Below are 57,671 nucleotides of genomic sequence, written 5' to 3'. Positions count from 1 at the left end.
AATTAAAAATAATGATATTAAAATTCTCATTGCCACGAGAAATGCGCTATTTCTGCCTTATCAGAATTTAGGATTGATTATTGTTGATGAAGAGCACGATTCTGCGTACAGACCGAGAGAAGTTTCGCCTTTTTTCAATGCAAAAGATGCTGCTTTGGTTTTGGCAGGTTTTTATGATGCGAGAGTGATTTTGGGTTCGGCAACGCCTTCTGTGGAAAGTTATTATTTAGCCAGAAAAGAAAAATTACACTATATTTTTTTAAATGAAAGATTCGGGAATGTGAAATTGCCTGAATTTGAACTGATTAACTTCAAAGAAGCACAGGATTCCAAAAAAGTTTCCGGGAACTTTTCTTTGCAACTGATTGATGAAATTAAAAAAACTTTAGACGAAAAAAATCAGACCATCATTCTTCATAATCGCCGTGGTTATGCAAGTGTTATAGAGTGTGAGACCTGTGGTTATGTGAATTACTGCTCAAACTGTGACGTTGTTTTGACGTATCACAAAGCGGCAAACGAAATGAAATGCCATTATTGCGGTCAGCGAGCTTCAAAACCAAAAAACTGCCCGAAATGTCATTCTGAAAATCTGAACGAAAGAGGAGTGGGTGTAGAGCAGATTCACGAGGAAGTTTCAAAAATTTTCCCTGACAATGAAGTGGATAGAATGGATGTCGATTCGATGCGGAAAAAATTTGCCTACGAAAAATTATACGAGAAAATTGAAGATCGGGAAACTGATATTATTGTTGGTACTCAAATGATTTCCAAAGGTTTAGATTTTGATCATATCGAATTGGTCGCCATTCCGAAAGCTGATTCTATGTTATATGTTCAGGATTTCAGAGCTGAAGAACGTGCTTATCAATTGATTACTCAGGTTTCTGGTAGAGCGGGAAGGGTTTCAGGAAACGGGAAAATTTTAATTCAGACTTACAATCCGGATCATTCTGTTTTTCAGTTGATTAAAATGAATAATGTTTTAAAGATTTATAAATATTTTCTCACAGAAAGACAGAAGTTTCATTATCCACCTTTCACCAAATTAATCATGATTGAGCTGAAACACATTAAAGATGATAAAGTCAATCGTGCTTCTCAGTTTTTAGGTTCAATTTTAAGGAAATATCTGCCGGAAGATTGTATTCTCGGTCCGGAAAGAGCGCAGATTGCGAGACTGAATAATCTGTATCAATTTCAGATTTTATTGAAGCTTCCAAGAGGGAAAAACTATGAAAAATTTAAAAGTCTGGTTTTATTAAGTCTGAAAGAATTTGATGAAATCACTGCATATCAAAGCATTAAAAAAGATGTATTTGTGGATTTTTAACACTATTTAACAAACTTTATACGCTTTTATCATACTTTCATAGGTTGGTTTCTAACAATAATTTCTACATTTGAACGTTTATTATGTGTTTGGATTCTGAGAAAAGATTTAACTAATCGTTTTTTATGTCATCCAAAATATAACAAAAAGAAAAAATTGATGATAAATTACAGAAAGTATATTTCAGGTATTACGGTTTTGGCCACTGGTTTTTTCCTTGCTCAATCTACCGTATCTACAGTTCTTTATTCTCCAAATTTCGAAAGTCAAAAAAGCGGATTAAACTTACCTTCTCCCGCAGCAGCGATTGAAAAAGCTTTTTTGTCTCCTAAAGAACTTGTAGATGTTAACCTAAACACAATGATGACAGATCCTGTATTGAAAAATGCAACTTGGGGATTTGTAGTCTATGACCCGAAAACGAAGAAGGTAATCTCTTCGTACAACGAAAATACTCCGCTTGTTCCTGCTTCTACCACCAAATTATTAACCACAGAAACTGCTTTGCATCTGTTGGGAGAAAATTACCGTTGGATGACGCAGCTTGAATATTCAGGAGAAATCGACGAAAATGGAGTTTTGAACGGTAATCTTTACATTGTAGGAAGCGGCGACCCATCGTTGGGAACCAACAAAGCTGGAGCTTGGTCTTACAAAGAAATCGTTTCAGACTTCGTGAGTGGAATGTCTCGTGAGGGAATCAAAAAGGTAAATGGTGATATTATTATTCAGACAGCGCTTTTCAAAGGTAACATTTCGAGACTTCCGGAAAATGTTGTGTGGTTAGAAAACAATAATTACTATCTGCCGGTTGGTACAACCCGTGAGATCAATCCTGCAAACGAAAAACTGATCGTTAAAAAAGGAAACAATTCAGCTTCAGACAAAAAATATTTCTACGTTTCACCTTATGCCAATCAAATGGTATATGCTGAAAAATATGATGGCGATGGAATTTTAACAACTAAACTTCCTGATGCACCTGCATTTTTAGCCAATAGTTTCAGAGCAACTTTGGTGAAGAGCGGAGTAGGCGTTACCGGAAAAGTAACTCCAAAAACGACAGACGCAGCTCCTGAAGCCAGAAAGATGATTTCTGCTTACAAATCTCCAACTTTATCCGATATTATTTATTACACGAATCAGCGTAGTGATAATGGATTGGCAGAAGCTTTACTGAAAACAGTTGGTTTTCAGAAAATGGGTGATCAGACTTCAGAATCTGGTAGAATTGTAGTGAATGAGCATTTAAAAGATGTAGCTTTCGATCTAGAAGGTTTAAATTATATGGATGGAAGCGGATTGTCTAGAAGCAATCATGTAACTCCAATTTCTCAGGTGAAGTTTTTGACTTCTTTGATGAATCAGAAATACTATAAGACATATTTTGATTCTTTACCGATTGCAGGGCAAACTGGAACTTTAAAAGGCATGTTTAAAATCGAAGGAAATGGACAAATTTTTGCAAAAACAGGAACCTTAAATAAAGTGAAAGCTTTGACAGGTTATATGAAAACGAATACAGGTAGAACTTTAGTTTTTTCTATCTTGGTTAACAATTATGCTGGTTCTGTTGCTCAGGTAAAAAGCAAAATGGAAAAAATTCTTCAGCCGGCTTTGGATCTTTAGAAAAGTAATTCAATTGATATACAAACCTTTTAATCTCAGATTGAAAGGTTTTTTTTTATCTTTAACCTCTAATTTGTTGATAATGGTTTTGATTTATATTTCAATCAAAACCATTTCATGTAGACAATCGTATATTATAATAATATGAAAAAGTTTTATCTTCTAATTTTAGGTGTTTTAGTATGTCAAACCGTTTTAGCTCAGGAAAATATTGAAATGAAAGGCTTGATGGCAAAAGAAATGAAGTCTTTTACCGCAAAAATGAATACTGGAAATACCAATCCGAATACATTAAACTACGATTTGCAGTATCAGAGAATGGATGTTTCATTGAATCCGTCTGTTGCACAGATTTCAGGTTCTGTGACTTCTCATTTCAAGCCAACTCAAACAATGAGTAGTATTTATTTTGATTTAACGAACCAACTGACGGTTTCTCAAGTTACTTTTCATGGCCAGCCCTTAGCTTTTCAGCAGTTGGCAACCAAAGAAGTGAAAATTGATTTTACATCATCACTTCCTGCCAATGTTTTAGATTCATTGACGATACAATACAGCGGAACTCCTCCTACGAATAATAATGCATTCTTCATCAATACTCAAGGCGGAACCGGAAATCCTGTTCTCTCTACTTTGAATGAACCTTACGGTGCACAAGATTGGTTTCCGACAAAACAAAGTTTAAATGATAAAATTGAAAGATTTGATATTAAGATAACAACTCCTTCCCAATACAGTGTAGCATCAAACGGAAAATTAATGAGCGAAACAATTCTGGGAAGCGGACAAAAATTAACGTTTTGGAGAACACAATATCCTACAGCAGCTTATTTAGTTGCACTTTCCATTACCAATTTCGTTAAATTGAATGATACGATGGGGAATCCGCCATTTCCTTTTGTAAATTATATCTATCCTGGAACGTCTACTAATGCAGGCAGTATGGCAAATATTGAATGGACAAAGACTGTGATGAATACTTTTGAGACGTATTTTGGACCTTATCCTTTCAGAAATGAAAAATACGGTCACATGGAATTCACCGCTGGTGGTGGAATGGAGCACCAGACCATGTCATCAATGGGTGGATGGAGTACACAGTTAATTGCACATGAGCTTGCTCATCAATGGTTTGGTGACAAAGTAACGTGTGGTGCATGGAATGATATCTGGTTAAATGAAGGTTTTGCAACATTTGGTGAGCACGTTGCTAATGAAAAACTATTGTTGACAAATGCTCAGTTTTTAAGTTATCTGCTTGATCAGAAAAACTATATTACCAGTGCTACCGGTGGAAGTGTGTATGTTGCAGACGCTAACTTAGGAAGTGTGGGTACTATCTTTAATGGGAGATTGACTTACTCAAAAGGTGGATATGTCGTAAGAATGATCAAATGGATTCTTGGTGAAACCGTATTTTATCAAGCTTTAAAAGATTATCATGCAAGACCAAATTTAGCTTATAATTATGTGAAAACATCAGACTTAAATGCTTCGTTGCTGCAGTCTACAGGGAAAGATTTTACAGGTTTTTTCAATGACTGGATTTATGGTCAGGGTTACCCGACTTATGATATCAGATGGAAACAGACTGGAAATCAAGTAACTTTCAAAGCAGGACAAACTCAAAGTCATGCGTCAGTAAGCTTTTTTGACATACCATTGCCTATAAAAGTAAATGGAACGGGTGGGCAGGTTGCTTATTTTGCTTTAAATAATACTTCAAACAATCAATATTTTACAGAAACGGTTTCATTTCCGGTCGCAAGCGTACAATTTAATTATGAGTATCAGATTCTGGAAAAAAATTCTACTGTTGCACAAGATAATACTTTGAGTACTTCAGAGGCTACATTAGCTCAGTTGGCTATTTATCCAAATCCTGCAAAAGACGAATTGTTTATTTCAGGTTTAAAAAAGCAAACCGATTACAATATTGTTACGGCTGATGGCAGATTGGTGAAAAAAGGAAATACAGAAAAGAAAATTGATATTTCTGCATTAGAAAAAGGTGTTTACTTTATAACCATTCAACAGTTGAATCTAAAATTTATAAAGGAGTAACTGCATCGATTATTATAATTTTAAAGTCTAAAATTCATAAATCTGCTTAGAAACTTTCTGAAAAGGAAAGTTTTTTTTGTAAAAGATTTTACAGTTCAACTGAAAAATCAAAATTGTCGAAATTTCCAATGGCTCTTTCAGCGCGCTTATTGGCAACTCTCACTTTATAATTAAACCATTTATCTTTAAAAATTCTTCGCATCAGATTATCAAAATGTCTGATGATGACCAAATTTTTAAAACCTCTCCATTTTTCAAGCGCACTTGATGGAAGAGCTCTCACAGAAACAGAATAGCCTTCCGTTTCATATTGAATGTAATGCCACCAACCTGAAGGGATATATAAAGTCTCACCGGGATGAATGACCGCTTCGTAACCTCTTAAATGATTGAGTGCAGGGTATTTTTCATAATCTGGCTCCTGAAGGTTAACTAAACTATGAAAATTGTATGGCAATTTGTACATTAAATCAGATTGCTCCCACGGAAACAGCCACACTCTTTTGACGCCTTGAAATTGAGATAAAAAAACATGCGACATATCAATGTCAATATGATTTCTTGTAATAGAACCTTGTCCGCCAAAAAACATAAAAGGCAGCCATTTCAAAACCTTTCCTTTGGTAATATCTTTATAATGAATATCATTCTTAAGTTCAGGTTTTAAACTTAAAAGATTAAATAAAAATAAACGATGCTCGGTTATTTTAGTTGTAATTAAGTCTAAATACTCCGCAAATGTAGTTTCGCCAACAGGTTTACTGGCAACCCGATCAATAGATTCTATTTCGCTGCCGTATACATTGACTTTTGTTTCTCCTGCAATCTCTTTGAAATATTCGTAATTCCATTTTTGAAATGCGGGACTGTCTGGTTCTATAAAATCCTTTAAAATAATAGGTTTCCCCGCTTTCATATATTGTTTTAAAAAGTCATCAGCGTCTATATTTTTTGCTCGTATAATCTGAGATAATTTCATATAATCGATTTTCAAAGTTCAAATATAATTATTATCCTATTGAATTAGTAGACTATTTGATGGAAATCTCGTATTTAAATCAAAATTTATAATAATAAAGGATAAAAGTAAATAGTTTAAAGCCTTTTTATTAAATTAGCGAACCTAAATAATTATTATAATGATCTCTGAAAAGTATCTTGAAAATCTACAGAACGAACTTAAAAATATTGAAAACGACGGTCTTTTTAAAACAGAAAGAATCATCACGTCACAGCAAAGTGCTGAAATCGAAGCCAACGGAAAGAAATTGTTAAATTTCTGTGCCAACAATTATCTTGGACTTTCAAACCATCCGGAAGTGATGAAAGCTTCTCAGGACATGATAGAATCTCATGGTTACGGGATGTCTTCGGTACGTTTTATCTGCGGAACTCAGGATATTCACAAGCAATTGGAAGAGAAAATTGCTCAGTTTTTAGGTCTTGAAGACACGATTCTATACGCAGCTTGTTTTGATGCAAATGGCGGAGTTTTCGAACCTTTATTCACTGATGAAGACGCAATTATTTCAGATGAATTGAATCACGCTTCGATTATCGATGGAGTCCGTCTCTGTAAAGCGGCAAGATATCGTTATAAAAATAATAATATGGCAGATCTTGAAGCGCAGTTGATTGCCACTTCAGAGAAAAATCACAGATTCAAAATCATCGTTACCGACGGTGTTTTCTCAATGGATGGAATTGTTGCAGACTTAAAAGGAGTTTGCGATTTAGCCGACAAATACAATGCGTTGGTGATGGTTGATGATTCTCACGCAACGGGTTTCATTGGTAAAACAGGTCGTGGAACTCACGAAGCCAACGAAGTGATGGGTAGAGTAGATATTATTACTTCTACGCTTGGAAAGGCTTTGGGAGGTGCTTTAGGCGGATTTACTTCAGGTAAAAAAGAAATCATCGATATGCTGAGACAACGTTCTCGTCCGTATTTATTCTCAAATTCATTGGCTCCCGGAATTGTGGGTGCGGCTTTGAAAGTTTTGGATATGATTTCAGATGACACTTCGTTGAGAGATCAGGTGATGGAAAATGCTGAATATTTCAGAACGGAAATGAAAGCAAGAGGTTTTGATATTCCGGATGGTGATGCCGCGATTGTTCCGGTAATGCTGTACGATGCAAAATTGGCTCAGAAAATGGCTGAAAAGTTGATGGATGAAGGAATTTATGTGATCGGTTTCTTCTATCCGGTTGTACCGAAAGAAAAAGCAAGAATCAGAGTGCAGCTTTCTGCAGCTCATACAAGAGAACATTTGGATAAGGCAATTGTAGCTTTTGAAAAAGTGGGAAAAGAATTGGGAGTAATTTCTTAAGAAGTTATTTAATAAAATAAATCGTTCTACAATTGTAGAATAAAAACAGAATTTCTATATTTACGGAAATTCTGTTTTTTTTATGATTAAAAATTTTTTACTTCTCAGTCTTGCACTTTTTGTAAAACAAAGGAAATAAATCAATATGTAAAAGTTGAAAATAAATGGCAAAAGCGCAACGGAAAGTGGAAAGAAGAATATTCTGCTGACCAAGGCACATTGACAGCTGTTGGAAAGTATAAAATGGGTGAAAAGATTGGAGTCTGGAAAACCACTTTTGAAGATAATCTTTATCAGAAAGATAAAATCAGAAAAGATGTGACAAAAACGAAACTTTATCACTCTAACGGAAAAATAATGGAAAGAGGTCAGTCAAAATTAGATATTTCCGATGCACAAAGACATTGGTATTACTTTGGCGACTGGAAATATTATGATGAAAACGGTAAACTCCGCTACATTAAAAAATATGCTGACGGAAAAAAAATTGACAGTATTTCTTTTCAACATTAAATGTTTCTGGTTTTTCTTTACATTTTTCAAGTAATGTTTAAAATAAATTCAAATTTCGCATTTTCAGAAGGCTTTTAATTAAAAGATTCATTCACAAAATCATTATCTTTGCACACAAATTTTTACGATGCTGTATACCATCATCAAGGCGTTGCATATTATTTTTATGGTAAGTTATTTTGCGGGAATTTTTTATCTCGTGAGAATTTTTGTGTACTATAAAGATACGGATGCTTTTGAGGAAGATAAAAAGAGAATCCTCAGAGAACAATATATCTTTATGGCTCGCAGATTATGGAATATCATCACCGTTCCTGCTGGCATTATCATGGCTGTTTGTGGATTGTTTTTGATTTTTCTAAATACAGGATTGATGAAGACACCATGGTTTCATTTAAAACTAACCTTCCTCATCGGTTTAGCCATCTATCATTATTGGTGCTGGAAAAAAGTGAACCAATTAAAAAAACTTAACGGAAATACTTTAGAAACAGCCAATATAAAACTGAGGCAGGCAAACGAAATTGCTACTTTTATTTTATTCCTCGTTGTGTTTACAGTCATTTTAAAATCTTCGGTAATCGAATATTGGTGGCAATTAATTACCGGATTTTTCGTTCTGGTATTTTTGATCATGATGACGGTGAAATTGGTCAATAAGAGTAAGAAAAGTAAAAAGTAAAAAGAGAAAGGTATAAAGTAAAATTAGAATACAAGTTTTGTGAAGTGAAAACTTTGAGTTCTTTGCTGAGTGGAACGCCTTTGCGAAATTAAAAACAGCATAAAAGTTAAAAAAACTTAGCGGACTTTGCGTTAAAATTAATTAATTCAAAATATAATCTTACTACTTTTTGCTTAAAAAAGTAAGTTAAACTTCTAACTAAGAATATGATAGCAATTTTTAAAAAAGAACTTTGGAGTTATTTCGGGAACTGGAGTGCATGGGTGATCATTGCAGCTTTTAGTCTGATAATGACATTGTTTCTGTTTTTTTTCGAGAACGAGTCTAATATTTTTGACATCGGTTTGGCTTCTTTACAGAGCTATTTCGTTTTGGTGCCGTGGCTTTTGATGTTCATCATTCCGGCTTTGTCGATGAAAACTTTTGCCGAAGAACAGCAAACCGGAACTTTGAACTGGCTGTTTTCTCAACCTCTGAAAGTTTCAGAATTGGTTTTCGGGAAATTTTTATCAGTTTGGGTAGTTGGAATTTTATGTCTGATTCCTTCACTGATTTATCTATACACTGTTTACGTTTTAGGCGTTCCGGAAGGAAATATTGATTTAGGAATGACGTTCGGAAGTTATTTTGGATTGATTATTCTGATTGCAACATTTGCCGGAGTAGGAATTTTAGCTTCTTCGCTTTCACAAAATCAAATAATGGCGTATTTGCTTGGTGTTTTCATGTGTTTCATTATGTATTTTGGGATTGAGCAGCTGGCAAGTTATAAATTGCTGGGCGGAGCAGATTTCATTCTTCAGAATATTGGTTTTTATCAGCATTTCTTAGGCTTCACAAGAGGTCTGATTGATTTTAAAGACGTCGCTTATTTTGTATTTGTTATCGGCCTTACATTAGCATTGTCCAATCATTTTATCACTAAAAAGAAGTAAAAACATGAAGAAGATATCCTTAAAATCTCCGTTCGGAATTTTACTGTTTGTAATTTTACCTTTAAGCATCATCCTGATGTTTTCAGGAATTCGATTGGATTTAACCAAAGAAAAAAGATATACGCTTTCTGAAAGCACGGTGAAAATTTTAGAATCGATTAAAAAACCGGTGACTGTAGATGTTTATCTTGAAGGAGATTTCCCTGCAAGCTTTAAACAGTTGCAGAGCGAGACCAGATTTATGCTCGAGGAATTCAGAAAGATCAATCCGAAAATAGATTTTAAATTCATCGATCCTATCAAGACAAAAATGTCTCAAGATACCTTGATGGCAATGGGAATGCAGCCTTCTGTGCTTCCGGATAATAAAGATGGAAAGATTACACAGATTTACCTGTTTCCTTATGCTGTAGTAAAACAAGGTCAAAACGGAGCTTCTATTCCGTTGGTGGTTCAGCAGGCAAACATCAATGCGGATGAACAGATCAGAAAGTCAATTGAAAATTTAGAATATAATTTAGTTTCAAATATCAAATCGGTTTCCACCAATCAAAGAAAAAAGGTTGGGATTTTGGTGAATCAAGATGAGCTAAGACCCGAAGAATTTCAAGGTTTTATGAATTTGGCATTAGAAAGTTATGATGCAGGTCCTGTAATTCCAAAAAACAATGTGGAACTTACTTTTGCAGATTTACCTTTATTAAAGCAAATGAGTGCTTTGGTGATCGCAAAACCAAGGAAAGCATTTACAGATGGCGAGAAACTAATCTTGGATCAATATATCATGAATGGCGGAAAAACTCTTTGGATGATTGATGCCGTGAATGCTGAAATGGACACGCTGACGAAATCAAAAAAAGTAATGCCATTCCCGGTTGACATCAATATGACCGATTTTTTCTTCAATTATGGTTTGAGAATTAATCCGGCTTTGGTAAAAGATGTGAAGAAATTTGCTTTGCTGAAATTGGTAACCGGTGAAGTAGGAGGGAATCCTCAGTACACGAGTCTTCCTTGGCCATATTTTCCTTTGGGAATTGCTGAAAACAACAATCCGATTACTAAAAATATTAATCCTGTAAAGTTTGAATTTCCGACTTCTATCGATACCTTGGGTGGAAAGAAATTTAAAACCAATGTTCTTTTTGAATCAAGTGAGAGAACTTTATTAAAACAGGTTCCTAATTATGTTGAACTGAGCGAAATTGCCAGCGTCGACAGCCTCGGACAAATGGAGAAACCAAGCACGCCAAAGATTTTTGCCGTTGCTTTAGAAGGGAAATTCTCGTCTGCTTATGCATCAAGAATCGAAAGACAGTCGTATCCCGGCTTTAAAGCAACAAGTCCAGAAAATAAAATGATTGTCATTGCAGATGGTGATGTGGGAAGAAATAAAACCCATAAAGGCGAAGCTTTACCTCTTGGTGTTGACCGTTTGACCGACGAACAATTTGGTAACGAACAGTTCTTGAGAAATGCCTTAGATTACCTTCTCGACGACAGCAACCTGATGGAACTGAGAAATAGAAATATTGAAGAACGCCTTTTGGATCGTCACAGAATCAGCGAAGAAAAAGCTAATTGGCAGTGGTTTAATTTGCTTCTTCCTTTAGCAATTATTGGGCTTTTAGGAGGATTATTTTTCTGGTTAAGGAAAAAGAAATTTGGATAGAAATAGAAAGAGAAACTTCACAGTTTCTCTTTTTTTGTTTCTTTAAAAATCTACAGAAATTTTATTTTTACATTCTCAATTTCCTCTACAAAATCATTATAATTAGAATGACCTATATAACAAACAAAATAAGGTTTGGAAATATGTATTGTTTTTAAGTTTGATTCATTATTCTTCCAATCCATTAAATCTTTCAATTCAATAATTTCATTATTTTGAAGCATTAATGCTGAATTAAATATTTCTACAATGTCATCTAAACTTTTGTTGAATGGAAGTTCATAAAACTGTCCTTCACCACGCCGAAAATTTTCATAGCTTCCATCTTTAAACTTTGCAAGAAAATAGTGTGTGGGAACGCTGACTATTTTTTGTAGAACCCTTTCTGGCATTGCATACTTGCATTTTTCAACTTTTATAGTGTCAGAATCAAACTTTAGAATGTTTTCGGAAGTGAGATAGTGCTCAATTATTCCTTTTTGAAGAAATTCTGTATCGCAAGGTTTTTTATCTTTGATTCCGTAACGTTTTTCGTGCAATGCTTTGTATATAAGCTCAATTGTTTTCTGTTGATGTCTGAATGCAACACAGGGAAGAAGCGTTCCGTCAATTAACGTAACAGAAGTACAGTATTCGTCGCCATAAAATGGGTTAGAAGTAGGTTCAATATACTTATCTAACAGATAAATCAAATCTCTTTCATCCATTGGTGAACCGTATCGTTTGAAGTTTATTTCATTTCTTTCAATGATAATCATAATTACAGAATGATTAAGTTTACCAAAATTTCCACCAAGATTTGTTTTCCTGCTCGTTTGTCGAATCACTAGAAGTATTGGTTCTATTGTCAATAGATTTTAACTTTCCGTTGTCTGGAAATAATATATCTCCGTTGTCGCTACTGGTATCAAAGAAACCAACTTTGTGTTTTTCTGCAAGTTTTAACATTAAATCGTAAGCCTGTTCAGTTAAAGACCATGAAAATGCAGCATAGATAACATTATTTCCTATACTATAATCAGTCACGTACGGGCTATCATCATCGTCATCGCTTGCAAACGGTCCATTCATTGCAGGAAAAGTTTTAATCATTTCAGAGAACCAATTTTGTAATTCCGGCGAAGTGTTTGCAGGGTCATCATAACCATGATCTTCTGTCCATTCGGTTTGTTCATCATACCATTTCATAAATTCAGTCCTCGTCGTCGGAGCGGCTTCTTTTCTAAATACCATTAAATCGTAACTCATATTTTTTACTTTTTTGTTGTATTAAGATTTGGTGTAATTTTTAGGTAAACGTAATAAATCAATCTAAATTACTGTATTCAAATTTAAAAAAAAAGCATTAAGAAAATAACTCTGTAAATAAAGTTAAATTGATTATGGAGAATCTATTTTCGGTAAAATAATAACGGTGGCCATTTGATAAAACCCCAAATAAATTGAAATCAATCGACAATCGTTTTTCAAAAAAATATTTAAAATTTTTATTTGCTTAAATCATAAACAGGCTCAACCTTGTAACCGGTTTTTCTAAGTTGAGTAACCAACCCACATTTTCCGGTGAGGTGAGCATATCCTACAGCAATGAAGCTGTTTTTCTCAGCAATATTTTTTTCTATAATTGGCAACCAAACCGCATTTCTCGAGCTGATTATTACAGTTTCTGCGCATTCAGAATCCAACTGATAATCTAATTTTTGTTTTTTGTATGCTTCTGCCATGCTGCAAAGCGTTTTGGTTTCCCGCTTCAATTTGATGTTGTCTACCCAAGTGTAGATTTCTTTTTTCACATCTTTCCACTCTGTGCGGTCGGTTTGATTGATGTAGGAGGTCATCAAGTCATTACTTTCTAAACCCAAAACCTGAACAGAGTTATTTTGTGCAATTTTAATGAGATAGTTGTCAAAAACTGTAGAAGTATCGGTAGGTTTTATCGTACCACATTGCGTTTCATAGTAAACTTGTTCCAATTTTAATCGCAGTTCAGGAGGTGATAATTTAGAAACAGGAACTGCCCAGTTTTTTGCGATTTCTTCTAAATCTTTCAGATATTTTTTACTGAGTTTTTCTTTATAACTAAAATTTTCAGTTCTTGAATTAAGAAGTTTTATTAAATTTTCACCGGTATCAATATTTTCAAAGATCGCGAGTTGTGAAGATTGAAGCGCACGCGTTACGGATTTCAGAGAGTCTACATAAGAATTTCCCATCTGGTGATACGTTCCCAAAAGATATGATGTATGAGGGTTTCCTTCTTTTTTGATAGTCCATAAAATGGTATTTTGAGCAGATGCATAGAAGATTTGGAATAGAAGAGAAAGTAAAAATATTTTTTTCATAATGAGGTATTTTTGCTGGTATTCTTATGAATTGATATTGATTTTAAAAGCCAATATGATCAATGAATTTATCACTGCAGGCCATCAAGAATTACATCAATATCTTTTACATCATAAGTGACTTCACCAAAAACAAATTTCACAATACCGTTTTTATCTAAAATCAAAGTTGTGGGATAAGCCGAAATTTTTAAATCATCAATTTGTTTTTTAGCACTATGAATATGTTTAAAGTTAAAAGGCTGTTGTTTTACAAATTCATCGATTGTTTTCTTGTCATTGAATGAAATTGTAATGAAATTAACTTGATCTCCAAATTTGTCCTTCATCTCATTTAATAAAGGAATTTCATCAATGCAAGGCGGACATCTTGTAAACCAAAAATTGATCAACGTAGGTTTTCCTACAAGATAATTTTCTTTGAAGTTTTTCTGGTTCTCATCAACAAATTTTTCGATGTGGAATTTTGTTCCTATGTATTTTTTAGTTTCTCCGTACGGATCGAAGCCATCAGGTGTCGTCGAAATAATTCCGATTCTTACGGTGTTGATGATTGAATCTTTTTTAGTTTCGGTTTTTAATATTAATTCTTCTAGTTTTCCTCCTTTTGCAATCTTCTCTTTTACCTGATTATAATCGTTTTCATCAGTAAGTTTTGCGCCATTAATTTTGTAGTAAGTCTTTTGGGCAAAAGTAAAATTCCCAAAAATAAGGAGTCCGAAAAGAATAAATTTCATGATGTTTTTCATGCTTTGATTTGTTTGATAAAATTTATAGAATTCCAATTGTTACTTTTAAATTCTGTAAAATCAAATATAAAGAATACAAACAAAAATCACGTATAAATGAAAAACTATTTTAAAGTTAACCAGCAATTTAATTTTAACACCATCAAAAAATTACTCACAATCTATCCGACGTCTCATTCACCGTATTTTGCTTGTAATTTGATTTGAGCAGCTTTCCGAAATTATATTTTACAGCAAAAGATAGAGTAGGTGTGTTTCCGAAAAAAGTTCCTGTAGAAGACATTTGATTATAGCTCATTTTTTGGATGTAATTCATTTGATTAAAAACATCATTGTAACGAACTGTAAAATCAAAATTTGAAACGGAAGAAGTAAGTCCGAGATTAACCAAACACATATCATTTACTTCATACAATCCTGCTGTGCGTTGTGTGATGTAAGAGCCATCAAGCAGAAAAGATAAATGCTTCAACAAAGTAAACGTATTGTTGGTTGAGAAGTAAAGGTAAGGTGTAGATTTTTTGATGACGGCTAAAGAATCTTCGGTCTTATCATAATTTAAAGACAAACTGTTTTGTGAAGTCCATTTTTTCCATTCAATTGGGAAGTCAAGACCTACATTTGCACCAAATTCTTTATCAAAATTAACCATCGTAAACTTTGAAATATTTCTGCTTTCATCATAAACCAAAGTGTAACCAATCGGATTTTTACTGGTGTAAAAAGATGCATTCAAAGACCATTTCTTCAGATTACTTGTGAAAGAAACCGTGTTAGTATAAGTCGGAACCAAATCAGGATTTCCTACATATTCTACATATGGACTTCCGTATAATCCGCCGGCAGCAAGATTTCCATAGTTGGGTCTGGAGATGCTTTTTCTGAAATTTAATGTGTATGTATAATCTTCATTTTGCTTAAAATTTACTTCAGCATTGGGAAACCAGTCCACATAATCTCTTTCGATTTTAGTTTCATTAATAATCGGTTCAAAACCTTTAGTAGAAGTGGTTTCCATTCTTATTCCACCTTTTAGGTTCCATTTATTGATATCCAAACCAAGGTTGGCATAAGATGCTAAATTACTTTCTTTAAATTGATATTTATAATATTCAATTGCCTGATTATTCCGGTAATCGGTGGTGTTGTCTGTATTGGTTTCGGCACTTGTGTAGCTTCCTCCCAATTCTAAAATATGTTTTTCATCAAATTTCTTTTCAAAATCAATTCTTCCGGAATACACGTTCCCGGAGTACAATCGACTACGAAACTGGCTAAATTCATACCCTGAATTATTAATATCATTGTAAAAAATGTAGTCGACATTATTACTTTCTCTGTTGTATTGAAGTCCTGTAAAAATGTTTGCATCCCAATTCGTTAATTTTTTATTGTAATTAAATATGGAATTAATGGTTGACCGTTTACTGTCCTGTTGATTCAGTGTTTTGGTGTAAGAAGAATTTCCATTTTCAGAATACAACGTGTTGGTATTATTATCACCTTTATCTGGTCTGAAATTACTGTTGACGGTCAAAGTAATATAATCACCATCGTTCAATTCATGATATAAACTTCCTCCAAAAATGGTTTGTGGACGTTTGGTAATCGAGGTAATTACATAATCAGAATAAATATTTTTGCTAGGTACCGAATATTCGAAACCGTTACTTTCCCAATGATTGATTTGATTATATGCGGCATTGAGTTTCCACTCTGTTTTATTTTTTTTCTGCTGATAATTGACTGTGAAATGATTTCTGAATCGTTTTTGAAAAGTCGCCGTTTCAGAAATGCTGAGCTGAGTACCGTCTTTTCTACTTTTTTTAAGATTGATCTTAATGACAGCTTTCCCTTCCGACTCATATTTTACGGATGGATTTCTGATAATTTCTACAGATTTGATGTCGTCCACGGCAATTCCTGATAAGGTTGCAAAATCTACTCTTTGGCTATCAATATACAATAACGGAACGCCTTTTCCGACAAATAAAAGCCCTTCGCCATTGGCATCCATCATTACAAAAGGTAATTTTGATAATAATTCTGTAGAGGTTGGTAATTTATTGAGAGGAGAGTTGGCGACCTCCAAAGTGATGTTTCCGTTCTCAACTTTGAAATTATTTTTCTTTCCGACGAGATTAACTTCCTCAATCTGTTGAACTTTTGGTTCGTAAATAATTTTAAAATCTAAATTTTTCTCTAAATAAAATGGTTTTTCTTTCTGAACAGTGTCATCCGAAGAAATTTGAAGATAATAATTGTTTGACTGTAACTGATGAAATTCGAATTTTGCATCCTGAGTAATCGTAGATTTTATCAAATGATTTTCATGATCAAATAAATAAACTACAATGGGTGAAGTCAGTTTTTTCTGATTATGATTGATAATTGTCCCATTGATACTTAAATTTTTCTGAGCAAATGAGCTGATGAAAGAAAAGAAAAAGAGAAAAAAGAAGTTAAATTTCATGTAGGTTTTTAGATAGGACAATTGATGGAGGTTGGATATTACATTTTATTATCAACATACTGCTAATTTAGCATCAACGTATTCTCTTTTTTGAATGGTAACGTTATATTGTGTAAACCCGTTTTAGCGAAATTTTTCAGTGTCCATCTTTCATTAAGAGTATAATTCTATCAATTGTTTCTTTGTCAATAGTAATAATATTTTAAAGACTTTTTCTAAAATCTTCAAAAATTCATTCACTAAATTATAAAACTCTCTTTGTGTAAAACCGTTCTTTTAATTAATGAAATTAATGCTATGATTTTTATATAATGGCTACTTAAAATTTTAAGTTAACGATTTGGGAGCTTGGAGATGGTTGGCATTTCGAAGCCGAAACTTTCAACTAAAATACAAAATTGAATCGAAGTACAAAATTTGAATTGTAAAATTTACACCCGCTATTGCTGAACCCTTTTTACCTGCTGTTTTTTTGTTATATTTGCAACCTTAAGCAATTAAAACAATATGAACCGCAAAAGTTGTCTTCCTCCACCAATCGTTTAATATTTCTTTTCGTCAAAGAAGTGTAGCCTGGTTTCTAATCAGTGTCTTTGCTATACTTCATTCTCAATTAAATATTAACGTTTAAAAGGCTTGTTCTAACATGGAACAAGTAGGACAATTTTATGAAAAAAACATATTTTTTATTACATATTGCTGTAATATTGGCTGGGTTCACAGGAGTTTTTGGAAAACTTATTACTCTAAATGAAGGATTACTAACCTGGTATAGAGTGTTCTTCTCTTCAATTTTTCTTTTTTTAGTTTTAAAGTTGCTAAAAATTAACAATCGTATAAGCCCAAAAGAGAAACTAGGAATTGCAAAAATAGGATTGCTTATTACTGTCCATTGGGTGTTTTTCTATGCAAGTATAAAATATTCAAACATCTCTGTTGGTGTAGTTTGTTATAGTCTTACAAGTTTTTTTACGGCAATTTTCAAACCTCTTATTGATAGAAAACGGTTTGTTCTTTCCGAAATGGTGTTGAGTGGAATAACATTGTTGGGGATTAGTTTAATATTTCATTTTGATGATTCCTATCAGTTAGGGATTTTATTTGGAGTAGTTTCTTCAGCTTTTGCAGCACTTTATACGATTTTCAACAAACGACTTGCAAATAGTTACGATAGCAAAATCATTAATTATTATCAGATGATTGGAGGAACCGCCGGTCTTGGAGTTTTGCTTCCGGTTTACTTATATTTTTTTCCTGCGGAAAGCATAATTCCTAATTTGAAAGATACTTTTTATTTGGTATTATTATCTGTTTTCTGCACTGTTATTTTGTATGTGTCAGTTACCGAAGTATTAAAAAAAATATCAGCGTTTACAGTTAATTTATCATTTAATCTCGAGCCAATTTATGCGATTATTATTGCATTTTTGTTTTTTGATGAAGGCAAAGAAGTTAACTTTTCATTTTATATGGGCTTGTTTTTCGTAATGCTTTCTGTCATCTTACAGTCGATACTTTCAATTAGAAAAATGAAATAAATCTAGATTTCTCAAAAAAGGCATAAGTTTCTTTAATTTGTACCTTTTTTGTGTTTTGGTGATTGCTTTTATAAATCACTTTTCGACAGACAAAAAATCTTAAATCTCATATTTTTTCATTTTCTTATCCTATGTTAATGACACAAACCATAAATTTTTCCGAGGTTTGCACAGTTAAAAATAATAAAACGGTATTTTTGCTGTTTAGTAAAGCAATACTTAATCAATAACAATATTAAATTTTAAAAAAAATGAAAAAAATCAGTGTAATCGCTTTAGCAGGTATGGGTCTATTATTGGCTTCTTGTGGAGACAAAAAAACAGAAACTGCAACTGCAGGTCAAGAGCAAACTGTTGCTGAAAAGAAAGGTGATGTTTTAGCAGTTGATGTTGCGGCATCTAAAGTAAACTGGAAGGCTTTCCACAAAGGAGGTATGGCACCACGTTGGGGAACTCTTGCGATCACTTCAGGTGAATTATCTGTTGCTGATAACCAATTGGCTTCTGGAGAATTCGTAATTGATATGAAATCGATCAAAGTAGATCCTGCTTCTGTTACTGAGAAAGATAAAAAATCTACAGATCTTGAAGGTCACTTGAAGAATGAAGATTTCTTCAATGTTGAAAAATTCCCGACTGCTGATTTTAAAATCACTAAAGTTGAAGATTTGGCAACACCTGGAGCAGACGCTGTAGCCGGAGCTAACAAAACTGTAAGCGGAAACCTTACTTTATTGGGTAAAACAATGAATGTTACTTTCCCTGCTAAAGTAGATGTAGTAGACAAATCAGCTACTGTTGCTGCTAAATTTACAGTAAACCGTGCAGACTGGGGAATCAAATTCGGAACTTCTGAAGCAGATCCTGCAGAATGGATGATCAGCAAAGACATCGAAATTGCTATCGATGTGAAAGCTGCAAAAAAATAATTTTTTTCTCACAAATATTTGAAAAGACATCCGCATTTTGCGGATGTCTTTTTTATACAATCAAAATTTAATTATTTAAAACTTTGTGTTCCTATTTAAGTAGAACGCCTTGCCCTAACTTAAAAGCAGTCAGTAGTCAAAAAAAATTTGCAGACTTTGCGTTTAAATGAATTTTAGATATTAAAAACAACAATTAATGAGGATTAAAAAATTCCAGCATTGTATTTAATGCATTTTCCGAGTGCATTTTCTCACCATTTTCAAGCGAGTCCTTCGCTGCATCTGCTGCTCTCTTGCGCATTTTTATTTCATAACCTGAAATAGCTTCCTGCAGAGAACTGTACTCATCAGAAGTCAGACAATCACTTAGTTCAAGAGCATCAAGCATGGCCATATTTGCACCTTCTCCTGCAAATGGCGGCATCACATGAGCAGCATCACCAATGATGGTCAGATTCGGAAGAGTTTTCCATGTTTGATCTAAAGGCGCACAATAAATCGGACGCGGAATAAATGGAGTAGCTGCTTTCTCAAATAATTCATACCAGATATTGCTCCAGTCAGAATATTCTTTTTTAAACCAATTCAGAACCTCAGTTCGATCTGAGAAATCAATTCCGCTCTCTTTTGCCCAATTTTCATTGGTTTTAAAACTTACGTAGAATCCGAGATCACCACCGCCTTTTTGACCCATCAGAATATTTTTTTCGTTTCCGAAAGCCATGATTTTTCCGCCGTTAATCAGTGAATGCATTTGCGGAACCGCTTTTTTAGAATCATAAACATTACCTTCCAACATGGTCACTCCAGAATAAAAAGGTTTAATATTTGTCAGGTAAGGACGGATTTTTGAATTGGCGCCATCAGAACCGATGACGAGATCTGCATATACCGACAAACCATCTTTAAAATGTAGTATCCAGCCTTCGTTATGCGGTTCCATAGAAATAAAATGACTGTTCCAGACAATAGTTTCAGGCTCCAAAGACTCTAATAAAATCTTTCTTAAAACACCGCGGTCAATTTCAGGACGAAAATGTTCGTTGCCGAAATCTTCTTCGATATTGTTTTCATGATCGCTGAAAAAGATTTCTGCCTGATCGTTTAAGATCAATGTTTTGTCTGCACCCGGCATGAAATTATTTTTAAACTCGGTTAACAGATCAGCTTTGATTAAAGCTGCCATTCCCGATTCTTCATGCATATCGAGTGGTGAGCCTTGTACACGTGCATCCTTATTGATATCTCTTTCGTACACTTTCACATCAGCTCTTTTAAGCTGTAAAAGTTTGGCTAAAGTCAGTCCACCCGGACCGCCGCCGATAATTGCGATTTTTTTATTTTTGATTTGCATATTCTTTATCGTTTTGAATGATGCAAAATTATTCTGTCTTGAAGGAAGATAATAGTATAAATCGGTCGTTTTTATTTTTAAAAAGTTCTTTGGGAACTACCCCGGAAAACTTTTTTATTTCTTTGATAAAATGGGTTTGATCTGTAAAATTAAGCTCCGGAAAAAGTTTTCCCTGCGCAATATGTTCCAATGAAGCCCGAAAACGTAGGATGTTGCAAAATGATTTTAAAGAAATACCAAATTGGTGACTAAAATACCGGTTCATCTGTCGACTGCTCCAGCCAACTTTTTCGGAAAGATCTTTTACAGTAATAGAACCGTGCGTGTTGTAGATGAGGTCAAATAATTTCTTTTTGCGAAGGTCAATTTCTTTTGGGATGCGAGATCTTATTTTGTGTGATGCCTTTTCGCAAAAGCTTTCAAAATTGTTGAGATCTTGAAGATTAAAGTCCCAAAAATCATTTGATAATATTTTTCCCTTATCAACAATATCTGAAATGGTTTCATGAAAGACATATTCTACTGCAAGCAGTTTAAAACTCACTGCAAATCTCAGACTTTTCGCAGGTATTAAACCTTCATCATGATATTGTGTACCTAAACCAAGAAGCACGATTCTGAAAGGTTCTGTATCTGATTGTATAAGAAATAAGTCTATGCGTCCATCCGGTAATCCGACCGTTTCTTTATCATTTTCTGAATCATTGTGCAGCACCCAAAAACTTTCCACAAAGTCTGAAAGTGACTCATCTGGTTTGATTTGTTTATAATAGATGCCGTTGGTCATTGTATGTTTTTTGAAGCAAATCTTCAGATATGAGATGTAATTTTTAATTCTGAATAATGATCAAATCTAACAATATTGCTGAAAATAAAAAAGAGAAACCCAAAAGTCTCTCTTCATTATTACTAAAGTACATTATACTTTGATACATTGTACCAGAAAATCTACCACGGACTGATTCCCGTTTCATCCTCAATATCATTGCTGAAAAACTGTCCCGTAAGTGCATTATCGTCTGTCAATGTGTGTTTGATGATAAAATTTGCTGCGCTTTCTATAGAACCCGGACCGCTGTGGTGATTGAAATCTGTAGCAGTATACCCCGGATCGATCACATTTACTTTGAAAGGTAAATCTTTCAGTTCGTAAGCCAACACGATGGTGTAAGCGTTCAAAGCAGTTTTTGAAGGACCGTAAGCGGCCGTTTTTACTTGATAATATTTCCAATTTGGATCGCTGTGCAAGGTTGATGAACCCAATCCTGAAGTAATGTTACTGATTCTCGGACTATCAGATTTTTTTAACAAGTCTAAAAAAGCCTGAGTAACATTGATGACCCCAAAGAAATTGGTTTCAAACACTTTCTTAATATCATCCACAGCTGTTTCTGTCGCAGTTTGAGGATTTACACCCAGAATTCCTGCATTGTTGATAAGAATATCCAATTTTCCCTGCTCTTTTTCTACAATGTTTTTTGCTGCAGAAATTGATTCCGGATTGGTAACGTCAATTTCAATTGCTTTAATATTTTGAAATCCTTGCGCTGAAAGTTCCTGTACGGTAGCTTCACCTTTTGCAAGATCACGGCTTCCGAGATAAACAAATAATCCTTCTTTTGAAAGCTGTTTTGCGGTTTCAAGGCCGATACTTCTGTTGGCTCCTGTAATTAATACTGTATTCATTTTTTGATTTTTATAATTTGAACAGTACAAAGTTGCCAAGTTTTAGAATGATATCATTTGCCATTTGGCAAAAAGCGTTTTTTATGATTAAAAGATGAAGGTTTGATATTAAATTTAATGTTTAAAAACAAAAATTAAACAGTGAATCTATAAACTTCCGGCCTCGAGCATCCAACTTCCAGCTTCTACAAACTGATACTCTTCCTGATTCTGCTTAAAGAAGACTGAGTAATCCCCAAATAAGAAGCAATATAAGAAAGCGGAATGCGGTTGACGACATTCGGGTAAATTTCTAAAAACTTGAGATAACGTGTTTTCGCATCTTCAGAAACCAGCGGACTTCTTCTTTCCACTTTTTGCATCAATGCTCTTGAAATCATTTTACCAACAATTGCATCAAAACCCACAATCGTCTGTAAAAGTTCGAACCAGTCTTTCCTCTGAAAAACAATGAGTTTGCAATCTGTGATAGCTTGTACATAAGCAACTGATGGAAGTTCGTTATCAAAACTTTCAAGATCTACAACCAGATTATTTTCTTCGATAAAATATTTCGTGATTTCTTCTCCTTTGTTGTCGTAGTAGCAAACCCGAAGAATCCCTTCATGAATGAAACCAACCTGTTTAGCAATTTTCCCAGCTTCCGAGAAATACTCATCTTTTAAAATGGTAATTTCTGTTGCTTTACTGGTGATAAAATCAATTTGCTGCTGATTAAGGTTCCCGAATCTCAAAATAAAATCAAACAGTTCTTTCATGGGTGCAATTTAGGTAAATCAATTTTTGTTGGATTTGTCATTTGGTAAAAAACATTTGAAAATTGATTTTTCAGCAACAATCCCAATTAAACCAAGCTTTTTCAAAACGTTTATTTTTTAGATCTTCGGGATGAATAAAAAAGTTGGCAACCCCTGAATCTCCAAACATAATCTCTTCATCAGTATCAATTTGTAATAACAATAAATCTTGTTTAAGCTCTTTGTTGTAATCTCTAATATCAGCTTGAGTAAAGTATGCATAGCCGCCTACTTTATGATCAGTTCCGTCAATAATTTTTTCTATTTCGTTTTTTTGATCTTTTGTGAGAGTTTCGTGAAAATCCCAATAATCTTTACCATTAAAAGTCATGTCAAATCTAAAATCTTCAGAACTTCCGTATTCAATTTCTTTACTGAAACTTAATTTATGCTCACAATATATAGGAGACTCTTCATACATATCTTCTGTTAAAAATGAAAAGTCTGTTTGAAATTCTTCAGTAATATTTTCATGGAAGATAACCTTGTAATCATCCATATCAAACCATTCTGCAGATAAAAAAACTGCAAAATACCATGTTTTGGATAACCTTCAAGAATTGGAATGTCTGAAAAATTGATTTGTGCCCAAAGAACCATCGGTTTATTTTCTTTGTCTTTAGGATATTCCATCCCAATTGGTAAATAAGGTCTTCCTAAAAATTTACTGCTGTGTATTGGAAGTGATTCTTCATTTTTAAGAGGCGTTGCAACGATTTTAATTGTCTCAAGTTTGTATTTTTCAAGCTGAGCTTTAAACTCATTTAGAAATTCTGGTATCATTCCGTATTTTTAAAATATGATTAATTGTTTTCCAAAACCGGAATCAAATGCTCCCAATTCAGCTGCTTAGCATAATCTAAAGGCGTTTTCCCATGATTATTTTTGATGTTTTTTTCGCCTCCGGATTCCAAAATAACTTCTACTGAACTTAGGTTTCCAGCGATGGTTTCTCTGTGAAGAAGTGTAAATCCGTTATCATCAATATTGGTGAGTTCTGCAGGATATTCATTTAGAAATTTTACAAAATCTTCTTTCATATTTCTGCTCATCGGGTGTTCGATCAGATTTTCAGGCTTTTCTTTTTGTTCGTACACTACTTCTATTTCATTAAAATCTCCGAAATCGAGCTGCCAAGCATCATCATGTTCTTTTCTTTCAGAGGGTGACATATCTGCACGCATTTTCTGAATGGTAAATCCACCATAAGCTTTTGGAAGTGGAGTAGAAGATGACGAGAATAATTTAGAAAGTTTTGATTTTTTCTCTGGCTGTGTCATTGCAAAAAGCCAGTCGCTGATTTCGTTTAATGGAATTTCAAAATAATCGCCGGGTTGTATGTTGGTCAGCTCGTTCGGCTCATTGATGAGGTATCCTTTTACATGATCACCGTCAAAATCAATGTCATTGATCCACATGTGTTCAACTATATTTTCACCGGTCTCGGGATCATCTTGTGAGAATGCAGCTTTTACGCAAGCCAGATTCAGTCCCGGAATGATTCTTCTGTGTTCCCAAGATTGTTCTCTCCAGAAATATTTAAAAGTTTCCTGCGCTTTTTTATACGCTTCAATCATTTTGGGGTCGGTTCCGTCTGTGAAAATAAACGAATTGTCTTCCATTGTATTTAAAATTTTGTGATTTAATTTTGGTTTAAAAAATCAGTTTCTTTTGTGAAATTCACTGATAGCTGATATTTAATTTTAGACTAAAATACAAAAAACTTTAAAATAAATATTTAGAATAAGTTTTTTATATAGTTTAAATTACAAGTTATATTCCTGAAGAATTATTTCAATAATATTATCTTGGTTTACTCTAAACTTTATATTTTTTGTAGGGATTTCAAATTCTAATGTTCTATATTTTCCATCATTATTTCTTACTTTTTCAGTAATTCTAATTGGATAACTTTTTACCTGACTAAAAAATTCATCAATAATTTCTTGAGGTTCTCCACAAAAATGCGAACTCAGATTGGTGCTTGTTTTTAAAAAAAACTCATCAGAAGTTGGTTCAACTGTTCTAAATCCACCAAACTCATTAAACTTCACAATTCCACTTAGAAAAGCTGTTGAAGGAAGATATATTTTTCCGATCTCAAATTCTTTTATTTTAATTTTTCCTGAATAAATAAAAGGTGTCATACAATCTCCCTGGGCATAAAGAGATTGAAAAGAAATTAATGATAACATGAATAGCAGTAATATTTTCATATCTAAACATCTTTTATAAAATCTTCATACTCATAATAAAACCTTTCAAAACCATCCATTTTTTCCACGAAAAACTCGAAAATCTGCTGCCAGGTATTTTTATTAAGCACAGAAACTCCGTCTTTTTCTATCCAAATTCTGCTGATGACCTTACCGTTTTCCAAAGTATAGAATTCTTCTTTGTGAAAATCTCCTATGAAATCTTTCAGAATATCTTCAAGCGACCAAATCTTATTATAATAGGCATCTCGGTAGACTTCATCTTTCATTTCGATGTCTAAAGAAACTTCTGCTTTTTTGTTGTCAGCATTAAATTTGAATGAGAAATCTTTCACTTTTGTATCATACAAAATCCATTTTCTCGGAAACGACTTTCCGAATGCCGTCCAAAATTCTTTTTTTAATTGCTGTGCTTCTTGTTTACTGAACATAGAAACAAATTTAGGGAAATTTAGTCGAAAGAGGGAAGCGTCTTGCTTGGTACACTAAATGAGTTCCTACTTCCATCTCCTAACTTCGAACCTAGTAATTAGATATCAAACTATTTTCTTACTTTTGTTCTACAATGTTGTCAAAAAAATCTCAATATGCTTTTAAGGCACTTTCATATCTTGTAGAAAAAAGAAATGAAGGTCCGGTTCTGATTTCCGAAATTGCGGAGTACAAAAAAATTCCTTTAAAATTCCTTGAAAATATTTTATTAGAGCTGAAAAAATCTGAGATTCTCGACAGTAAAAAAGGCAAAGGCGGTGGCTATTTCCTCAAAGAAAGTCCGGAAAAAGTAAATTTAGCAAAGATTATCCGTCTTGTGAATGGCCCCATTGCGATGCTTCCGTGTGTGAGTCTCAATTTTTACGAAAAATGTGAGAACTGTAATGAAGATCATTGTAGTTTACACGATGTTTTGATTGAGGTAAGGGATGCTTCGTTAAAAATTTTGGAGGAAAAAACACTTTTAGATTTAATTGATTAAATCCGTTTAAATTTAAATTTTAAAAGTCTACTTATTTGGTAGGATAATATTTTTGTTAGATATTTGTGGGTATCAAACAGAAAATTATGTTTTCAAAAGAGGATATCGAAACTTTACAGCAACTTACTTTGGAAGATGGATTACAATTCATTTCATCAAAGATCTCCGAAGGAATTGTTTTCTCCACGTCGCTTGGTCAGGAAGATCAGGTAATTACAGACGCTATTTTCAAAAATAATTTACCGATAAAAATTTTTACTTTAGATACCGGAAGGCTCTTCTATGAGCATTACGATTTGCTTTCAAAAAATAATTCACGCTATCAAAAAAAAACCGAAGTTTACTTTCCCGAATCTTCTGATGTTGAAAAATATATGATGGAAAAAGGGGTAAATGCTTTTTATCATTCAGTAGAAAACAGAAAAGAATGCTGTTTTATCAGAAAAGTAAAACCTTTGAATCGCGCTTTGGAAAATGCCAAAGTCTGGATTACCGGACTTCGTGCAGAACAATCTGAAAACCGTGAAAATATGTCGGTTCTGGAGTGGGATGAGGAAAGAAATCTGTACAAATACAATCCATTAATCAATTGGGCTTATCAGGATGTTTTAAATTATTTAGAACAAAATAAAGTTCAGGAACTGTCTCTTCATAAAAAAGGTTTTATCAGTGTAGGTTGTCAACCTTGTACTAGAGCTATCGAAGATGGCGAAAACCCGCGAGCCGGACGTTGGTGGTGGGAAAGTTCACAAAAAGAATGCGGTCTGCATACATAGTAACAAAAAATCTCAATTAAGAATGAGTGCATATACATTAGATTATCTCGAACAGCTGGAAGCAGAAAGCATTTACATCATGCGTGAAATTGCAGCCCAGTTTGAAAAACCAGCGTTACTTTTCAGTGGCGGAAAAGATTCTATTACTTTAGTTCATCTGGCAAAAAAGGCTTTTGCTCCTATGAAAATTCCTTTTCCGTTGGTTCATATTGATACCGGACACAATTTTCCGGAAGCTCTGCAGTTCAGAGATTATTTAGCAGAAAATATTGATGCAGAATTGATTGTAAGAAAAGTGGAAGATACCATTAAAGCTAAAAATTTAACAGAACCAAAAGGAAAGTTTGCTTCAAGGAATTGGTTACAGACCCATACTTTATTAGATACCATAGAAGAGTTTCATTTTGATGCATGTATTGGCGGAGCAAGAAGGGATGAGGAAAAGGCGAGAGCGAAAGAACGCTTTTTCTCTGTTCGGGATGAATTCGGACAATGGGATCCTAAACTTCAGCGTCCCGAATTGTGGAATATCTATAACGGAAGAATCAATAAAGGTGAAAATGTAAGAGTTTTCCCTATATCCAATTGGACGGAGCTTGATGTCTGGAATTATATTAAAAAAGAAAACATTCAGCTTCCGCCGATTTATTTTGCTCATCAACGGGATGTCATTGAGTTTGACGGGCAGTTAATAGCTGTTTCAGATTTTATTCAGATTGATGAAAATGATACGATTGTTAATAAAAAAGTGCGTTACAGAACGGTTGGCGATATGACCTGTACCGCTGCAGTAGAAAGTTCTGCCGAAACTTTGGATGATGTGGTGAGAGAAATTACTGCTTCTAAAATTTCTGAACGTGGTGAAACCCGAATCGATGATAAGGTAACGGAAGCCGCCATGGAAGACCGAAAGAAAGGAGGATATTTTTAAGCAATAAGCTAAAGGCAGTAAGCAACAAGCTTTTAAAAAATTCATCATTTATCACTTATAACTAAATTACACGTGGACATATTAAGATTTATCACTGCAGGAAGTGTAGACGACGGAAAAAGCACGCTGATCGGAAGACTTCTTTATGACAGTAAAAATATACTAATTGATCAGCTTGAAGCTTTAGAAAAACAATCAAAAAACAAGAATGAGAACGGAATTGATCTGGCTATTCTCACCGACGGCCTGAGAGCTGAAAGAGAACAGGGGATTACCATTGATGTGGCCTACCGTTATTTTTCGACACCGAAAAGGAAATTCATTATAGCAGATGCACCAGGACATATTCAGTATACCAGAAATATGATTACCGGAGCATCAAATTCACAATTGATCATAATTTTGATTGATGCAAGGCAAGGTGTTATCGAGCAGACCAGACGACATTCAATCATTGCTTCATTATTAAAAATGAAAAATGTTGTAGTTGCCATCAATAAAATGGATTTGGTTGATTATTCTGAAGATATTTATAATAATATCAAAACACAATATGACTCGGTAGCTAAAAAATTAGGTTTGGAGAATGTCGAATATTTCCCGATTTCAGCTTTTTATGGAGATAATATTGTTGAAAAATCACAAAGAATGCAATGGTATCAAGGTGCTGCACTTTTAGATTTTCTTGAAAATGTGGAAATTAATGAAAATAAAGATTCAGAGAATCCGAGATTTCAGGTACAGTATGTCATTCGTCCGCAGACTGATGATCTGCATGACTACCGAGGGTATGCCGGAGAGGTAATTTCGGGAGTTTACACAAAAGGGGATGAAATAACTGTTCTTCCACAAAATATTCAGACCAGAATATCAAAAATTGAAACCGGCGGAAAAGAGGTCGATTTTGTATTTACCAATCAGCCTGCAGTTTTGCATATTGAGGATGATATCGACATCAGCCGTGGTGATTTTATAGTGAAAACTGATCGTCAGCCCAAAGTTGAAAATGAATTGGAAGCGATCGTTTGCTGGCTCGATAAAAAAGAATTGAATGAAGGAAATAAATATTTTATTCAGCATAAAAGCAAAACATTGAAAGCGATTATTAAAGAAATTGAATATAAAATTGATGTCAACACTTTAGAAAAGACAGAAATAATAGGAAGCATTAAACTGAATGAGGTGGTTAAATTGCGCTTGAAAACTTCTTCACCTCTAGTTTTTGACAGTTTTGAAGACAGCAAATCAACAGGAAATGCAATTTTGATTGACGAAACAAGTAATTCTACCGTTGGAGCGGTCATGATTTTGTAGAATGGTAATCTCACGAAAAATTCAGATCAGGCTGAATGTACTTTTTGCTACTGCTGCAGTTCTCCTAATTGTATCAGGAATTCTTTATAATTTGGGTTATCTGGATGAACTTCAGATGATTTTAGCCAAAGATAATTACATTTTTTACTGGATGCTTTTGGTAGGGGTTTTAGCAGAAATCGTCGCAGGATCAATGGGAATGGGGTATGGTGTAATCTGTACGACCACACTTCTTTTTCTGAATATTCCGCCACATATTGTGAGTGCAAGTATACATTCTGCAGAAAGTTTTACGACCGCAGCAGGAAGTATTAGTCATATTAGACTTAAAAATGTGAGCAAAAGTTTGGTGAAAAAACTCGCAATTCCTGCGGTGATCGGTGCAATTATCGGTGCATTATGTCTCACTTATGTAGGTGAATATTATTCTAAAATTACAAAAACGGTTATCGCCTTTTATACTTTGTATCTGGGTTTTCAGATTTTATCGAATGCTTTTAGACCCAAACAGAATAAAGCTTTGAAAAGAAAGACTAATCTTACAAGGCTCGGCGTTATTGGAGGGTTTATAGATTCTTTTGCCGGCGGTGGCTGGGGACCTTTAGTAACCGGAACTTTAATTAAAAATTCTTTTACTCCGAGATTTGCTGTAGGAAGTTCAACGGTTGCGAAATTTATTTTAACGATCACTGCAGCAATCACTTTTTTCTTTACATTAGGAATTCAGCACTGGAATATTATTCTCGGTCTCTTGTTTGGAGGAATCATCACTGCACCCTTTTCGGCAATGCTCACCGCAAAACTTCCCGTGAACAAAATGTTTATCATCATCGGAAGTTTGGTGATTATCATGAGTTCAGTTACTATTTACAAATCTATCTTTTAAACATTAAATTTTGTGATAAATTTAGGACATGAATGATGAAATCAATTTTAAAATTATTTTACATTTACAGCCTAAAATTAACACATGAATTTACATATAGTTGCACTTTTCAAGTTTAATGAAAATAATCTGATGGAAGCCGTTGAGCTTTTTCAGAAACTGGTGAGAGAAACAAGAAAAGAAGAAGGATGTCTGCAGTACGAATTGATTGAAGATAACGAACAAAAAGGAACTTTTTTCCTAATCGAATTATGGGAAAGTGCAGAACATCACAACCGTCACAACGGAACAGATCATCTTTTTGAATTCAGAAAAAATACTTCAAAAATTTTAACCGAAACAGCACAGGTTTATAAAGGTTTTAAAATATATTAATTTGGCTTATAATATAAAAATGTAAAGGCAGTTTCGTAAATAATGAAACTGCCTTTTATAGAAAAAATAGAAAGTATTATTTTTAAAAATGAATTTTAAAAAACCAATTGTCAGTTTTTAAATCTCATTTATTTTATGATTAATTTTTTGGTTTCTGTTTGTCCGCCAAAAGTGATTTTCACGATGTAATTTCCAGCTGGAAGATGAGATAAGTTCAGTTCTTGTTTGTAGAAACCTGCATGATTTGTCAATTCAGACTGATGAACTCTCTTTCCTGTAAGGTCATAAACTTCTACGTTGCCTTTATTACCAGCTTTTTCTTTCACATCATACAAAACGGTAACTCTTTTATCTGAAGTTGTAGGATTGGGATAAATTCCGAAAGATGCTTTTTTACCGACTTCTGTTACACCAAGAACTGAGGTAATATTTTTGTATTTAAAATACATATTACCTGTTCCTGTACCACCATTAGAAATGAAATACATTCTGTAATATTCTGATCCTTGTTTTATATAGTAAACAACATCTGTGTAAAATCCTGTTGTAGGTTTCCAAGAGTGGCCAATGGTTGCAATATTATTTGAAAATGAGGTAGATGCAGGTAATGTTGAAGTCGCAGTTTCCTGTGTTTCGGGTTGTACTTTTGCTACAGTTACGCTTGGGCTCTGCAGTACACCTGCCATTTTATACATCATCGTATTCATGTAGAATGTGTAGTATCTCGTAAACATCAAGTCCCAATTTGCTTTTGGTGGCTCCATATTTAAAACCTTTTCGCCAGTAGTAAAAGAGAAATAATTAAAGTAAGCATCATCAGTTCCATTAGGAAGAGCTTTAGTCTGGGTCGCACTCCATGAGCTTCCGTTCCAAACAGCATATTTGAAAGTATAGCCATTAGCGAAAGATGTGATGAAAAATTTAATGTAATTATTATTACCATAGTCCAATACAAAAGTCACATTTCCATTTACCGTGTGTGTGCCAATGTTGTAGGTTCCCCAACCATAATTTAAGGGTCCTGCCGGAGCTTTAGTAGCTGTATCAAATGCTCCGTCCTGTAAACGATTTGTCAGATCTGGATTGTATAAAGGCGTTCCCCAAGTTCCAATTTGAGAAGGATTCACCGAATCAAAGTCAGCAGCAACACCTGAAGCTTCGTAAACAGTAACGTTTTTAGCATCATTTATTTTTACTCCTTTGTCCATTGCGTTATTTCTGTAGAAAGCAATATCCCAATTGTCACCTACTTGAGAAACTGAATTGTTTGCAGAAAGATCAAAGAATACTCTATTGGCATATCCGCTACCCATTGTTACATTTGCTGTTGTATAACCGTTTGCATCTGTTTGAGCCAAGACAGTTTGCTGTACTGTTAATGCTAATAATGATGCAAAAAATAATTTTGTCTTCATAACTTAATCTCTTATTTAGAATTATTCTACAAAACTAAATAATTGTTTTTAATTATTCTAAATAAAAACATGATATTTATCGTGTTTCGTTATTATTTAAATTAATTTATTATTCATAATCTGCTGTATTATAAAGTTTTATAATGAAGAAAGGTTGATAATTTATTTTATCAACCTTTTTTATCCTTAAATTTATAAGCTTATTTTTTGATAAATTTAGATTTTATAGCTTTACCTTCTGTAGTCTCAATAAGGATATAATAAACTCCTGATTGAAAAGAAGTGATATCAAATTGACCATTGTTTACTTTACCGGCAGCAACCTGCTGTCCTGCTGCAGAGTAAATTTCTACAGTTTTAGGCTGTACTTTACCTACGAACTGAAGTGCTGTGTTTTGTGTGTTAGCAGCAAAACTTATTTGATCTGCAGATTTTACAGCATCTGAAGTACCCAAAACAGAAGTTGTATCATAAATGATGTCATCTACCAAAACAGCTGCATGTTCAACACCACCGACAAATTTGAAAGCAATATATTGTGCAGTTGATGCAGGAACCGTAACAGTCACAGTTTGTTCAGTAATAGAAGTGACATTATAAACCGGACTGATTGCAGTAAATGAAGGTGCTCCTGCTGTTGTATTGTCAGACACTAAACCAACTTGTAAAGTTCCTGCTCCAGCTGATCCTGTTGTAAGTGCGTAATTGAATTTAATTGATTTTGTACCATCTGGTGTCACAATTTGAGGTGTAACTAAATACGCTGGAACTCCTGGGAAGAAAAATGCATACATCTGTGCATATTTATCAGCGGTGCCATCTGCGTATACTCTTGGTGTTGTTGTACTTACAATTTTAGACCAACCACTTTGCGGCCAAGCAGCTGGTATTCCTGTTGTAAAGGATTCAAAAGTTTCGTTAAGAGTTGCAACTTGAGCATTTGCTGTAATAGCTGAAAAAACCAATCCTGCAAAAAGTAATTTTAATTTCATTTTTTCTATTATTTTAATTTATGATGCAAAAATAAACATTTGTTTTTAATTGTTCTAAATAAAACAATGACTTTTGTTTGTTTTTTCAGTCTCTTAAAAATTATTTATAATCGTTTAAAAGAATTAATTTAAAATCAGTTATCATTTTCGAATTAATGCTATCATACATCACTTGGGATAAATCATCTTTTTTAATTATTGTTTATTTTTATCTATTCTAAATAAAATATTATATTTGTCAAAAATTTGAATCTATGAAGAAGAAAGTGTTTTCTATTGTGTTATTATCTGGTTTCGTTATCATTAATGCACAGGAAAAAGATTCTCTCAATCAGAAAAAAATAGAAGAAGTTGTCATCACCGGACAATACATGCAGCAGTCTATCAATAAATCTATTTATAAAGTTGAGGTCATAGATGCGCAGCAGATTAAAAATATGGCAGTAACAAACGTTGCAGAAGTTCTTAATCAAAATCTAAATATCTTAATAGAGCCAAGCAGAGGTTCGGGAAATTCAAGTGCAAATATTATGGGATTAAGTGGGGAGTACACTAAAATCCTAATAGATAATATTCCCGTGGTAAGTGACGAGGGAATGGGGAATTTGGTAGATCTTACCAAAATTAATGTTAATAATATTGAAAGAATTGAGGTCGTAAAGGGATCTATGGGTGTAGAATATGGTAATAATGCGGTTGCAGGAGTGATCAATATCATTACCAAGAAAAATTACGGAAAGAAATTTACAGCCATTGCCTCTGTACAGGAAGAAACAGTTGGTAAAGATTACGACTGGTTCAAAAAAGGAAATGGCCGCCACATTCAGTCTTTGAACCTTGGATATAAAATTAATGATAACTGGTCTGTTACTGCAGATATCAATCATAATGATTTTCAGGGCTATAAAGGTAATTATAACGGGTACAAATATTTTAGCGAAAGCAATGACGGAAACCGTGGGTACGAATGGCAGCCAAAAGACATGCTGACAACCAACGGAACCATCAGATACGGAAAAGGTCACACAAGCTTTTTTTATAAATTAAATTACCTTACAGAAAAAATAAACTACTACAATCCTTTAGTGGTTGAAGATTATCTTGGTGGCGGAAACAGAACCTACAGTTCGAATGATATAGACTACAATACTGAGAGATGGATTCACCAGTTTAATATTCAGACCAAATTGGGAAGAATAAATTACAATGGTGATTTTTCTTATCAAACTCAGGAAAGAAAATCTCAGGATTACCTTTATGATGTTCCAAACAGAACGGAATTGTCAAGAGATTCTGAAAAAACTTTCTTCAAATCTGATGTCTTGTATTCAAGAGGAATGTTCAGTAATTTCTTAAACAGCGAAAAAATCAATTTCCAGCTTGGTTACGAACTAGACAGAACAAAAGGATTTGCTGACGCAAGCACTTTTGAAAGCAATAATAACGGAAGAAGCATCGAAAGATCGATTTTCAATTATGCAAATTTCCTATCAGCAGAATGGAATGTGGTTGATTGGTTTTCATTCCGTCCCGGTGTAAGATTGGCATTGAGTGATAAATTTGATTCTCAATATAATTATTCAACGACTTTCAGATTCAGAACGTCAGAAAATTCGGATATCCGTACCGTTTTCGGAACAGCAAACAGATTTCCTACGTATGATGAATTGTATACTTATGTAGTTGACAATAATCATGATATCAGAGGAAACGAAGCGTTAAAGCCTGAAAAAGGGTATTCTGCAAGTGTGTTTTGGGATTATACAACTACTTTATCAAACGATTGGAAGTTTAATTTCAGTGCATCGGGGATGTATCTTGATGTACAAAACAGAATCGAAGATGTGGTGGTCAACAACAGCCCATTACAGATCACTTATCTGAATGTTGATAATTATAGATCTGTATTATTCGGAGGTGGCATTAATGTAAGAAAAGGCGATTTGTCGCTTAACGCAGGAGTTTCGGTAATGGGAATCTCTCAATCTCTGAATTCAGGTAATATTTCTTCTCCTAATGATTTTAATTATTATGCTGAAGCAAATTTTGCAGCTAATTATACATTACAAAATACCAAAACATTGTTTGCTCTTTACTACAAATATACTGGCGAGCAGAGAAAATATACTTTAAGAACAAATGCTCAGGATGCAAAAGATCCTGGACAATATGTATTAGGTGAAATAGGTGATTTTAATATGCTGAACTTTACATTAAGTCAACCGTTTTTCAAGAACCATTTGGAACTGAGCTTAGGAATAAAAAACATTTTTGATGTTACAAGCGTCAGAAATACCGTACAGGCTGGAAATTCTCATAATGGACCTAGAGATCAGCAGAATCTGTTCTATGGTAGAAGTTACTTCGCCAGATTAAATTATAATTTTTAAATACATTAAAATGAAAAAAATACTATTTTGCTTATTAGTAGGCGCTTCATTCATTTCTCAGTCGTGTATTAATGATAACGAAGATCCTGTAGTGGTGGCACCCTCAGACGGAGCTAGAGTAGACCCTAATGTTGGAGGTGCCACGCAACCTAACCAGGTTTGGTTTGATTTCGGAACAGATACTGAAATTCTTACCAAAAGAACAGATTGGGATCTTGCATTATATTCAGGAAACGAATTTAAAGTAGTGTTGAATTCATCAATTATGATGGCAGCAGGTAAAATTCCCAATGCTACCAATATTGATTTAGTGACAGAAGCAAGTGTTTCTGTATTGCAAACACAGGTGCAGGTTGCTAATTTTAATCCTTCAAATGTTGCTTTCATTGATGATGTGAAAGGTGATTTTCCTACAGGAAGCACAGCAATAGAAGAGATTAAAGCCAGCGAATCTGAAAACGCAGTCTATCTGGTGAATATGGGTAAAGAAATTTACACAGGAACCGTACCAACAGGTTCTGTAGCAACGGGTGGAGACGACAGAGGCTGGATGAAAGTACAAATAGTAAGAGCGGGAAATGGATATAAAGTAAAATATGCCAACCTGAATGATACTCAACATAAAGAATTAACAGTAACTAAAAACAGTTCATACAATTTTAATTTCGTAAGTCTAAAAAAGAATAGTGAAGTCACCATTCAACCCGAAAAAAAGAAATGGGACATCTGTTTCACCGTTTTCACAAATACAATTATAGGAGCAGGAAGTTATATTTACGCTGATTTTGTAACGACTAATAACGTTGGTGGAGCAGCAGTTTACGAAATTATTGTTCCTTCCACATCTTCGGGAGTTGAAGCTTTTACAAACTTTAAAACTTCAGATATTGACCAATCTAAATTTATTCGAAATGATCAGAGAATCATTGGAGCTAACTGGAGAAACCCTGTAGGAGCCAATGGACTTGAAGTGTATGGTGACCGTTTTTACATTGTAAAAGATGCTGAGGGCTTCTATTTTAAATTAAGATTTACAAGATTGACAAACACGGCAGGAGAGAGGGGAAGACCTCAATTCGAATACAAGCCTTTATAATAAATCAAATAATAAATAAAAATGAAAAAATTCATCCTTGCAGCATCTGTACTTATGGCAGTGTACTCTTGCAAAAAAGAGGCGCAAAAACCTACAGAAAATAAAACTGAAGTTTCTTCTGAAACTCCAAAATCAAATAATAAAATAGTTTCTATCAGCGGTGGTATTACAGAAATTGTAGCAGCTCTTGGTCACGAAAACGAAATTGTTGCAACAGACGTTACCAGTACCTATCCGGAATCTTTAAAAGCTACAGCTAAAAACTTAGGTCACGTAAGATCAATGACGATTGAGCCGATCATGGCCGTAAGTCCTACTTTAATTTTAGCTTCTGATAAAGACATCAATCCTGATCTGTTAGGGAAAATCAAAGCTTCAGGAATCAAAACTGAATTATTCAAGCAGGAATTTACCGTTGACGGAACTAAAAAATTAATCGCCGACGTTGCAAAAGCGATCGGAAATAAAGATTATCAGAAACTGACTGATAAAATTGATGCAGATCTAAAGCAGGTACAGCCTATCGCTAAAAAGCCAAAAGTATTGTTCATCTACGCAAGAGGAAATATGATGATGGTTTCAGGGAAAAATACACCAATGGCTGCATTAATTGGTCTTGCAGGTGGTGAAAACGCAATCAATGATTTTGAAGATTTCAAACCTTTAACTCCGGAAGCGGTGGTAAAAGCAAATCCTGATGTATTGTTCTTCTTCTCTACAGGTCTTGAAGGTTCTGGTGGTAACGAAGGTGCATTAAAAATGCCGGGTGTTTCTCAGACAAACGCTGGTAAAAACAAAAAGATTATTGCTATGGACGGAGGATTGGTTTCCGGTTTCGGTCCAAGATTAGGTGAGGCTGCAGTTGCATTAAATAAACTTTTAGTTGAAAGCACAAAATAAATTATATTTTTATATACTCATAAGTGTCCTTTTGCTGGTTATTCTGGCAATTGGGGCACTTTATATTGGGGTCTATGATTTTAATGGGGTTTCACCGTTTACTGTTTTAAGCCAATATATTTCAGGTGATCCAAATTTAGCATTAAGCGATAAATATGTCATTTGGGATGTTCGTGCAGCCCGGATTATCATGGCGATTCTCATCGGAAGTATGCTTGCTGTTTCGGGAACGAGTTTGCAGGGTTTGTTCAAAAATCCTTTGGCAACTGGTGAAGCAATAGGTTTAACTTCAGGAGCGACTTTACTTGCAGCAATTGCAATTGTTTTAGGAGGACATTTCAAAGAATATCTTCCTGAGATGGTTCAGTTTTCACTGACGGGTATCTCGGCTTTTATCGGAGCTTTACTAGCAATGATGCTGGTGTACAGAATCTCAACGAGCGCCGGAAAAACAAATGTTGTGATGATGTTGTTAAGCGGTGTAGCTATTACCTCTATCGGTTTTTCAATTACAGGTTTTCTGATTTATATATCTAAAGACGAGCAGTTGAGAGATCTTACCTTCTGGAATATGGGAAGTCTTGCCGCCGCAACCTGGACGAAAAACATCGTTCTTGCAGTGGTTATTGCAATTTCCTATGCAGTTTTACTTCCAAAAGGAAAAGCATTAAACGCCATGATGTTGGGCGAAAGAGATGCACAGCATTTAGGAATTAATGTAGAAAGATTAAAGAAACAGATTGTGATTATCACTTCATTAATGGTCGGAACCTGCGTTGCATTTTCCGGTACGATTGGTTTTGTAGGGCTTATTGTACCGTATATTTTGAGATTGTTATTTAAATCAAATTATACATTCATTTTGCCTCTGTCAGCAGTTTTGGGAAGCATTTTACTTTTAATTGCAGACACCATCAGCAGAAGCATTGTAGCACCGTCAGAATTACCGATTGGTATTTTAACATCATTAATTGGCGGACCAATTTTCATCGCTATTTTAATTAAATTTAAAAAATCACTCTAATGTTAAAAGCACGTCAGATTGATTACAAGCATAAAGAATTTTTCATTCTGAATGATGTAGATGTCACTTTAGATTACGGAGATTTCCTGGCAATTGTTGGTCCCAACGGAGCCGGAAAATCGAGTTTGCTGAGTGTTTTGGCGAACGAAGTGAAGCATGGTAAGCAGAAAATACTATTTAAAAACAAAGAAATTTCTGAGTGGGAAGTTCGGGAATTATCCATGCACAAAGCAAAGTTTTCTCAGCACAACTCCAACGAAATTCCTTTGCAGGTAAAAGATGTGGTGATGATGGGTCGATACCCATACTTCGATTCACAGCCGAGAAAAGAAGATTTCGAAGCAATGAATAAGCACATGTACGAAACCGATGTTTATCACTTGAAAGAAAGAGATTACAACACATTATCAGGTGGAGAAAAACAGCGTGTACACCTTTCAAGAGTAATGGCGCAGGTGGAAAATGAGATTGAAAAGAAATTGATTTTTCTGGATGAACCTCTGAATAATCTCGATGTCAAGCATCAGTACAAAGCTTTGGAGATCATCAAAACATTTACGCAAAAAGATAATGCTGCAATTGTCGTGTTGCATGATTTGAATTTGGCAGCACAGTTTGCAGATAAAATTTTATTGATGAAATCAGGAAAAGTGTCTGCTTACGGAACGCCGGAAGAAGTTTTTACAGCAGAGAATATTACGCAGGCATACAATTTCCCATGCACGATTTGTCCGCACCCTGTCAACGCAAACCCAATGATTATTTTTGGATAAATGGAAGAAAAAGATTTAAAAATATTAGCCCAGAATCTTGCCAATCCGCAAGGTAAAAAAGGCATAGAAATCGGCGAAATGATGAATGCCACCAACATCGGAATGACGCTGGAAAGTATTCATTCTTTATTGATTGAAGACAAGGAGCATATTCTTGAAATAGGTCATGGAAATGCAGGTCATGTGAAAAGCTTTTTAAAAATTGCTAAAGATTTAAAATACACAGGAATCGACATCTCCGAAACCATGCACAATGAAGCTAAAAATTTAAATTCTGAATTTAAAAATCAGGCTGAATTTGTGTTGTATGAAGGTGAAAAACTTCCGTTCCAAGATGAGGTTTTTGATAAGATATTTACAGTGAATACCGTTTATTTCTGGAAAAATCCTGTTGAATATTTAAATGAAATTTACAGAGTTTTGAAAGATAAAGGAACTTTCGTTCTCACTTTCGGGCAGAGAAATTTCATGGAAACATTACCTTTCACAGCATACGATTTTACGCTGTACAGCAATGATGAAATGCAAGAATTGATTTCCAAAAGTCATTTCAAAAGAATGAAAATCTCAGAAAAAGAAGAGCAGATTCAAAGTAAAACAGGCGAAGAAACCATCACAAGATTATATACAGTTTTAACCATAAAAAAATAAAATAATGAGCACATTAGTTAACGAACTGAAAGAAAAATGGGAAGCTCTAAAAGCAGAAAACCCACATTTGAGAATAAGAAATGCCGCAGAACAATTGGGTGTAAGCGAAGCAGAATTATTATTGACTAACGTAGGAGAAGGAGTTACCGTCCTAAAACCTGAATTTGCCAACATCTTAACTGAAGTTGAAAAATTAGGAAAAGTAATGGCCTTAACAAGAAACGACGAATGCGTACACGAGAGAAAAGGAACTTACTTAAACGGTGATTTCAGCAGTCCTCACGCACAGCTTTTTGTAGGCGAAGATATCGACTTGAGAATCTTCCAGAATCACTGGAAATTTGCTTTTGCAGTAGTGGAAGGTGACAGAAAAAGCCTTCAGTTCTTCGGGAAAGACGGTCTGGCACTTCATAAAATATATTTAACGAAAGACAGCAATGTTGAAGCTTTTGATGCGCTAGCTACTCAGTTTACAGCTGAAAACCAAACTGAAACTTTTGAATTCGAAGCAGTTGCTCCAAAAGCTCCTGAAAAAGAAGATTCAGAAATTGATGCTGAAGGGTTCAAAAAAGCATGGACAGAATTGAAAGACACTCACGATTTCTTCATGATGACCAGAAAATTCGGAGTTTCAAGAACTCAGGCTTTGAGATTGGCTCCTGAAGGATATGCTAAAAAAATAGACACTTCAAAAGTGGTTAATGTACTTGAAGATGCTTCTGAAAAGAACCTTCCGATCATGATTTTCGTTGGTAACAGAGGAATCATCCAGATTCATACTGGTGAAGTGAAGAAAACAATGTGGCATCAACAGTGGTTCAACGTGATGGATCCTGATTTCAACTTGCATTTAGACGTTACCAAAATCACTGAAGCTTGGATCGTGAAAAAACCAACGGAAGACGGTGAAGTAACAGCGATTGAAGTATTCAACAAAGAAGGTGATTTCATCGTTCAGTTCTTCGGGAAAAGAAAACCGGGAATCCCAGAATTGCAGGAGTGGAAAGATCTTGTAGCAGATTTAGAAAAGTAATAATTAGATAATTTGATTGAGGCCGTTTTGTGTTTTAAACTCAAAGCGGTCTTTTTTATTTTAACTTGAACACAAATCACACAAATATTTCTTCACCAATAACACAAATTTTAAAATTTAGATTTAATATTTATTTGTGATATTTATGAAAATCATTAGTGAAATTAGTGGTTAAAGAAATCAGTAAAAATTTATAAAATGAAAAATATTTTCATCGCCATATTACTAACTAGTTTTTGTTCAATTAATGCACAAAATCTGAAAGCTTTCCAGTTTTACACTCAAAAAGGAAAGGAAATTAAAACCGATAAGTTAGTCAATGAACTGGCTGAATATGACATCGTTTTCTTTGGTGAAAATCACAACAGTTCCATCAATCACTGGCTGCAGCTGAAAATCACGGAAGCTTTATTTGCAAAGAAAAGCGGAAAGTTAATTTTGGGAGCTGAAATGTTTGAAAGAGACAATCAATCTCAATTAGACAATTATCTCAGCGGAAAATTTGATGCAAAAACATTGAAAGATTCAGCCCGGTTGTGGAACAATTATGCGACAGATTATCAGCCTTTGGTAGATTTTGCTAAAGATAAAAAGCTAAAATTTATCGCTACAAACGTTCCGAGAAGATATGCTTCTCAGACTGCCAAAGAAGGTCTCGAATCTTTAAATAAATTGGGTCAAAAAGATAAGTCATACATTGCCCAACTTCCTATAAAAGTTACGTTAGATACGCCTGGTTATCCTGAAATGAAAAAAATGATGGGTGATCATGCCGAAGGAACCAAAGTGATGAACTTCATTTCTGCACAGGCCATCAAAGACGCAACAATGGCAGAATCTATCCTGAAAAATTTTGAAGCCGGAAAAACATTCATCCATTACAACGGAAATTTCCACAGCAAAGAATTCGGAGGAATTTACTGGTACATCAAACAGAAAAATCCCAACCTGAAAATGGCGGTCATCTCGGTCTTTGAATCTGAAAATTCTGACTTGAAAGTCCCTGAAAATGAGTATATCCCGACAGATTTTAATCTGATCATTCCTGCAGATATGACGAAGACCTATTAAAGTTATCTATCGCAGATTACTCATATTTTTTATCTAGTGAATTTGCTAAATCTGCATGAGATAAAAACTATACGCAATGTAGAAATCTGAAAAAAACATTCAATAGAAACGGCTTTAGCCTGTTTTTTACGCAAATTTTGTCATTCTGAACGAAATGAAATGTAGTAAAGAATCTCTAAAAATACAGCTTAGATCCTTCCTTCGTCAGAATGACAAACATTATGTTTAAAAAGCAATGGTTATATTTGTTTATATTTTGTAACAATGAAAAAAATCTCTTTACTTCTCATATTCTTCATCAGTTTTATCAACGCTCAAAAACTGACTTCAACCGAGATTTCCCTAATCAATCAAGGCGATATCAAAACCGCTTTGCCTATTTTTCAAACAACCGATTCTCATCAACACACCACTTTATTAGATCAATCAAAAGAAATCAACCCAACAGATCCAAATACAGCAACATTGGTCGCCAGAATGAAAGAATCCTTACTTTCGACTGACGGTGGAGTAGGAATCGCCGCACCACAAGTAGGAATCAATAGAAAAATAATCTGGGTGCAGCGTTTCGATAAAGCTGGAGAGCCATTAGAATACTTCATCAATCCTGTGATTACATGGAAATCTGAACTCCAAAACCTCGGTTCGGAAGGTGATTTGTCAATTCCCGAATTCCGCGGACAGTTTTACAGAAGCAAAGTCATTCAATTACAATATGTAGATTTAAAAGTTCAGAAATTTACAGAAATTGTAGAAGGTTTTACTGCTGTGATTTTCCAACACGAGATCGACCATCTTTTCGGAGTTTTAATTTCAGATAAAAAAGAAAAGGAACTGAATGATGAGTATATAAAAGTGGATGCTTATAAGAAAAGTGATTCTATAGCGAGGTAAAATACATTTATTCAATAAAATTAATTTTTATTCATTTCCCGTATCAATTCAAAACACAGCGGATCAATGTTTTCCATTTTAGGATTAAAAGCCGAAACATTGGATAAAATAATCACTGCTGTTTTGTTGTCAGTATTCACAGTCATTGAAGATGAATATCCGGCTGTTCCACCGTTATGCCAAAATAAATTTTGACCGTTTTCTGATTTTAAAATATGCCAGCCTAAACCAATTTTCATTTTTTCGCTGATGTCAAAAGTAGGCGTTCTTGTTAATGTAAGTTCTTTGTTTTTAGGATTAAACTGTGCTGCTGCAAATTTCGCTAAATCTTCTGTTGTTGATAAGATTCCGCCACCGCCAAACAGAACGTCAAAATCCCAATTTGGAATTGTTTCTCCATCTGCATTTAAACCTTTCACCAATTTTTCTCCCAAATTTTGAGAATTGGTAAAAGAATTCGTCATTTTATATTTGTCAAAAATTCTTTTCTTTAATAACTCCTGAAAACTTGTTTTTTGAGATAAACCTAAAGTATATCCTAATAAACCTGCTCCCAAATTTGAATAAGCGTAAGATTTTGAAGATTTATTCTCAAGCGTCAAAGTGTTTTTGAGGTAATCTTCAAGTTCTTTTTTGCCATAGTTTTTGTAAGGATTAGACTCATTGGATAAATCTAAATTCTCGGGTAAACGAGGCAGCCCGGAAGTATGATTGGCTAAGCTTTCAAAACTGATGTTGTCTTTGAATGTAAAAGGATAATAATTATTGACATGATCAGCCAAGTTGATTTTTTTATCTTCTACCAAAGAAGCTAAAACTGTGGATGTGAAAACTTTAGTAATCGAACCAATCTCAAACACTTTACTTTGATTTTCAATTGGTTTTATAGAGTCATTTTGTTTTATAATTCCGTAGTAATTTGTTTTTCCGTTTTTGATGACGGCAATAGATAATTGGGTATTGTTTGGGAAATCTTTCGATTTTGAATAAATAATCTGGGCAATTTCTTTTGGATATTTACTTAAAGTATTTACAGTATTTTTCGCTTCTGATGTAGCAGATTCTTCGAATGGTTTTACAAAAAGTCCATTGATTTGATTGTTCTCATTCAGTGAAATATTGACTGACAAAACTGCCTTTTCAAACTTGGTTTTATAGCTTGCATAAGTTTCCTTTTCGTATTTGATGAATTCTTTATTTTCAATATTACCAACTTGTGATTTTAAACTGGTTAAAAATTCTTTTGTACTCTCAAGGGGTAATGCCTGTTTCATTTCGATTGAGAAACTGTTGAAAATTTCATCATATTTGCCGGCATTATATTTCGTCTGAAATTGATCAATGGTAGTTTTGTAATTTTCAGTCTGAGCAAAGATTTGATTGGTCATAAGGATGGCGAAAAGTAAGGCGAATATTTTTTTCATAAGATTTTTGTTATAAAAACCGATTGTTTTTAAAGTTCGGCTATTGCTAAGGCTTTATATTTCCATAAAAATAAATAATTTCCGCCATAAAACTCTAAACCTACTGAAATAAAAAAATCCGCTTCCAAAAGAAGCAGATTCGTATAATTTAAAGAGGAAAATCTTAGTTATTCGTCACCGAAAGTTTCACCTCAATATTATTTCTAGTCGCATTAGAATACGGACAAATTTGATGAGCTTTTTCTGTCAATTCATGAGCTTCTTCCAAAGAAACTCCAGGAATATTTACATCTAATTCCGCAGCTAAACCAAAACCACCGTCTTCATTTTGTCCGATGCTTACTTTTGCAGCTACCGAAGTTTCTCCGGTTTGAATTTTAGATTTACTGATGATCAAGTTCAATGCGCTGTCAAAACAAGCGGCATATCCTGCTGCAAAGAGCATTTCAGGGTTTGTGAAATCGTCATTGGCTCCGCCTAATCCTTTTGGCATTCTTACTTCAAGATCCAAAACACCGTTATCGCTTTTTACCTGTCCGTTTCTTCCACCTTTTGCTGTAACGTTGGTTGTATATAATGTTTTCATTTATTTTTGAATTTTATTTAAAATTTTCTGAACGGTTTCTTTCAGTTCTACTAAATCTTCTGTTGTCAGATTGAGTTTTTTCTGCATTTTTGCAGGAATTTCACAGGCTTTTTGTTGTAAATTTCTTCCTGCATCATCCAAAAAAACTTCTACGACTCTCTCGTCTTCTTTTTTTCTTTTTCTGATGATAAAACCTTTAGCTTCCAGTCTTTTAAGAAGTGGGGTTAAGGTTCCGCTATCGAGATAGAGTTTTTCTCCAATCTGATTGACGGTCAATCCATCCTTTTCCCAAAGTACCATCATCACAAGATACTGCGAGTAGGTAATATCTAGCTCATCAAGAAACGGACGGTACAAACCGGTGATTTCTTTTGCGATGACATACAGCGGGAAACAAAGTTGGTTTCCTAATTGGGGTGGGTTGTGATTGTTCATAATTCAGTGGTTTTGTGAAAATACTATTTTACTGAGACTTTGCAGCCCGGCTTGAGCGGAACTCCTTTTTTGCTGAACCAGATTTTCTTTTTAAGACTGTCTCTGAAGCAAAAAAGAGTGGGAGCGGAAGACGGAAATAGCTGCCATCAAAAAATAAAAGCTAGCTATTCGACAAAGTCAAATAGCTGCCCAAATAAAAATACTATTTTCTGATGATAAATTCCTCCATCGGAATTCTTACTTTCTTCATGTTTGAAAGCCAGTCGTTTTCAGTATCTCTGTAACCAAGATATAAAAGGGTTACACTTTTTAAACCTAATTCTTTAAGCTCAAGAATTTCGTCAACAATTTGATTGTTGAAACCTTCAGCTGGCGTAGAATCGATTTTCAATTCTGCCGCCTGAGCCATTGCTAAACCTAATGCAATATACGTTTGTCTTGCGGTATGCGCAAAATGTTGTTCAGGAGTTTGAGCGTTGTAGATATCTTTGATCATATCGGTATAACTGCTGAAACGTCCTTGTGGCAAGTCTCTCACATCGGTATGATGATCGTATACTTTATCGATTTTCTCATTTGAATAGCTGTCCCAAGCTGCAAAAACCAAAACATGAGAAGAGTCTCTCATCACTTCTGGGTTTAGTGCGCCTTTTACCATTCTCTCTTTTAATTCTTGATTTTCTATCACAATCACACGGAATGGTTGTAACCCTGATGAAGTAGGAGCCAATCTTGCAGCTTCTAAAATTGTATTTAAATCTTCTTGTGATACTTTTTTTGTTGAGTCATACGCTTTTACGGCATGTCTCCAGTTTAGGTCTTCTATTAACGACATTGTTTATTATTTTTAAATTAAAAATTTGATTCTGTAAATTGTCTGAATCAAAATAACAATGCAAAGATATGGAACAATTAAATTGTGTGCAATTTAATTTTGTAAAATGAGTTTTAGATGAAATCTATAATGTTGGTATTTCTAATTTTAATCAAAAGAAAATCCATTGAAAACAAACAATGGATTAATTTATTCTAATAAGGAATTTATGCAGTTTAGTTTTTATTATTAACCAATTCCGCTCCAAAAACATCTGCAAAATGCTTTCTGATCTTCACTTTAATATCTTCAACTTCATCTGTCGTCAATTCTCTTTCCAATTCTCTTTTCAAAGAAGTCACCTGTTTATCTTTAATTCCACAAGGGACAATGTATTCAAAATAACGCATATCTGTGTTGACATTAAACGCAAAACCATGCAGGGTCACCCAACGTGAAGCTTTCACACCCATTGCGCAGATTTTTCTGGCGTAAGGTTTTCCTACATCGAGCCAAACTCCGGTTTCTCCCGGTGAACGTTCACCCTTTAAGCCAAATTCAGCCATCGTTCTGATGATCACTTCTTCAAGATTTCTCATGTATAAATGAATATCAGTAAAGAAATTTTCAAGATCTAAAATCGGGTAGCCAACAATCTGTCCAAAACCGTGATAAGTAATGTCTCCGCCACGATTTACCTTAACAAAAGTGGCTTCAATTTCCTTTAATTTATCAATTCCTGCCAACATATTTTCTTCATGACCGCTTTTCCCCAAAGTATAAACATGAGGATGCTCTACCAAAAGAAAATGATTTGAAGTGGTGTGACGTTCTTCGGCTGGTAAGTCGCGGTTTTTGACTTTGGTATCAATGATTTCTTTCATCAGCTTTTCCTGATAATCCCAGGAAGACTGATAATCTTTTACGCCTAAATCTTCAAATGCTACGACTTTATTTTGATATGTGTTCATGCCTTTTATTAACAGACAAATTTAGTGATTTTTAATTTTTTATTGAATGAATAAAATCTATGGCATTTATCTTCCAATCTTTATCGTTCAGCAGAATGTTGACGAAGGCAGTTCCTATGATTCCGCCGTCTGCTTTTTCGGTAACGTTTTCAAAATCTTCCTTAGATTTAATTCCAAAACCGATCATTAAAGGATTTTTTAGTGGAAGAGAAGCAATTCTTGAAAGATAGTCTTCGTTTTTCAAAACTGCATTCTCGCTTCCCGTTGTGGAAGATGAACTTACCGCATACAAAAAACCTGAACTTAAAGAATCCAAATACAAAATCCTTTCATCTGAGGTTTCAGGAGTGATCAAAAACGTAAAATTCAAATTATATTTTTCTAAAATTTTCTGATAATTTTTTTCGAATTCGATGGGCGGGAGATCAGGAATAATCAATCCCGAAACACCGCTTTCAGAACATTCTCTGCAGAAATTTTCAAATCCGAAACTTAAAACAGGATTGATATATCCCATCAAAATAATTGGAATTTTAATTTCGTTTTTAATTGATTTTAATTGAAAAAAGAGTTTTTCAATGGTCATTCCGTTATTCAAAGCCAATTCATGTGCTTTTTGAATAACCGGTCCATCGGCAACAGGATCGGAATAGGGCATCCCAATTTCCATCATATCCGCTCCGGAATCTTGGATGAGTTTTATAATATCGCCAGTATCTTCCAATTGTGGAATTCCTGCTGTGAAATATATGTTTAGTTTTTTCATTTTTTAGATGTTAGAGATTAGAAGTTAGAGGTTAGATTTTGATTCCATTAAATACTAATTTCTAGTATCTAACTTCTAATTTCTTTTAGGTAGGTTTCCATATCCTTGTCGCCACGGCCACTTAAGCAAATGACCACAATATCATTTTCGTTAAACTTTTTCTTATTTAAAACTGCCAAAGCATGAGCACTTTCCAAAGCAGGAATAATTCCTTCTAATTTGGTTAAATCAAAAGCAGACTGTAACGCTTCATCATCATTAATACTGAAAAATTCTGCACGGTTTTCTTTAAATAAATTTGCGTGAAACGGCCCGATTCCCGGATAATCCAAACCTGCTGAAATCGAGTGAGGCTCGATAACCTGTCCGTCATTGGTCTGCATGACTAAACTTTTACTTCCGTGCAAAACACCTAAAGTTCCTAAAAAAGTAGTCGCAGCAGATTTTCCTGATTCAACGCCAAAACCTCCTGCTTCTGCAGCAATGATTTTTACGTTCTCTTCCTCTACAAAATGATAGAAAGTTCCTGCAGCATTGCTTCCGCCACCCACACAGGCAATCACGTAATCCGGATTTTCTCTTCCGATTTGTTCGTGAAGCTGTTCTTTAATTTCTTTAGAAATCACCGATTGAAATCTCGCTACCAAATCAGGAAACGGATGTGGTCCAACCACACTTCCAATGACATAATGTGTTGTGGTTGAGTTATTAATCCAATCTCTTAGCGCTTCGTTAACAGCATCTTTCAACGTTTTCGAACCGGAAGTTGCAGGAATTACGGTTGCTCCCAACATTTTCATTCTTCCAACATTCGGAGCCTGTCTCGCAATGTCGATTTCGCCCATATAAACAATACATTCTAGTCCAAGTAAGGCACAAGCTGTTGCTGTTGCAACACCATGTTGTCCGGCTCCGGTTTCAGCAATAATTCTATGTTTACCCAAACGTTTTGCCAATAGAACCTGTCCCAAAGCGTTATTGATTTTGTGCGCACCGGTGTGGTTAAGATCTTCTCTTTTTAAATAAACTTTAGTTTTATATTTTTCACTTAAATTCTTCGCAAAATAGAGTGGAGTAGCACGTCCGACATAGTTTTTTAATAAATCCTGATATTCATTTTGAAATTCTTCGGATTCTATAATTTCAAGATAATTTTTCTGTAGTTCTTCCACATTTGGATATAGCATTTCGGGGATGAATGCGCCGCCGAATTCTCCGTAATATCCGTTTTCGTCTGGGTTTTTATAATTTGTTTTAATCATTTTTGTAGTTAATTTCTGGTTGATGTTTTATTTCAAAATTCAAAGAGTTGGCAATGAAGCAATATTCATTTGCTTTTTGATGCAGCTCGATTGCTTTTTCAATCATATTTTTTTCAGCAACTAAAATTTTAGGTTTAAGGATAATTTCAGTGAATTTGCCACTTCCATTTTCACTTTCTATCATTGTTCCTTCTGCAAAATCTATATATTCTAAGACCAAAATGTTATTGACCGAGCAAAAATGCAGATACCATAACAAATGACAGGATGAAACAGAAGCTAATAATAAGTCTTCAGGATTGTGAAGCTCGGGATTTCCTAAAAATGCAGGATCTGAAGAACCGTAAATCTCCGCTTTTCCATCAACTGAAATGGTGTAATTTCTTTCGTATGAGCGATAGTTTTTGGTTGATTCACCGGTATTTCCCGTCCATTCTATTTTTGATTTGTAGTTGTGGTTTTTCATTGATTAAGTTTTAGTTTTTTTATTTTTTCTAAATCTTTAATTCCGGGCTCAATTTCAAATTTTGAATTGATATCCAAAGCAAATGGTTTTTGACTTAAATTGTTAATATCTTTGGCATTTTCCAAAGATATTCCGCCGCTTAGAAAATACGGAAGTGATATTTTAATTTCGTTTAGAACATTCCAATCAAAGGTTTTTCCTGTTCCGCCAAAAGCTTTTGAATCGGTGTCGAAAAGAAGGTAGTTGATGGTTGACAGTTGTCTGTTGATGGTTTTTTGCAATTCTGTGGAAGATTGATTTCCGATTCTAATTACTTTAATAATCTTTATATTTTTGTTTAATCTCTGTCTTAATCTTAGAAAATGTTCTTCATTTTCATCGCCGTGAAGTTGAATGAAATTTAAATCTGCTTCTTCTGAAATGTTAACAATTTTTTCAACACTTTCATTCACGAAAACACCCACTTTCCCCTGATGATTTATTTTAGCAATTTCATCTAAACTCAAATGGTTCAAAACAAATCTTGGTGATTTTTCGTAAAAAATAAAACCTAAAAAATCAATTTTTAATGCCACTAATTCACGAATCTGGATTAGCTGGGTTAATCCGCAGACTTTTACTTTCGGCTGATGATTTTCGCTTGGTTGTTTATTGTTTTCAGTCATTGCTAGATTGATAAACTGTTACATTATTTAGATTGTTACATTGGAAACAAATTCAGAGAATTTATTTCCGGGATTTTGATTTTTCATAAAATATTCGCCCATTAAAAATCCGTCAAAACCTTTTTCTTTCAGGAATTTGAAATCTTCTTCGCTGTAAATACCGCTTTCTGCGATGGAAAAAGTATTTTCCGGAAGTTGATTTTTCAGATGAACGGAATGCTGTAAATCAACTTTAAAATCTTTTAAATTTCTGTTGTTGATGCCCACAAAATCAATGTTTTTATTGATGTGCTGAAGTTCATCTTCGGTGTGAATCTCCAATAAAACTTCCAAATTTAAACTGTGCGCCAATTTAGTAAACTCTGAAACCTGATTGGCCGATAGACTCGCTGCGATTAGCAAAATTACGTCTGCACCCATCGATTTTGCTTCATAAAACTGATACTCATCAATCATAAAATCCTTTCGCAGAATTGGAATGTTGATATGATTTCGCACATTCAAAATATCTTCAAAACTTCCACCAAAAAAATCTTTATCAGTCAAAATAGAAACGGCACTTGCTCCGAAGTTTTCATAAGCTGAAACAACTTCAAGAGGAGAAACTTTATCATTAATAATTCCTTTTGATGGAGATTGTCTTTTAAATTCTGCGATAATTCCCGATTTTGATTGTAATGTTTCTTTTAACGATAAATTTTTCCTGTTGAAAAATTCTGAATCTTTCAACTGTTGCAAAGAAATTCTGGATTTTGAATCTGAAATTTCCTCTTTTTTTCTTGCGATGATTTTATCTAAGATGTTCATTTTTTACTTTTTAACCACTAAGGACACAAGGTTTTTCACAAGGTAAACAAGGTTCTGTGAACATTGTGGTTTTGATTTATTAACTAAATTTTCTGATTATAATAACATTGCGACCCGGCTTGAGCGGAACTCCTTTTGCGAAGCAAAAGAGTGGGAGCGGAAGACGGAATTTGTCGCCATAAAAGAAAATTTGATTGACTTTCTATGAAATTAAATGGTAGCCCAAAACTAATGCGTAATCAAATTGTTTAAACTCATTAGTGCTTTTCCACTTTCTAAACTTTCCTGTGCGAGCAAACGACAATCCTGATATGAACTCCATTTTTTTGTATGATAAAGTGCAATGGCTGCATTCGCTATAACTACTGCGTTCTGATCTGCCGAACCATTTCCCTCCAAAATGTTTTTGAATAGTTCCGCAGATTCCTGAATGGTTGAACCTCCCGAAATATTCTGAGGATCAACAGGATTAAAACCTAAATCTTTTGAGGAATAAATTTCTTCGCCGGTCTTCGTGATGATTTTGCTGTCTCCGATGAGGCTGATTTCGTCGTAGCCGTCCAAACCATGCACCAGAATAAAATCCCGACTGTCTTTTTGCAGCAAATACTGATAAATTCTTGCAATCTCAAGATTGTAAACGCCAATTACTGAAAACTGAGGTTTCGCAGGATTGACCAAAGGACCAAGCAGGTTGAAAAACGTACGTAAACCTAAAGATTTCCTCAAAGCACCTACAGACTGCAATGCCGGATGAAAATAAGGAGCGTGCAGAAAACAGATGTTGGCTTTTTCCAAATCCTGATTTAATTCTTCAGAAGTTTTTTTGAACTGATAACCCAAAGCTTCCAACACATTTGATGAACCTGTAATGGTTGAAGCTCCGTAATTTCCATGCTTGGTCACCTTCTGTCCGGCTCCGGCAACGACAAAACTTGCTAAAGTGGAAATGTTGATGGTGTTTTTTCCGTCACCGCCAGTTCCTACGATGTCGATGGTGTTGTCGGCTTCGATGCTGACTTCAACAGCCATGGTGAGCAAAGCCTGTCTGAAGCCTTCCAATTCTTCTAATGTGATATTCCGCATCAGAAAAATACTGACGAAAGCTGTCACTTCGGTGGCATTAAATTTATTTTGAGCAATTTCAATCATAATCGCTTTTGCTTCCGATTTTGATAAGGTGTGATGATTGAAAAGGTATTCTAGTATTTCTTTCATGATTGTTGATTTTGTTTTGAAATTTCGCAGATAATCAGGTTGTGATCCGATATTTTTCTATCGATTCCAATCATTTTTGTAGTGTAAATTTTATCTTTTAAAAAATCTTTATTAAAGATGGTGTGAATAGCGCTGTCCTTATTATTTTCTGTAATTATTTCTAAATTCTGAGCACTGAAAAATTCTTTAGTTCCTTCAATTATTTTTATACTTGGATATTTCCATCCTGAAAACGAAATATTAAAATCTCCTGAAAAACAAATATTTCCTTTTAAATTTTTAATGTCTTTTTTCTGTTGTTCCAAATCATTTTCAAAATGAAGACCTTTTCCGCCGAAGATTCCGATAATGCTTCCATAAATCACTAATTCACCAAAATTTGTTTCTGCTAAACCGCAAACGGTTGTGAAAGAATCGTAAGTTGAAATTTGCTTTTTGAAAGGAAATTTAGAATAGATACTGACTCTGTTTTCGCCCTCAGAATAATTTTGATGATCATGAAATGAATGCAGGAAATCTGTATGAAGCTCAAAATATTCTTGTCCAAAATCAATACATCGATTACTTTCTGTCACAATAATAATGTCAGCATTTTCATTTTTTATCAAATTTTGAATTTGATTTATTTTCGCCAACTGATTTTTCTTCGGCCGTTCAAGATTCCAGCTTAAAATTTTCATTGTTTTTGAACTTAATTAAGAAGGAAATTTCTGATAATTTGTTCTCCATCGGGAGTTAAAATGCTCTCTGGGTGAAACTGAACGCCGTGAACATCATAATTTCTGTGTTGCAAAGCCATGATCATTCCATCGTTATCCGTTGCGGTAATTTCCAGTTCTGCAGGGAAATTCTCGGGATTGACTGCCCAGCTGTGGTATCTTCCAACTTCGATTTCTTTGGGTAAATCTTTGAATAATTTTACATTTTCTCTAATGGTTTTTGAAGACGTTGCTACTCCGTGAAAAATTTCTGTCAGATTGATTAAATTTCCGCCAAAAGCTTCTGCGATCGCCTGCTGGCCAAGACAAACTCCTAAAATGCTTTTTGTTGGCGCATATTTTTTAATTAAATCCAACAAGACTCCAGCTTCTTCAGGAATTCCTGGTCCTGGAGAAAGGATGATTTTTTCATATTTTTCGATTTCTTCCAATGAAATTTCATCGTTTCGGTAAACGTCAACTGTTTGATTCGTGATTTTTTCAATCATCTGAACGAGATTGTAGGTGAAGCTGTCGTAGTTATCGAAGACCAATATTTTGGTTGTTGATTGTTGGTTGTTGGTTGATGGTATATCTGTCATTTTATTTTATAATAATTAATTAACAACTAATTTTTCCGCCTTCTCTACCGCTCTTTTCAAAGCGTTCAGTTTATTGTTTACTTCTTCCAGTTCGTTTTGAGGAACTGATTTTGCGACCAATCCAGCTCCTGCCTGATAAAACAATGTGTTGTTTTTGCTCAGAAAAGTTCGGATCATAATTGCCTGATTGCAATCGCCATTCAAACCAACCATTCCGATGCAGCCACCGTAATATCCACGGGAGTCTTTTTCGTATTCGTTGATGAGCTGAAGGGCTTTGTATTTTGGAGCTCCACTTAAAGTTCCCTGTGGAAAGGTGTTAGAAACAATGTCAAACGGATTGGTGTTTTCTTCAAGTTCTGCAGTCACTTCACTGACCATGTGAATGACGTGAGAGAAAAGCTGAATTTCTTTCAGTTTGGTCACAGTTACGTTTTTTCCCATTTTGCCTAAGTCGTTTCTTGCCAAATCAACCAACATTGTGTGTTCGGCATTTTCTTTCGGATCTTTTTTTAAAGCTTTGGCAGACTGCAAATCGGTTTCAAAATCACCACTTCTCTTGAAAGTTCCTGCAATGGGATGAATGATGGCTTTGTTGTTTTTAATAATTAATTGACTTTCAGGACTTGAACCAAATAATTTGTAATTCCCATAGTCGAAGAAGAACAAATATGGAGATGGATTGATGTTTCTCAAAGCACGGTACACATTAAACTCATCGCCTTTAAATTTCTGCTCAAATCTTCTACTCAAAACCAATTGAAAAACATCGCCTCTCATGCAATGTTTCTGAGCTTTTTCTACTAATTCCAGATATTCTTCATCAGTAAGATTTGAGGTTTCATCACCATCTTTTTCAAAAGGATAAACGAGGGCATTTTTGTTTTTAATTAAATCCTGCAGCAATCGCATTTCAGACTTTACACCGTCAATTTGATTTTCGATAAAATGCATTTCATCATTAAAATGATTAATAGCAATCACGTATTGATAGAGTCTGTAACGCAAAATTGGGATTTCAACTTCTTCGCTTTGAGGTTTAAATTGAATGTTTTCAAAAAGCGGAACGGCTTCAAAACTCGTGTATCCAAAAAGACTTTGTGCTGTTTCTTCAATGGAATCATTGTTTTTTTCACAGACAAAAACTTTAGAAAAATCATTGAGTAAATCGGTAACTTTTATATTTTCTAAAGGCTTTTTCTCCGGATTTTCATTCGGGAATTTTACTTCAAACTCGTGGAGGTTTTTAATTTCAATTCCTGCAATAGCGTTTACCGCAATAAAAGAAAAATTGTTATCGATATTCTTTGTGTCTGAACTTTCAAGAAGAATGGTGTCACGGAATTTATCTCTGATCTGAAGATAAATATTCATCGGGGTTTGCAGATCTCCAAGTGATTTTCTTGAGGTGGTTTTTATATTAATTTTGTTATTAAACATTTTGATAATTTTAAATTTTTTGACAAAAAAAAGACTTCAACGCAATCGTCAAAGTCTCTGTATGTTTTTCTATAATATTCTTGCTGTAAATTAACAACACGACAATAGCATCAGACCCGACGAAGAGTTTGAGTGCCACCACCAATTTTTGTTAACTGAATTAATCACGGGACAAATGTAAAACTTTTTTTAATATCAGAAATAAAAAATTCAAAAAAATGAAAATTTATTTTTCCAGAACTTGTAATTCTTGTTTCAGTTCAGTGATTTTTGATTTAAATTGTTCATCATCATACACTTTTACATAATCTTCTAATGCAAGAATATAATCTTTTATAAATTTTATATTGGTTCTGTCGGCTTCATATTTTATTCTTGCAGAATTAACCGGGCGTTGTAATTCGTACATTCTCAAATTTTTACCTTCCTCAGATTGTTGAAAAAGAATAACAATGTTTTTCTCATATCCAGGAATGAATTTCACAGGAAATTCTTTATCAGGAACCGGAATTCTGATTGCATTCTCGAGAGGATAAATCGCCGCAGACATCGTTGAAAAAAAAGTTTCAACATATTTGCCATCCTGTTTTTTTACAATGGCTTCGTAATCATGAATGTATTGGTCGTTCAAAGTTGAATTGGTTTCAACATCTGAAGTGATCATTGCCGTGCTTTCGACGCCATGTTTATTAAGAAACCAAGCGTTAAGATACTGCCCAGCAAAGCCATTACCAATGGATAAAGGCAGGATAAATATGAGCACCCATGCTTTCCGAGTGACGATAGATAAAAGTCCGAAGAATAAAATAAATATCAATACGGAATAAAAACCATGATGACTAAAGAAAAACAGGATTTTTGATATAATGACCATTTTATTAGTTTTAAAATCACCCTTAAATATAATCATTATTAATTAAAATGATAATACAAAATATGATTTAAAAAAGGCAAGAACTCTCTTATTATAAAACTTTATTTTTATATTTTTGTGATCGAATTAGAAAATAAAGAAATCGTACTTGCGATTCTCTTAAATATAGAAAATAAATAGAAATTCACCTATGAAATCGCCACGATTGGTTTACATTAACCAAGATATATAAAAGTTTGGCGATAACATATGGCAATTAAAAATAAATATTATATACATATGAAAAAAGTATTAGCAATCGCATTTATCGGAAGTGTATTCGCAGTAAGCTGTTCAAAAAAAGCAGATAAATCATTACAAGACAGCAATATTATGTTGGAAGAACCTGCAGCAACTACAGTGCCAGCTGATTCTACTAAAAAAGATTCTACACCGGCTCCTGCGGTTGCAATTCCTGCGCCATCACCCTCTACAGATTCTACTGCATCAGCTAAATAATGAAAAAACTGTTTATAACAGGGATTTTAAGTTTATTTATTATTTCCTGTTCTAAAAAAGAAAATTCAGAAATACAACCATCATCAGATACTTCTATGCCTGTTGTGACTAATGTTTCAGGGCAGAGTTTAATAGAAGCTTCAGATTGTATGGCATGTCATAATGCTGATGAACGTTTGATAGGACCTTCGTACAAAGAGATTGCGGCAAAATATTCTGAAAAGGATATTGAGATTCTTGCCTCAAAAATTATCGAAGGCGGAAGTGGAGTTTGGGGAAGCGTTCCGATGCAGCCTCATCCGCAGATTTCAAAAGAAGATGCCAAAAAAATGGTGGAATATATTCTGTCACAGAAAAAATAATCCATGACCGCCGAAAAATCAGGACTGCACACAAGAAATTTTCACAAAAATCCTTACGATTTTGAACAACTGATTTCCTGTGTGCCGGAACTGAAACATTATGTATTTAAAAATGCTTACGGAAATTTAACCGTCAATTTCAGCATTCCGAAAGCCGTAAAATTGCTTAATAAAGCCTTATTGGAACATTTTTATGATGTTAAAAATTGGGATATTCCAGACGAAAATCTTTGTCCGCCCATTCCGGGACGTGCAGATTACGTTCATTACATCGCCGATTTATTGGGTGCAACTTTAAAGGAAATTCCGAAAGGTTCATCAGTGAAAGGTTTAGATATCGGAACTGGAGCAAATCTTGTGTATCCTTTGATTGCCCATCAATCTTATGGCTGGGAAATGTTGGGTACAGATATCAATAAAAAATCTTTAGAAAATGCTCAGAAGATTTTAGATGAAAATCCTGATATTTCTGAAAATATTCAATTAAAATTCCAATCAGATTCTCAATTTATCTTTAAAAATATTCTCAATTCCGAAGACAAATTTGCGTTTTCGATGTGCAATCCGCCTTTCCATGATTCGGAAGAATCTGCAATGAAAGGAAATCTCAGAAAAACAAAAAATCTTAAAAAATCAAAGGTTCAAAAGCCCAATCTCAATTTTGGAGGGCAAGAATCTGAACTATGGTGTGAAGGTGGTGAGTTGGCTTTTATCTCAAAAATGATTGAGGAAAGTGCTTTGTATTCCAAACAAATTCTTTGGTTTACCTGTTTGGTTTCTAAAAAAGATAATCTTTTTAAATTAAATTCACTTTTAAAGAAAGTTAAAGCTGTTGAAGTAAAAACGATTGATATGTCGCAGGGTCAGAAAGTGAGTAGAATTTTGGTTTGGACGTTTGTTCCTCAAAATGAAAGAAGTAATTTTTAAGATTAACTTTTCTATTTGGGCAGCTTAATCCGCCTTCCGTTCCCGCTTTTTTGCTCGTCGTTCCTCTTCACAAAAAGAGCTCCGTCGGGCTGCGAGTGATTCATTGTCAAAAAT

General features: G+C 34.3%; 60 protein-coding genes (1 of these 60 only partly in view). 28 read left to right on the top strand and 32 right to left on the bottom strand.

Annotation, left to right across the window (positions count from 1 at the left end):
- The 3 genes from priA to MQX03_RS06120 all read left to right on the top strand — a co-directional run.
- Positions 1-1,333 carry the 3' portion of a replication restart helicase PriA gene (gene priA / locus MQX03_RS06130; protein ID WP_242802109.1) on the top strand. 1,115 nt of this gene lie to the left of the window's left edge, so only the last 1,333 of its 2,448 coding nucleotides appear in the window; the start codon falls outside the window, past its left edge; it ends in the stop codon at positions 1,331-1,333.
- Between the two features lie 159 nt (positions 1,334-1,492).
- Positions 1,493-2,962 (top strand): D-alanyl-D-alanine carboxypeptidase/D-alanyl-D-alanine endopeptidase, encoded by a 1,470-nt coding sequence (gene dacB, locus MQX03_RS06125; protein ID WP_242802108.1) that lies wholly within the window; start codon positions 1,493-1,495, stop codon positions 2,960-2,962.
- A gap of 144 nt (positions 2,963-3,106) precedes the next feature.
- A complete protein-coding gene (locus MQX03_RS06120) occupies positions 3,107-5,026 on the top strand; it encodes a M1 family aminopeptidase (protein WP_242802107.1) in 1,920 nt (639 codons plus the stop codon).
- An 88-nt stretch (positions 5,027-5,114) separates the two neighbouring features.
- On the opposite strand, the gene MQX03_RS06115 is transcribed toward MQX03_RS06120, so the two are convergent.
- A complete protein-coding gene (locus MQX03_RS06115; protein WP_242802106.1) occupies positions 5,115-6,005 on the bottom strand; it encodes a cupin-like domain-containing protein in 891 nt (296 codons plus the stop codon).
- Positions 6,006-6,165: 160 nt separating this feature from the next.
- Here MQX03_RS06115 and kbl point away from each other — a divergent pair, with 160 nt between their 5' ends.
- The 5 genes from kbl to gldG all read left to right on the top strand — a co-directional run bounded on the left by kbl (position 6,166) and on the right by gldG (position 11,164).
- A complete protein-coding gene (gene kbl / locus MQX03_RS06110; protein ID WP_242802105.1) occupies positions 6,166-7,362 on the top strand; it encodes a glycine C-acetyltransferase in 1,197 nt (398 codons plus the stop codon).
- Positions 7,363-7,605: 243 nt separating this feature from the next.
- On the top strand, positions 7,606-7,875 hold the full coding sequence (locus tag MQX03_RS06105; protein ID WP_242802104.1) for a hypothetical protein: 270 nt from the start codon (positions 7,606-7,608) through the stop codon (positions 7,873-7,875).
- 127 nt (positions 7,876-8,002) lie between these two features.
- On the top strand, positions 8,003-8,557 hold the full coding sequence (locus MQX03_RS06100; protein ID WP_242802103.1) for a CopD family protein: 555 nt from the start codon (positions 8,003-8,005) through the stop codon (positions 8,555-8,557).
- 206 nt (positions 8,558-8,763) lie between these two features.
- A complete protein-coding gene (locus MQX03_RS06095; protein ID WP_242802102.1) occupies positions 8,764-9,492 on the top strand; it encodes an ABC transporter permease subunit in 729 nt (242 codons plus the stop codon).
- Positions 9,493-9,496: 4 nt separating this feature from the next.
- Complete coding sequence (gene gldG, locus MQX03_RS06090) at positions 9,497-11,164, top strand: gliding motility-associated ABC transporter substrate-binding protein GldG (protein ID WP_242802101.1); 1,668 nt, start codon at positions 9,497-9,499, stop codon at positions 11,162-11,164.
- A 50-nt stretch (positions 11,165-11,214) separates the two neighbouring features.
- Here gldG and MQX03_RS06085 read toward each other — a convergent pair whose 3' ends face one another.
- From MQX03_RS06085 to MQX03_RS06065, 5 genes are all read right to left on the bottom strand, one after another.
- A complete protein-coding gene (locus MQX03_RS06085) occupies positions 11,215-11,922 on the bottom strand; it encodes a hypothetical protein (protein ID WP_242802100.1) in 708 nt (235 codons plus the stop codon).
- A 19-nt stretch (positions 11,923-11,941) separates the two neighbouring features.
- Positions 11,942-12,412 (bottom strand): hypothetical protein, encoded by a 471-nt coding sequence (locus MQX03_RS06080; protein ID WP_242802099.1) that lies wholly within the window; start codon positions 12,410-12,412, stop codon positions 11,942-11,944.
- A 239-nt stretch (positions 12,413-12,651) separates the two neighbouring features.
- Positions 12,652-13,506 carry a TraB/GumN family protein gene (locus MQX03_RS06075; RefSeq protein WP_242802098.1) on the bottom strand — a complete coding sequence of 285 codons (855 nt, stop codon included), beginning with the start codon at positions 13,504-13,506 and terminating at the stop codon, positions 12,652-12,654.
- Between the two features lie 71 nt (positions 13,507-13,577).
- Complete coding sequence (locus MQX03_RS06070; protein ID WP_242802097.1) at positions 13,578-14,255, bottom strand: TlpA family protein disulfide reductase; 678 nt, start codon at positions 14,253-14,255, stop codon at positions 13,578-13,580.
- A gap of 154 nt (positions 14,256-14,409) precedes the next feature.
- On the bottom strand, positions 14,410-16,728 hold the full coding sequence (locus MQX03_RS06065) for an outer membrane beta-barrel family protein (protein WP_242802096.1): 2,319 nt from the start codon (positions 16,726-16,728) through the stop codon (positions 14,410-14,412).
- A gap of 668 nt (positions 16,729-17,396) precedes the next feature.
- On the opposite strand from MQX03_RS06065, the gene MQX03_RS06060 reads away from it, so the two are divergent.
- Both MQX03_RS06060 and MQX03_RS06055 read left to right on the top strand, forming a co-directional pair.
- Entirely contained in the window at positions 17,397-18,266 is an 870-nt protein-coding gene (locus MQX03_RS06060; RefSeq protein WP_242802095.1) for a DMT family transporter, read from the top strand.
- 251 nt (positions 18,267-18,517) lie between these two features.
- On the top strand, positions 18,518-19,195 hold the full coding sequence (locus MQX03_RS06055) for a YceI family protein (RefSeq protein WP_242802094.1): 678 nt from the start codon (positions 18,518-18,520) through the stop codon (positions 19,193-19,195).
- Between the two features lie 193 nt (positions 19,196-19,388).
- On the opposite strand, the gene MQX03_RS06050 is transcribed toward MQX03_RS06055, so the two are convergent.
- The 9 genes from MQX03_RS06050 to MQX03_RS06015 form a co-directional block, all read right to left on the bottom strand.
- A complete protein-coding gene (locus MQX03_RS06050; RefSeq protein WP_242802093.1) occupies positions 19,389-20,549 on the bottom strand; it encodes an FAD-dependent oxidoreductase in 1,161 nt (386 codons plus the stop codon).
- Between the two features lie 28 nt (positions 20,550-20,577).
- Complete coding sequence (locus tag MQX03_RS06045; protein WP_242802092.1) at positions 20,578-21,336, bottom strand: helix-turn-helix domain-containing protein; 759 nt, start codon at positions 21,334-21,336, stop codon at positions 20,578-20,580.
- Between the two features lie 161 nt (positions 21,337-21,497).
- A complete protein-coding gene (locus MQX03_RS06040; RefSeq protein ID WP_242802091.1) occupies positions 21,498-22,235 on the bottom strand; it encodes an SDR family oxidoreductase in 738 nt (245 codons plus the stop codon).
- Positions 22,236-22,420: 185 nt separating this feature from the next.
- Positions 22,421-22,993, bottom strand: coding sequence for a Crp/Fnr family transcriptional regulator (locus MQX03_RS06035; RefSeq protein WP_242802090.1), 573 nt, complete (start codon positions 22,991-22,993; stop codon positions 22,421-22,423).
- A 70-nt stretch (positions 22,994-23,063) separates the two neighbouring features.
- A complete protein-coding gene (locus MQX03_RS06030) occupies positions 23,064-23,531 on the bottom strand; it encodes a YwqG family protein (RefSeq protein ID WP_262916906.1) in 468 nt (155 codons plus the stop codon).
- Positions 23,462-23,815 (bottom strand): YwqG family protein, encoded by a 354-nt coding sequence (locus MQX03_RS20455; RefSeq protein WP_262916905.1) that lies wholly within the window; start codon positions 23,813-23,815, stop codon positions 23,462-23,464. The genes MQX03_RS06030 and MQX03_RS20455 overlap by 70 nt, the downstream gene beginning before the upstream one ends.
- A 20-nt stretch (positions 23,816-23,835) precedes the next feature.
- The gene (locus tag MQX03_RS06025) at positions 23,836-24,654 is read right to left on the bottom strand and encodes a DUF2314 domain-containing protein (RefSeq protein WP_242802089.1); all 819 of its coding nucleotides are present in this window, start codon (positions 24,652-24,654) and stop codon (positions 23,836-23,838) included.
- A gap of 144 nt (positions 24,655-24,798) precedes the next feature.
- The gene (locus MQX03_RS06020; protein WP_242802088.1) at positions 24,799-25,248 is read right to left on the bottom strand and encodes a hypothetical protein; all 450 of its coding nucleotides are present in this window, start codon (positions 25,246-25,248) and stop codon (positions 24,799-24,801) included.
- A 2-nt stretch (positions 25,249-25,250) separates the two neighbouring features.
- The gene (locus MQX03_RS06015) at positions 25,251-25,679 is read right to left on the bottom strand and encodes a DUF4268 domain-containing protein (protein WP_242802087.1); all 429 of its coding nucleotides are present in this window, start codon (positions 25,677-25,679) and stop codon (positions 25,251-25,253) included.
- 134 nt (positions 25,680-25,813) lie between these two features.
- On the opposite strand from MQX03_RS06015, the gene MQX03_RS06010 reads away from it, so the two are divergent.
- From MQX03_RS06010 to MQX03_RS05985, 6 genes are all read left to right on the top strand, one after another.
- A complete protein-coding gene (locus MQX03_RS06010) occupies positions 25,814-26,221 on the top strand; it encodes an RrF2 family transcriptional regulator (RefSeq protein ID WP_129534170.1) in 408 nt (135 codons plus the stop codon).
- An 86-nt stretch (positions 26,222-26,307) separates the two neighbouring features.
- Positions 26,308-26,997 carry a phosphoadenylyl-sulfate reductase gene (locus tag MQX03_RS06005; RefSeq protein ID WP_242802086.1) on the top strand — a complete coding sequence of 230 codons (690 nt, stop codon included), beginning with the start codon at positions 26,308-26,310 and terminating at the stop codon, positions 26,995-26,997.
- 22 nt (positions 26,998-27,019) lie between these two features.
- Positions 27,020-27,928, top strand: coding sequence for a sulfate adenylyltransferase subunit CysD (cysD, locus tag MQX03_RS06000; protein ID WP_242802085.1), 909 nt, complete (start codon positions 27,020-27,022; stop codon positions 27,926-27,928).
- A 72-nt stretch (positions 27,929-28,000) separates the two neighbouring features.
- Positions 28,001-29,242 (top strand): sulfate adenylyltransferase subunit 1, encoded by a 1,242-nt coding sequence (locus tag MQX03_RS05995; RefSeq protein ID WP_242802084.1) that lies wholly within the window; start codon positions 28,001-28,003, stop codon positions 29,240-29,242.
- Position 29,243: 1 nt separating this feature from the next.
- Positions 29,244-30,128 carry a sulfite exporter TauE/SafE family protein gene (locus tag MQX03_RS05990; protein ID WP_242802083.1) on the top strand — a complete coding sequence of 295 codons (885 nt, stop codon included), beginning with the start codon at positions 29,244-29,246 and terminating at the stop codon, positions 30,126-30,128.
- Between the two features lie 84 nt (positions 30,129-30,212).
- Positions 30,213-30,503, top strand: a complete 291-nt coding sequence (locus tag MQX03_RS05985) for a putative quinol monooxygenase (RefSeq protein WP_242802082.1) — start codon at positions 30,213-30,215, stop codon at positions 30,501-30,503.
- Positions 30,504-30,631: 128 nt separating this feature from the next.
- On the opposite strand, the gene MQX03_RS05980 is transcribed toward MQX03_RS05985, so the two are convergent.
- A complete protein-coding gene (locus tag MQX03_RS05980) occupies positions 30,632-31,918 on the bottom strand; it encodes a T9SS type A sorting domain-containing protein (RefSeq protein WP_242802081.1) in 1,287 nt (428 codons plus the stop codon).
- A gap of 200 nt (positions 31,919-32,118) precedes the next feature.
- Positions 32,119-32,910, bottom strand: a complete 792-nt coding sequence (locus MQX03_RS05975; RefSeq protein ID WP_242802080.1) for a T9SS-dependent choice-of-anchor J family protein — start codon at positions 32,908-32,910, stop codon at positions 32,119-32,121.
- A 254-nt stretch (positions 32,911-33,164) separates the two neighbouring features.
- Between MQX03_RS05975 and MQX03_RS05970 the strand changes: the two genes are divergently transcribed.
- The 9 genes from MQX03_RS05970 to def all read left to right on the top strand — a co-directional run bounded on the left by MQX03_RS05970 (position 33,165) and on the right by def (position 42,742).
- Positions 33,165-35,300, top strand: coding sequence for a TonB-dependent receptor plug domain-containing protein (locus tag MQX03_RS05970; RefSeq protein WP_242802079.1), 2,136 nt, complete (start codon positions 33,165-33,167; stop codon positions 35,298-35,300).
- 10 nt (positions 35,301-35,310) lie between these two features.
- Positions 35,311-36,396 (top strand): HmuY family protein, encoded by a 1,086-nt coding sequence (locus tag MQX03_RS05965; RefSeq protein ID WP_242802078.1) that lies wholly within the window; start codon positions 35,311-35,313, stop codon positions 36,394-36,396.
- 21 nt (positions 36,397-36,417) lie between these two features.
- Positions 36,418-37,296 (top strand): heme/hemin ABC transporter substrate-binding protein, encoded by an 879-nt coding sequence (locus MQX03_RS05960; RefSeq protein ID WP_242802077.1) that lies wholly within the window; start codon positions 36,418-36,420, stop codon positions 37,294-37,296.
- Entirely contained in the window at positions 37,280-38,320 is a 1,041-nt protein-coding gene (locus MQX03_RS05955) for a FecCD family ABC transporter permease (protein ID WP_242802076.1), read from the top strand. Before MQX03_RS05960 ends, MQX03_RS05955 begins: the two co-directional genes overlap by 17 nt.
- On the top strand, positions 38,320-39,093 hold the full coding sequence (locus MQX03_RS05950) for a heme ABC transporter ATP-binding protein (protein WP_242802075.1): 774 nt from the start codon (positions 38,320-38,322) through the stop codon (positions 39,091-39,093). Before MQX03_RS05955 ends, MQX03_RS05950 begins: the two co-directional genes overlap by 1 nt.
- Entirely contained in the window at positions 39,094-39,744 is a 651-nt protein-coding gene (locus MQX03_RS05945; protein ID WP_242802074.1) for a class I SAM-dependent methyltransferase, read from the top strand.
- 4 nt (positions 39,745-39,748) lie between these two features.
- A complete protein-coding gene (locus MQX03_RS05940; RefSeq protein WP_242802073.1) occupies positions 39,749-40,777 on the top strand; it encodes a hemin-degrading factor in 1,029 nt (342 codons plus the stop codon).
- A gap of 198 nt (positions 40,778-40,975) precedes the next feature.
- Positions 40,976-41,848, top strand: coding sequence for a ChaN family lipoprotein (locus tag MQX03_RS05935; protein ID WP_242802072.1), 873 nt, complete (start codon positions 40,976-40,978; stop codon positions 41,846-41,848).
- A 264-nt stretch (positions 41,849-42,112) separates the two neighbouring features.
- Positions 42,113-42,742, top strand: coding sequence for a peptide deformylase (def, locus tag MQX03_RS05930; RefSeq protein WP_242802071.1), 630 nt, complete (start codon positions 42,113-42,115; stop codon positions 42,740-42,742).
- Between the two features lie 20 nt (positions 42,743-42,762).
- Here the strand turns inward: def and MQX03_RS05925 are convergent, their stop codons facing one another.
- From MQX03_RS05925 to MQX03_RS05855, 15 genes are all read right to left on the bottom strand, one after another.
- Positions 42,763-44,166 (bottom strand): beta-lactamase family protein, encoded by a 1,404-nt coding sequence (locus tag MQX03_RS05925; RefSeq protein WP_242802070.1) that lies wholly within the window; start codon positions 44,164-44,166, stop codon positions 42,763-42,765.
- A gap of 163 nt (positions 44,167-44,329) precedes the next feature.
- Positions 44,330-44,752, bottom strand: a complete 423-nt coding sequence (locus tag MQX03_RS05920; protein ID WP_242802069.1) for an organic hydroperoxide resistance protein — start codon at positions 44,750-44,752, stop codon at positions 44,330-44,332.
- Positions 44,753-45,187, bottom strand: coding sequence for a MarR family winged helix-turn-helix transcriptional regulator (locus tag MQX03_RS05915; RefSeq protein WP_242802068.1), 435 nt, complete (start codon positions 45,185-45,187; stop codon positions 44,753-44,755).
- A 202-nt stretch (positions 45,188-45,389) separates the two neighbouring features.
- Positions 45,390-46,022, bottom strand: coding sequence for an NAD(P)H-dependent oxidoreductase (locus MQX03_RS05910; RefSeq protein WP_242802067.1), 633 nt, complete (start codon positions 46,020-46,022; stop codon positions 45,390-45,392).
- A 215-nt stretch (positions 46,023-46,237) separates the two neighbouring features.
- Positions 46,238-46,972 carry a lipoyl(octanoyl) transferase LipB gene (gene lipB, locus MQX03_RS05905; RefSeq protein WP_242802066.1) on the bottom strand — a complete coding sequence of 245 codons (735 nt, stop codon included), beginning with the start codon at positions 46,970-46,972 and terminating at the stop codon, positions 46,238-46,240.
- A gap of 31 nt (positions 46,973-47,003) precedes the next feature.
- Entirely contained in the window at positions 47,004-47,738 is a 735-nt protein-coding gene (gene trpA / locus MQX03_RS05900; protein ID WP_242802065.1) for a tryptophan synthase subunit alpha, read from the bottom strand.
- Between the two features lie 68 nt (positions 47,739-47,806).
- Entirely contained in the window at positions 47,807-49,000 is a 1,194-nt protein-coding gene (gene trpB, locus MQX03_RS05895) for a tryptophan synthase subunit beta (protein WP_242802064.1), read from the bottom strand.
- Complete coding sequence (locus MQX03_RS05890) at positions 48,993-49,466, bottom strand: OsmC family protein (protein WP_242802063.1); 474 nt, start codon at positions 49,464-49,466, stop codon at positions 48,993-48,995. Before MQX03_RS05890 ends, trpB begins: the two co-directional genes overlap by 8 nt.
- Complete coding sequence (locus tag MQX03_RS05885) at positions 49,463-50,131, bottom strand: phosphoribosylanthranilate isomerase (protein WP_242802062.1); 669 nt, start codon at positions 50,129-50,131, stop codon at positions 49,463-49,465. Before MQX03_RS05885 ends, MQX03_RS05890 begins: the two co-directional genes overlap by 4 nt.
- A 27-nt stretch (positions 50,132-50,158) precedes the next feature.
- Complete coding sequence (gene trpC, locus MQX03_RS05880; protein WP_242802061.1) at positions 50,159-50,938, bottom strand: indole-3-glycerol phosphate synthase TrpC; 780 nt, start codon at positions 50,936-50,938, stop codon at positions 50,159-50,161.
- A 228-nt stretch (positions 50,939-51,166) separates the two neighbouring features.
- Positions 51,167-52,156, bottom strand: a complete 990-nt coding sequence (gene trpD / locus MQX03_RS05875) for an anthranilate phosphoribosyltransferase (RefSeq protein WP_242802060.1) — start codon at positions 52,154-52,156, stop codon at positions 51,167-51,169.
- Positions 52,153-52,836, bottom strand: coding sequence for an endonuclease/exonuclease/phosphatase family protein (locus tag MQX03_RS05870; RefSeq protein ID WP_242802059.1), 684 nt, complete (start codon positions 52,834-52,836; stop codon positions 52,153-52,155). Before MQX03_RS05870 ends, trpD begins: the two co-directional genes overlap by 4 nt.
- Before the next feature lie 11 nt (positions 52,837-52,847).
- Complete coding sequence (locus MQX03_RS05865; protein ID WP_242802058.1) at positions 52,848-53,456, bottom strand: anthranilate synthase component II; 609 nt, start codon at positions 53,454-53,456, stop codon at positions 52,848-52,850.
- A 15-nt stretch (positions 53,457-53,471) separates the two neighbouring features.
- A complete protein-coding gene (locus tag MQX03_RS05860) occupies positions 53,472-54,896 on the bottom strand; it encodes an anthranilate synthase component I family protein (protein WP_242802057.1) in 1,425 nt (474 codons plus the stop codon).
- Positions 54,897-55,122: 226 nt separating this feature from the next.
- Positions 55,123-55,770 (bottom strand): hypothetical protein, encoded by a 648-nt coding sequence (locus MQX03_RS05855; protein ID WP_242802056.1) that lies wholly within the window; start codon positions 55,768-55,770, stop codon positions 55,123-55,125.
- Between the two features lie 279 nt (positions 55,771-56,049).
- Here MQX03_RS05855 and MQX03_RS05850 point away from each other — a divergent pair, with 279 nt between their 5' ends.
- Genes MQX03_RS05850 through rlmF form a run of 3 tightly spaced genes read left to right on the top strand, consistent with a single transcriptional unit; the run spans position 56,050 to position 57,557 of the window.
- Positions 56,050-56,268, top strand: a complete 219-nt coding sequence (locus MQX03_RS05850) for a hypothetical protein (protein ID WP_242802055.1) — start codon at positions 56,050-56,052, stop codon at positions 56,266-56,268.
- A complete protein-coding gene (locus MQX03_RS05845) occupies positions 56,268-56,630 on the top strand; it encodes a c-type cytochrome (RefSeq protein ID WP_242802054.1) in 363 nt (120 codons plus the stop codon). Before MQX03_RS05850 ends, MQX03_RS05845 begins: the two co-directional genes overlap by 1 nt.
- A gap of 3 nt (positions 56,631-56,633) precedes the next feature.
- Entirely contained in the window at positions 56,634-57,557 is a 924-nt protein-coding gene (gene rlmF, locus MQX03_RS05840; protein WP_242802053.1) for a 23S rRNA (adenine(1618)-N(6))-methyltransferase RlmF, read from the top strand.
- Positions 57,558-57,671 lie beyond the last annotated feature (114 nt).

The organism is Chryseobacterium aahli (genome assembly GCF_022699665.1).
Taxonomy (GTDB): Bacteria; Bacteroidota; Bacteroidia; order Flavobacteriales; family Weeksellaceae; genus Chryseobacterium; species Chryseobacterium aahli.
This window is presented reverse-complemented; position numbering and strand designations above follow the sequence as displayed.

Coding starts and splice junctions, on each gene's coding strand:
- MQX03_RS05860 (WP_242802057.1), bottom strand. CDS start 54,896: ATGTTTAATAACAAAATTAATATAAAAACCACCTCAAGAAAATCACTT.
- trpC (WP_242802061.1), bottom strand. CDS start 50,938: ATGAACATCTTAGATAAAATCATCGCAAGAAAAAAAGAGGAAATTTCA.
- MQX03_RS06120 (WP_242802107.1), top strand. CDS start 3,107: ATGAAAAAGTTTTATCTTCTAATTTTAGGTGTTTTAGTATGTCAAACC.
- MQX03_RS05960 (WP_242802077.1), top strand. CDS start 36,418: ATGAAAAAATTCATCCTTGCAGCATCTGTACTTATGGCAGTGTACTCT.
- MQX03_RS06080 (WP_242802099.1), bottom strand. CDS start 12,412: ATGAGTTACGATTTAATGGTATTTAGAAAAGAAGCCGCTCCGACGACG.
- cysD (WP_242802085.1), top strand. CDS start 27,020: ATGAGTGCATATACATTAGATTATCTCGAACAGCTGGAAGCAGAAAGC.
- MQX03_RS05870 (WP_242802059.1), bottom strand. CDS start 52,836: ATGAAAATTTTAAGCTGGAATCTTGAACGGCCGAAGAAAAATCAGTTG.
- MQX03_RS06055 (WP_242802094.1), top strand. CDS start 18,518: ATGAAAAAAATCAGTGTAATCGCTTTAGCAGGTATGGGTCTATTATTG.
- MQX03_RS05945 (WP_242802074.1), top strand. CDS start 39,094: ATGGAAGAAAAAGATTTAAAAATATTAGCCCAGAATCTTGCCAATCCG.
- lipB (WP_242802066.1), bottom strand. CDS start 46,972: ATGAACACATATCAAAATAAAGTCGTAGCATTTGAAGATTTAGGCGTA.
- MQX03_RS06050 (WP_242802093.1), bottom strand. CDS start 20,549: ATGCAAATCAAAAATAAAAAAATCGCAATTATCGGCGGCGGTCCGGGT.
- MQX03_RS06035 (WP_242802090.1), bottom strand. CDS start 22,993: ATGAAAGAACTGTTTGATTTTATTTTGAGATTCGGGAACCTTAATCAG.
- def (WP_242802071.1), top strand. CDS start 42,113: ATGAAAAAAATCTCTTTACTTCTCATATTCTTCATCAGTTTTATCAAC.
- MQX03_RS05845 (WP_242802054.1), top strand. CDS start 56,268: ATGAAAAAACTGTTTATAACAGGGATTTTAAGTTTATTTATTATTTCC.
- MQX03_RS05850 (WP_242802055.1), top strand. CDS start 56,050: ATGAAAAAAGTATTAGCAATCGCATTTATCGGAAGTGTATTCGCAGTA.
- MQX03_RS06025 (WP_242802089.1), bottom strand. CDS start 24,654: ATGGAAGACAATTCGTTTATTTTCACAGACGGAACCGACCCCAAAATG.
- MQX03_RS06015 (WP_242802087.1), bottom strand. CDS start 25,679: ATGTTCAGTAAACAAGAAGCACAGCAATTAAAAAAAGAATTTTGGACG.
- trpD (WP_242802060.1), bottom strand. CDS start 52,156: ATGAAAGAAATACTAGAATACCTTTTCAATCATCACACCTTATCAAAA.
- MQX03_RS06060 (WP_242802095.1), top strand. CDS start 17,397: ATGAAAAAAACATATTTTTTATTACATATTGCTGTAATATTGGCTGGG.
- MQX03_RS05940 (WP_242802073.1), top strand. CDS start 39,749: ATGAGCACATTAGTTAACGAACTGAAAGAAAAATGGGAAGCTCTAAAA.
- MQX03_RS06010 (WP_129534170.1), top strand. CDS start 25,814: ATGTTGTCAAAAAAATCTCAATATGCTTTTAAGGCACTTTCATATCTT.
- MQX03_RS06020 (WP_242802088.1), bottom strand. CDS start 25,248: ATGAAAATATTACTGCTATTCATGTTATCATTAATTTCTTTTCAATCT.
- trpA (WP_242802065.1), bottom strand. CDS start 47,738: ATGAAAAAACTAAACATATATTTCACAGCAGGAATTCCACAATTGGAA.
- MQX03_RS06105 (WP_242802104.1), top strand. CDS start 7,606: ATGGGTGAAAAGATTGGAGTCTGGAAAACCACTTTTGAAGATAATCTT.
- MQX03_RS05935 (WP_242802072.1), top strand. CDS start 40,976: ATGAAAAATATTTTCATCGCCATATTACTAACTAGTTTTTGTTCAATT.
- MQX03_RS05885 (WP_242802062.1), bottom strand. CDS start 50,131: ATGACTGAAAACAATAAACAACCAAGCGAAAATCATCAGCCGAAAGTA.
- gldG (WP_242802101.1), top strand. CDS start 9,497: ATGAAGAAGATATCCTTAAAATCTCCGTTCGGAATTTTACTGTTTGTA.
- MQX03_RS05975 (WP_242802080.1), bottom strand. CDS start 32,910: ATGAAATTAAAATTACTTTTTGCAGGATTGGTTTTTTCAGCTATTACA.
- MQX03_RS06075 (WP_242802098.1), bottom strand. CDS start 13,506: ATGAAAAAAATATTTTTACTTTCTCTTCTATTCCAAATCTTCTATGCA.
- MQX03_RS06070 (WP_242802097.1), bottom strand. CDS start 14,255: ATGAAAAACATCATGAAATTTATTCTTTTCGGACTCCTTATTTTTGGG.
- MQX03_RS05990 (WP_242802083.1), top strand. CDS start 29,244: ATGGTAATCTCACGAAAAATTCAGATCAGGCTGAATGTACTTTTTGCT.
- MQX03_RS06040 (WP_242802091.1), bottom strand. CDS start 22,235: ATGAATACAGTATTAATTACAGGAGCCAACAGAAGTATCGGCCTTGAA.
- MQX03_RS05965 (WP_242802078.1), top strand. CDS start 35,311: ATGAAAAAAATACTATTTTGCTTATTAGTAGGCGCTTCATTCATTTCT.
- MQX03_RS05920 (WP_242802069.1), bottom strand. CDS start 44,752: ATGAAAACATTATATACAACCAACGTTACAGCAAAAGGTGGAAGAAAC.
- MQX03_RS20455 (WP_262916905.1), bottom strand. CDS start 23,815: ATGATACCAGAATTTCTAAATGAGTTTAAAGCTCAGCTTGAAAAATAC.
- MQX03_RS06115 (WP_242802106.1), bottom strand. CDS start 6,005: ATGAAATTATCTCAGATTATACGAGCAAAAAATATAGACGCTGATGAC.
- MQX03_RS05985 (WP_242802082.1), top strand. CDS start 30,213: ATGAATTTACATATAGTTGCACTTTTCAAGTTTAATGAAAATAATCTG.
- MQX03_RS05925 (WP_242802070.1), bottom strand. CDS start 44,166: ATGAAAAAAATATTCGCCTTACTTTTCGCCATCCTTATGACCAATCAA.
- rlmF (WP_242802053.1), top strand. CDS start 56,634: ATGACCGCCGAAAAATCAGGACTGCACACAAGAAATTTTCACAAAAAT.
- dacB (WP_242802108.1), top strand. CDS start 1,493: ATGATAAATTACAGAAAGTATATTTCAGGTATTACGGTTTTGGCCACT.
- MQX03_RS05950 (WP_242802075.1), top strand. CDS start 38,320: ATGTTAAAAGCACGTCAGATTGATTACAAGCATAAAGAATTTTTCATT.
- MQX03_RS05910 (WP_242802067.1), bottom strand. CDS start 46,022: ATGTCGTTAATAGAAGACCTAAACTGGAGACATGCCGTAAAAGCGTAT.
- MQX03_RS06065 (WP_242802096.1), bottom strand. CDS start 16,728: ATGAAATTTAACTTCTTTTTTCTCTTTTTCTTTTCTTTCATCAGCTCA.
- MQX03_RS06100 (WP_242802103.1), top strand. CDS start 8,003: ATGCTGTATACCATCATCAAGGCGTTGCATATTATTTTTATGGTAAGT.
- MQX03_RS05890 (WP_242802063.1), bottom strand. CDS start 49,466: ATGAAAAACCACAACTACAAATCAAAAATAGAATGGACGGGAAATACC.
- MQX03_RS06045 (WP_242802092.1), bottom strand. CDS start 21,336: ATGACCAACGGCATCTATTATAAACAAATCAAACCAGATGAGTCACTT.
- kbl (WP_242802105.1), top strand. CDS start 6,166: ATGATCTCTGAAAAGTATCTTGAAAATCTACAGAACGAACTTAAAAAT.
- MQX03_RS06030 (WP_262916906.1), bottom strand. CDS start 23,531: ATGGATGATTACAAGGTTATCTTCCATGAAAATATTACTGAAGAATTT.
- MQX03_RS05970 (WP_242802079.1), top strand. CDS start 33,165: ATGAAGAAGAAAGTGTTTTCTATTGTGTTATTATCTGGTTTCGTTATC.
- MQX03_RS05855 (WP_242802056.1), bottom strand. CDS start 55,770: ATGGTCATTATATCAAAAATCCTGTTTTTCTTTAGTCATCATGGTTTT.
- MQX03_RS06085 (WP_242802100.1), bottom strand. CDS start 11,922: ATGATTATCATTGAAAGAAATGAAATAAACTTCAAACGATACGGTTCA.
- MQX03_RS06095 (WP_242802102.1), top strand. CDS start 8,764: ATGATAGCAATTTTTAAAAAAGAACTTTGGAGTTATTTCGGGAACTGG.
- MQX03_RS05865 (WP_242802058.1), bottom strand. CDS start 53,456: ATGACAGATATACCATCAACCAACAACCAACAATCAACAACCAAAATA.
- trpB (WP_242802064.1), bottom strand. CDS start 49,000: ATGATTAAAACAAATTATAAAAACCCAGACGAAAACGGATATTACGGA.
- MQX03_RS05980 (WP_242802081.1), bottom strand. CDS start 31,918: ATGAAGACAAAATTATTTTTTGCATCATTATTAGCATTAACAGTACAG.
- MQX03_RS06005 (WP_242802086.1), top strand. CDS start 26,308: ATGTTTTCAAAAGAGGATATCGAAACTTTACAGCAACTTACTTTGGAA.
- MQX03_RS05915 (WP_242802068.1), bottom strand. CDS start 45,187: ATGAACAATCACAACCCACCCCAATTAGGAAACCAACTTTGTTTCCCG.